Consider the following 57,214-nt stretch of genomic DNA (forward strand, 5'->3'; position numbering starts at 1 on the left):
GTAGACGACTGGGTTGATAGGCCGGATCTGGAAGCCCTGTAAGGGGTGGAGGTGACCGGTACTAATAGGCCGAGGGCTTGTCCATATTTGCTCGCGTCCACTGTGTTAGTTCTGAGGCAACGACCGTGTTTTTTCCGGTCTAACTTCATAGTGTTTCGGTGGTCATAGCGTGAGGGAAACGCCCGGTTACATTCCGAACCCGGAAGCTAAGCCTTACAGCGCCGATGGTACTGCAGGGGGGACCCTGTGGGAGAGTAGGACACCGCCGAACAATCATTCAAAGAGTTGGATCCTGAACTTCGGTTCGGGGTCCAACTCTTTTTTGTTGTGCGTCACTTGGAGTTCACGTTGCGCAACAACCATCCGAAGCATGGGTACTGCTGCAATGCTCAGGGCCGCCGGCATCGGAGTCGGTGACGAGGTCGTCGTACCGGCCTTCGGGAACGTCGAGGTCGCCGAGGCGGTGACACTCGCCGGTGCGCTGCCGGTGTTCGCTGACATACATCCGGTGAGCTACTGCCTCGATGCGTCCGCTGTGGAAGCGGCCGTGACTCCGCGGACGGCGGCCGTCGTCGTCGTACACCGCTTCGGACGCCCCGCCGACATGCGGCGGTTGCTCGAAGTCGGGCAGCGGCACGAGCTGTTGGTGCTGCAGGAGGGCGAGTCCGAGGCGCCGTACGACGAGATCGCTCAGCGTCGGGAGCGGGCCTGCTACCTCGACGGGAAGCTGCGCGGGGTGCGCACGCCCGATGGTGGGGACGGGCACACCTACCAGCAGTACGTCGTGCGAGTGCCGGGGAACGGGCGGCCGGACCGGGATGCCTTCGCTCGGGCGTTGCGCGGCAAGGGAGTTGACTGCCGGGTGCCGGTGAAGACGCCCGTGCACCGGCTGCCGGAGTTCCGGCGCTGTGTGTCGCTTCCGGAGACCGAGCGGGCCGCCGACGAGACGCTCGCGCTTCCGGTGGACGCCTCGTTGACCAAGCGGGACATGCAGCGGGTCGTGGCCGCGTGCAATGCGCTCGGGGGACTGCTTCAGCCTGCTTTCTGAGCGAGTTGGGAGCACGGGTCTGTTCGGGGTATGATCTATTCCGTTGCCGCGGGGGAAACCTCGAAAAGGCGACAGGCCCCCTTAGCTCAGTCGGCAGAGCGTCTCCATGGTAAGGAGAAGGTCAACGGTTCGATTCCGTTAGGGGGCTCCAGCCAAAAGGCCCCGCCCATTCGGGCGGGGCCTTTTTCGTGCTCTCTCTCAGTCCGTGGGCAGGCCCGGGACGCGCATTGCCAGGATCGCCATGTCGTCGGACGGGGCGTCAGAGGCGAAGCGCTCGACCGCGCGCATGATGCGGGCCGCGACCGCGCCGGCCGTCAGGCCCGTGCAGGTCGTGAGGACGTCGGCGAGGCCGTCGTCGCCCAACATGCGGGTGCCTTCCCGGCGTTCGGTGACGCCGTCGGTGACGCAGAGGAGGACGTCTCCCGGGTCGAGGGTGACCGTCTGCTCGTAGAGCTCCAGGTCCTCCATGACGCCGAGGAGGGGCTGCGGTTCGGCGGCCGGTTCGACGGTGCCGTCCTGGCGCAGGCGGAGCGGGAGCGGGTGGCCGGCGCAGACGACCTTCAGGCGGGCGCTGCCGTCCTCCTGGGGCCACAGCTCGCCGTAGAGGAGGGTCAGGAAGCGGCTGCGGGCGCCCTCGTCGAGGATCGCGGAGTTGAGGCGCTCCAGGACCGCCGGGCCGCTGAGACCCTCGCGGGCGAGCAGCCTGAGGGCGTGCCGGGCGAGGCCGGTGACCGCCGCCGCGTTGGGGCCCGTACCGCAGACGTCGCCGATGGCGAAGCCGTAGGCGCCGTCGCTGATGGGGAACAAGTCGTAGAAGTCGCCGCCGACTTCGTTGCCCTCGCCGGCCGCGCGGTAGATGACCTCGACCTCGACGCCGTCGATCTCGGGGAGTTCGGGCGGCAGGAGGCTGCGCTGGAGGGACTGGCTGATCGCTGTGCGCTCGGAGTAGAGGCGGGCGTTGTCGAGGGCGAGGGCGGCCCTTCGTGAGAGGTCTTCCGCCAACTCCAGGATCTCCTGGCGGAAATGCTCGTCCGTGGGCTTGCCGAGGGTCAGCATGCCGATGACGCGGTTGCGGGCGACCAGGGGGAGGACGACGGTCTCGCCGCCGACCGCGGAGGCCGTGGCGAGCGTGGGGCCGATTCCGGAGGCTACCTGGTGGGTGGGGCCGCCGCTGAGGCCGAGGCTGCGCATGGAGCTGCGCAGGGCCGCCTGGTGGGCCGCCTCGCCGGGGGCCGACCAGACGCGGGCACCGGGGGTCGGGACCGGGTCCGGCGGGGAGATCTTCGACAGCAACGACTTGATGCCGTCGATGAGTTCCTCGTCCTCGTGCAGGACGTACGACAGATAGGGCTCCGAGGCCTGGTCGGCGATCGTGTAGACCGCGCACCAAGTGGCCAGGGTCGGGACGGTCATCTGGGCCATGAGAGCCAGCGTCTGGTCGCGGTCCAGGGTGCCCGCGAGGAGGTCGGAGGCCTCGACGAGGAAGCTCAGGGAGCCGCGGCGCAGGCGTTCGAGTTCGCCGAGGCGGGCCGACTCGACGGCCAACGCGATGCGGTCGGCGGCGAATTGGAGGCGCAGGGCCTCTTCGTTGGAGTATCTGCCGGGCGCTTCCGCGGCCACGCCGAGCGAGCCGGTGAGGCGGCCCTCGACCTTGAGGGGGACGGTCACGACCGAGCGCATTCCCGTGCCGCTCAGCAGCGGGACGGCGCCCGGTACGGCCGACAGGTCGTCGTGGACGGCCGGCATGCGGGCGGAGCCGTAGCGGCCGGGGCCCGCCTCGACGGGCACGCGGGCGAAGCGCTGGCGGGCGGAGGGCAGGCCGGTGGAGGCGCGGACCTCCAACTCCGTCTCGTCGTCGGTCGCGAGGAGCAGGAAGGCGGAGTCGCCGTCGAGCATGTCGCGGGCGCGTTCGACCGTGCGCTGGAGCAGGCCGTCGAGGTCGTCCGGGGCCGGGGAGCCGATGAACACCTCGAAGGGGTCGGTGCTCTGGCCGTCGGAGGAGGTGTTGGTGTCGGAGGTGGCGACGCGCAACGGGGTCTGGAGTACGGCGCGTTCGTGGTCGCGGACCAGGAGGCAGACCGTGGAGGGCTCGCCGCCGGTGTCGCGGACGCGCAGGTGGGAGGCGTAGACCGAGGTGACGCGGCCGTTGGCGGCCCTTATGCCGTAACTGCCTTCCCAGCGCGAGAGTTGGAGTGCCTCGGCGATGCCGGTGCCGGTGCCCGGGGTGTGCGGCCAGGCCGCGAGGTCGGTGAGGGGTTTGCCCACGACCTGTTCGGCGGCGTACCCGAAGAGTTCCTCGGCGTCCTCGTTCCACGAGGTGATGGCGCACGTGCGGTCGATCTGGACGACGGCGACGCGGACGCGGCCGTCGGCCAGCGGGAGGAGGTCCGCGGGCAGGGAGGGTCCGGCCGTGCGGGTGCCCACCGGGCGCTCGGGGAGGTCGAGTTGGAACCAGACCTGCTTGAGGGCGGGCGTGTACTCGACGCCCCAGCGGGAGGCGAGGGCCGCGCAGAGCTGGAGGCCGCGGCCGCCCTCGCGGTCGAGGTTGCCCATGGTGACGGCCTGACCCTGGAGGGGGATCTCGCGCTCCGGGTAACGATCCGCGACCTCGATCCGCACACCTTCGTCACTGCGCAGGCACAGAACGTCCGCGGCGGTGCCCGCGTGCACCACGGCGTTGGTGACGAGTTCGCTGGTGAGGACCACCGCGTCGTCGACGATGTCGGCGAAGCCCCAGCCCTGGAGGGTGTCGCGGACGAAGGAGCGGGCGGTCGCTACCGATCGTCCCACGGGCTCGAAGCTGGCGGCCGCGCGCGCGGTGATCACAGAACTCCTCGGCCGGTTGTCGACGTGCAGGGCTGCCTGGCCGACCGGCTGCTGCCGCTGCTGCGGCAGGCCACCCGTCGGCCGGGGGTCCGGGTTCTGTCCCCCGGGGATCAGTCCGGTGGTCATGTGTGCGGCCGCCCTCCGATGCCCGCTCGTGCTCGTGCCACCGCCCAGGCCGGACGGACCGGCTCGGCTGGACAGCCGCATGCAAGGTTACTTACCTTCGACGGCCATGCGGATGCCGGTCTGCAGTGTTTCCGTCCGGAGGGTGTGCGGACGATGTGCGAAGCTGCCGAACTGTTATGGCCGGGTTCAACCAGGGTGAAACACTGGGCAAGCTCCTGAAGAAGGTCCGGGCAGGCCGAGTGGCTTGTGCGTACGGCGGGCAGCAGCCCGTGGTGCGGCTTTGTATGCCTGGTTGAAATGACGCTGTAGTAAGCAGAAGCGCGCGGCGGAAACCGGTGCGCCGCGTGGTAGCACCCGAGCACAGCAGTAACGGTCGACCCCTTCGGGAGGGACACAGTGGAGTCTGGCGCAGCGACGCGGGGCACTAAGACGCGCGCGAAGGGCGGTCAGTCCCCGAGCGGCCAGCGCAAACCGCGGGGCGGGACCACCGCGGTGGACACGGCTGCCCTGGACCGGTTGCTGTCGGCGCTGGTGTCGATGCGTGACGGGAACTTCCGCAAACGGCTCACGGTGTCCGGCGACGGCGTGATGACGGAGATCGCGGCGGTCTTCAACGAGGTGGCCGACCGCAATCTGCATCTGACGGGTGAGCTGTCGCGGGTGCGGCGGATGGTGGGCCGTGAGGGCAAGCTCACGGAAAGGCTGGAAACAGGTGCCTGCGAGGGCTCCTGGGCGTCCGCCATCGACGCCTCCAACGCCCTGGTGGACGATCTCGTACGACCCGTCTCCGAGGTCGGCCGAGTACTGTCCGCGGTCGCGGAGGGCGATCTGTCGCCCCGTATGGAGCTCAGGACCCAGGCGCCGGACGGTACGGGGCATCCGCTGCGCGGGGAGTTCCTGAAGGTCGGGCGGACGGTGAACAACCTTGTCGATCAGCTTTCGACGTTCACCGACGAGGTCACGCGGGTGGCCAGCGAGGTCGGTACCGAGGGCAAGCTCGGCGGGCAGGCACGCGTGCGGGGCATGTCGGGTTCCTGGAAGGACCTGACCGAGTCCGTCAACACGATGGCGTACCGGCTGACGGCCCAGGTGCGGGACATCGCGCTGGTGACCACGGCGGTCGCCAAGGGTGATCTCTCGCGGAAGGTCACGGTTCACGTGGCCGGCGAGATGCTGGAGCTGAAGAACACCGTCAACACGATGGTGGACCAGCTGTCGTCCTTCTCCTCCGAGGTGACCCGCGTCGCGCGCGAGGTGGGCGTCGAGGGCGAGCTGGGCGGCCAGGCGCAGGTGCCGGGGGTGGCCGGCGTGTGGAAGGACCTCACCGATTCGGTGAACCTGATGGCCGGCAACCTGACGGCCCAGGTGCGCGGGATCGCGCAGGTGACGACGGCGGTGGCCAACGGTGACCTGTCGCAGAAGGTGACGGTCTCCGCACGCGGCGAGGTCGCGCAGCTCGCCGACACGATCAACCAGATGACCGAGACGCTGCGGATCTTCGCGGACGAGGTCACGCGCGTGGCCAACGAGGTCGGTGCCGAGGGACAGCTCGGCGGGCAGGCGAACGTGCCGGGTGCGGCGGGGACGTGGAAGGACCTCACCGATTCGGTGAACACGGTCTTCCGGAACCTCACCACTCAGGTGCGGGACATCGCCGCCGTGACGACGGCGGTGGCCAACGGTGACCTGTCGCAGAAGGTCACCGTGGACGTGGCCGGCGAGATGCTGGAGCTGAAGAACACCGTCAACGGCATGGTGGACCAGCTGTCCGCGTTCGGTGCCGAGGTCACGCGCGTGGCGCGCGAGGTCGGTGTCGAGGGCGAGCTGGGCGGCCAGGCGCAGGTGCCCGGGGCCGCCGGTACCTGGAAGGACCTCACGGACTCCGTCAACACGGCGTTCCGCAACCTCACAGGGCAGGTGCGGAACATCGCCCAGGTGACGACGGCGGTGGCCAACGGCGATCTGTCGCAGAAGGTCACCGTGGACGTCTCCGGCGAGATGCTGCAGCTGAAGAACACCGTGAACACGATGGTCGACCAGCTGTCCGCCTTCGCCGACCAGGTGACGCGGATGGCCCGGGACGTGGGCACCGAGGGCCGTCTGGGCGGTCAGGCGGTGGTGCCGGGGGTCTCCGGGACCTGGAAGGAGCTCACCGACTCCGTCAACTTCATGGGCGGCAACCTCACCTCGCAGGTGCGGCAGATCGCCCAGGTGACGACCGCGGTGGCCCGGGGTGACCTGTCGCAGAAGATCGACGTGGACGCGCGGGGCGAGATCCTGGAGCTGAAGAACACCGTCAACACGATGGTCGACCAGCTCTCCGCCTTCGCCGACCAGGTGACCCGCGTGGCCCGCGAGGTGGGTACCGAGGGGCGCCTCGGCGGGCAGGCGCAGGTGCCCGGCGTCGCCGGTGTGTGGCGGGACCTGACCGACTCCGTGAACGGAATGGCGGGAAACCTCACGGCCCAGGTCCGCAACATCGCCCAGGTGGCCACCGCGGTGGCCCGGGGTGACCTGTCGCAGAAGATCGATGTGGACGCGCGGGGCGAGATCCTGGAGCTGAAGAACACCCTCAACACGATGGTGGACCAGCTCTCCAGCTTCGCCGACCAGGTGACGCGGGTGGCCCGCGAGGTGGGTACCGAGGGCATCCTGGGCGGGCAGGCCGAGGTGCAGGGTGTCTCCGGCACCTGGAAGGACCTCACGCAGTCCGTGAACTTCATGGCGAACAACCTGACCATCCAGGTGCGCAACATCGCCGAGGTCACGACCGCGGTCGCCAAGGGTGACCTGTCGAAGAAGATCACGGTCGACGCGAAGGGCGAGATCCTCGAACTCGTCACGACCGTCAACACGATGGTCGACCAGCTGTCGTCGTTCGCCGAGCAGGTGACCCGGGTGGCCCGTGAGGTGGGCACCGAGGGGCAGCTGGGCGGTCAGGCGCGGGTTCCGGGTGTCACGGGCATCTGGAAGGACCTCAGCGACAACGTGAACCTGATGGCCAACAACCTGACCATGCAGGTGCGCAACATCTCCCAGGTCGCGAACGCGGTCGCCAACGGTGACCTCACGCGGACGGTGACGATCGAGGCGCGCGGGGAGGTCGCGCAGCTCGCCGACACCTTCAACACCATGGTGAAGACGCTGAGTTCGTTCGCCGACCAGGTCACCAAGGTGGCCCGTGAGGTGGGCACGGACGGCATCCTGGGCGGTCAGGCGCGGGTGCCCGGTGTGGCCGGCACCTGGAAGGACCTCACCGAGTCGGTGAACCAGATGGCGTCCAACCTGACCGGTCAGGTGCGGAACATCGCCATGGTGACCACGGCCATCGCCAAGGGTGACCTGACGAAGAAGATCGACATCGACGCGCGCGGTGAGATCCTCGAACTCAAGACGACCATCAACACCATGGTCGACCAGCTGTCCTCCTTCGCGGAGGAGGTCACCCGGGTCGCCCGCGAGGTGGGTACCGAGGGACAGCTCGGCGGACAGGCACGCGTGCGTGACGTCGACGGCACGTGGCGCGACCTCACCGAGTCCGTGAACGAGATGGCAGGGAACCTCACCCGGCAGGTGCGCGCCATCGCGCGCGTGGCGACCGCGGTGACCAGGGGCGACCTGAACCTGAAGATCGACGTGGACGCGTCCGGCGAGATCCAGGAGCTCCAGGACTACATCAACAAGATGATCGCCAACCTGCGTGACACCACGATCGCCAACAAGGAGCAGGACTGGCTGAAGGGCAACCTGGCGCGTATCTCGGCGCTCATGCAGGGACGCCGGGACCTGGAGGACGTGGCCTCGCTGATCATGAGCGAGCTGACGCCGGTGGTGACCGCGCAGCACGGCGCGTTCTTCGTCGCGATGCCGCTCCTTGACGGCAAGGACCTGAGCGCCGAGGCCGAGGACCAGTACGAGCTGCGGATGCTCGGCTCGTACGGCTACTCGATGGGCTCCATGCCGACGTCGTTCCGGCCCGGTGAGGCGCTGATCGGGACAGCCGCCGAGGAGAAGCGCACGATCCTGGTGGAGAACGCGCCCAGCGGCTACCTGAAGATCTCCTCCGGTCTCGGAGAGGCGCCGCCCGCGCAAGTGATCGTCCTCCCGGTGCTGTTCGAGGGCAAGGTGCTCGGTGTCATCGAGCTCGCGTCCTTCACACCCTTTACGCAGATCCAGAAGGACTTCCTCAACCAGATCGCCGAGATGATCGCGACCAGCGTCAACACCATCTCCGTCAACACCAAGACGGAGGTGCTGCTGAAGCAGTCGCAGGAGCTGACCGAGCAACTCAGGGAGCGGTCGGCGGAGTTGGAGAACCGGCAGAAGGCCCTCCAGGCGTCCAACGCGGAACTGGAGGAGAAGGCCGAGCTGCTGGCCCAGCAGAACCGCGACATCGAGGTGAAGAACACCGAGATCGAGGAGGCGCGGCAGGTCCTGGAGGAGCGCGCCGAGCAACTCGCCGTGTCCATGCGGTACAAGAGCGAGTTCCTGGCCAACATGTCGCACGAGCTGCGTACGCCGCTCAACTCGCTGCTGATCCTCGCCAAGCTGCTCGCCGACAACGCGGACTCCAACCTGACCCCGAAGCAGGTCGAGTTCGCCGAGACCATCCACGGCGCCGGGTCCGACCTGCTCCAGCTGATCAACGACATCCTCGACCTGTCGAAGGTCGAGGCGGGCAAGATGGACGTCTCCCCGACGCGTATCGCGCTCGTACAGCTCGTGGACTACGTGGAGGCGACCTTCCGGCCGCTGACCGCGGAGAAGGGCCTCGACCTGTCCGTACGGGTCTCGCCCGAGCTGCCCGCCACCCTGCACACCGACGAGCAGCGACTGCTCCAGGTGCTGCGCAACCTGCTGTCCAACGCGGTGAAGTTCACCGACTCCGGAGCGGTCGAGCTGGTGATCCGGCCCGCCAACCGGGACGTGCCGATGGGCATCAGGGAGCAGTTGCTCGAAGCCGGTTCGCTGCGGGATCCGGGCGCCGACCTGATCGCGTTCTCGGTGACCGACACGGGCATCGGGATCGCGGGCAGCAAGATGCGGGTGATCTTCGAGGCGTTCAAGCAGGCCGACGGCACGACCAGCCGCAAGTACGGCGGTACCGGGCTCGGGCTGTCGATCTCGCGGGAGATCGCGCAGCTGCTCGGCGGTGAGATCCACGCGCAGAGCGAGCCGGGGCGTGGATCGACGTTCACGCTGTATTTGCCGCTGCACCCCAGCGAACTGCCGCCGCAGGGCTACCAGCAGGCCATGCCCGCGCTGGAGGCGGGCGACCTGGTGGCGTCGACGTCGGAGAACGGCCTGTCCGACGTGGAGATCGAGACGCCGGCCGAGGTGAAGTCGTACCGGGAGACCCAGAACGGAGCCGCGGCGCTCTTCAGGCGGCGGCGCCGGCCGTCCCCCGCCCTCGAACCGCGGATCGGGCAGCCGGACCAGTGGTCGGCGGTGGAGCACCAGACCACACCGCAGCCGCGCCGGGGCATCCGGTTCGGCGGTGAGAAGGTGCTGATCGTCGACGACGACATCCGTAACGTCTTCGCCCTCACCAGCGTCCTCGAACAGCACGGACTGTCCGTGCTGTACGCGGAGAACGGCCGTGAGGGCATCGAGGTCCTGGAGCAGCACGACGACGTGGCGGTCGTACTGATGGACATCATGATGCCGGAGATGGACGGGTACGCGACGACCAACGCGATCCGCAGGATGCCGCAGTTCGCCGGGCTTCCGATCATCGCGCTGACCGCCAAGGCGATGAAGGGCGACCGCGAGAAGGCGATCGAGTCGGGAGCCTCGGACTACGTGACCAAGCCGGTCGATCCCGATCATCTGCTGTCGGTCATGGAGCAGTGGATGCGGGAGGAGTGATGGGAATCAGCGAAGTTCACGCGGAGTTGCTGACTCAGTGTGCCCGACGCCGTGTAGAAGTACGGGATTCGGGGAACCTTCTGGTCTCCCGCTACGTTTCTGCTACGTGCACAGTGACATCGCGGTGACAGGGTGTGGCGACAGACAGGGTGCGGCTACGATGACCGGCACAAGGACGGGCGGCGAAAGGGAGTCGTCCCCAGGGGCGGCGCCCGGTGCACATCCGGGGCGAGGAGGGCGGGCCATGGTGCAGAAGGCCAAGATCCTCCTGGTCGATGACCGGCCGGAGAATCTGCTGGCGCTGGAGGCCATCCTCTCCGCGCTCGATCAGACACTGGTGCGGGCATCGTCCGGGGAGGAAGCGCTCAAGGCGCTGCTCACGGACGACTTCGCGGTCATTCTGCTGGACGTGCAGATGCCGGGTATGGACGGGTTCGAGACCGCGGCGCACATCAAACGGCGGGAGCGGACCCGGGACATCCCGATCATCTTCCTCACCGCGATCAACCACGGTCCGCACCACACCTTCCGCGGCTACGCGGCCGGTGCGGTGGACTACATCTCCAAGCCGTTCGACCCGTGGGTGCTGCGGGCGAAGGTCTCGGTGTTCGTCGAGCTCTACATGAAGAACTGCCAGCTGCGTGAGCAGGCGGCGCTGCTGCGGCTCCAGTTGGAGGGCGGCGGCAAGGGCGCGGTCGGCGACGCGAAGGAACCGGCCGGGCTGCTCGCGGAGCTGTCGGCGCGGCTCGCGGCGGTCGAGGAGCAGGCGGAGGCGCTGTCCAAGCAGCTGGACGACGAGTCCGCGGACGCGGCCGCGGTGGCCACCGCGGCCCATCTCGAACGCAAACTCACGGGGTTGCGCCGGGCGCTGGACGCGCTGGAGCCGGGCACGGGCAGTCCGCCGTCGGTGCCCTCGCAGAACTGACGTGTGGCGCGGGTGTTCTCGCGCTTGAGCCCGCGTCAGCTCGGCACCTCTTCAGGAACGACACGAACGGGTGAAGCAGTGGGCACACGTGTCCGTGGCCCTCTCCACCGGTAATCTCACACCTATGGCCTCACGTCCCTCCGCAGCCAAGAAGCAGCCCGCCAAGAAGGCTGCCGCTCCCGCGAAGGGTCCGGTGAAGAAGGCCGCCGCGAAGAAAGCACCGGCCAAGAAGGCGCCCGCCAGGAAGACCGCTGCGAAGAAGGCCGCGGCACCGAAGCCGGCACCCAGCCCGACCGGGGGCGTGCTCCGGCTCATCCGTGCCGTCTGGCTCGGTCTCGCCCATGCCGTCGGTGCCCTGTTCCGTGGGATAGGGCAGGGCGCGAAGAACCTCGACCCGGCGCACCGGAAGGACGGCGTGGCACTTCTGCTGCTCGGCCTCGGCCTGATCGTTGCCGCCGGCACCTGGTCGAACCTGCGCGGTCCGGTCGGCGACCTCGTCGAGATCATCGTGACCGGCGCCTTCGGCCGGCTGGACCTGCTCGTGCCGATACTGCTCGCGGTGATCGCCGTGCGGTTCATCCGGCACCCCGAGAAGCCCGAGGCCAACGGCCGGATCGTGATCGGTCTGTCGGCGCTCGTCATCGGTGTGCTAGGCCAGGTCCACATCGCGTGCGGCTCGCCCGCCCGCAGCGACGGCATGCAGGCGATAAGGGACGCCGGCGGGCTGATCGGCTGGGGGGCGGCCACCCCGCTGACGTACACGATGGGCGACGTCCTCGCCGTACCGCTGCTCGTGCTGCTGACGGTCTTCGGGCTGCTCGTGGTCACCGCGACCCCCGTCAACGCCATCCCCCGGCGGATGCGGGAGCTGGGCGTGCGGCTGGGCATCGTGCACGACCCGGCCGGCGACGAGGAGTACGGCGAGGACGACGAGCGCTACGAGGACCAGTGGCGCGAGGCGCTGCCCGCGCGCGGGCGCAAGCGCGGGCCCGCGCCCGAGTCGTACGACCCCGACAGCGCGGAGCAGGAGGCCCTCTCGCGGCGTCGGGGCCGCCCCAGGCGCTCCGCGGTGCCGCAGCCCGCGATGGACCGGCAGATGGACGCCGTGGACATCGCTGCGGCCGCCGCCGCGGACCTGGACGGCGTCGTCATGCACGGCCTGCCACCCTCGCCGCTCGTCGCCGACCTCACCCAGGGCGTCAGTGTGGGCGACCGGGTGGAGACGACCCCGGTGCCCACGCCCGTCCCGGCGGCCCGGCCCAAGCAGGACGCGCGGCCCAAGCAGGAGAAGCTCAAGGTCGAGGTCGCCGACCTCACCAAACCCGCTCCCGAGGCGGCGAGCGACCTGCCCGCGCGCGCGGAGCAGCTCCAGCTGTCCGGCGACATCACCTACTCGCTGCCCTCGCTCGACCTCCTGGAGCGCGGTGGCCCCGGCAAGGCGCGCAGCGCGGCCAACGACGCCGTGGTGGCCTCGCTGACGAACGTCTTCACCGAGTTCAAGGTCGACGCGGCCGTCACCGGGTTCACGCGCGGGCCGACGGTCACGCGGTACGAGGTCGAGCTGGGCCCCGCCGTGAAGGTCGAGCGGATCACCGCGCTGGCGAAGAACATCGCGTACGCCGTCGCCAGCCCGGACGTGCGGATCATCAGCCCGATCCCCGGCAAGTCCGCGGTCGGCATCGAGATCCCGAACACCGACCGCGAGATGGTCAACGTCGGCGACGTACTGCGTCTGGCCGACGCCGCCGAGGACGACCACCCGATGCTCGTCGCGCTCGGCAAGGACGTCGAGGGCGGCTACGTCATGGCGAACATGGCGAAGATGCCGCACATTCTCGTGGCCGGCGCCACCGGCTCGGGCAAGTCGTCCTGCATCAACTGCCTGATCACGTCGATCATGTGCCGGGCGACCCCCGAGGACGTCCGGATGGTCCTCGTCGATCCCAAGCGCGTCGAGCTGACGGCGTACGAGGGCATCCCGCACCTGATCACGCCGATCATCACCAACCCGAAGCGGGCGGCCGAGGCCCTGCAGTGGGTCGTACGGGAGATGGATCTGCGCTACGACGACCTCGCGGCGTTCGGATACCGGCACATCGACGACTTCAACCAGGCCGTCCGCGACGGCAAGCTGAAGACTCCGGAGGGCAGCGAGCGGGAGCTGAAGACCTACCCGTACCTGCTGGTCATCGTCGACGAGCTGGCCGACCTGATGATGGTCGCGCCGCGGGACGTCGAGGACTCGATCGTGCGCATCACGCAGCTCGCGCGCGCGGCGGGCATCCACCTGGTGCTCGCCACCCAGCGGCCCTCGGTCGACGTCGTCACCGGTCTGATCAAGGCGAACGTGCCCTCCAGGCTCGCGTTCGCCACCTCCTCGCTCGCCGACAGCCGCGTCATCCTGGACCAGCCGGGCGCCGAGAAGCTGATCGGCAAGGGTGACGGGCTGTATCTGCCGATGGGCCAGAACAAGCCCACGCGTATGCAGGGCGCCTTCGTCACCGAGGACGAGATCCACGCCGTCGTGCAGCACTGCAAGGACCAGATGGCGCCGGTCTTCCGGGACGACGTCACCGTGGACACCAAGCAGAAGAAGGAGATCGACGAGGAGATCGGCGACGACCTCGACCTGCTGTGCCAGGCGGCCGAGCTGGTCGTCTCCACGCAGTTCGGGTCGACCTCCATGCTCCAGCGCAAGCTCCGGGTCGGGTTCGCGAAGGCGGGGCGCCTCATGGACCTGATGGAGTCCAGGGGGATCGTCGGGCCGAGCGAGGGGTCCAAGGCTCGTGACGTTCTTGTGAAGGGTGACGAGCTGGACGGAGTGCTCGCGGTGATCCGCGGGGAGGCTTAAAGGGAGTCCGGAGCGGGTGCGGCCATCGATGTTCGATCGTGACTCACCCGTAAGGGATCATTGAGCAACCGTTTCCCTTCGGCGTACGTCAAGTTGAGGGAAGCGAAAAGCTGCTGCCCCACCATCGGTGTGTCCGGCCATTCCGATGGCGTACAAAGTCCCACCGCCCGGTTGCCCCACCCTTTCGCACCCCCCCTAGACTGAACCTCCAGCACAGGTGGCTTAAACGCTCGAAAGGCGCCCCCGTGTCCATCGGCAACTCCCCTGAAGACGAGCGTCCGTTCGAAGACGACCGGCAGGAAGCCCGTATCTCCGTCGGCCACGCCCTGAAACAGGCGCGGATCGCGGCCGGGCTGACCGTCGACGACGTCAGCAACGCCACCAGGGTCCGCATCGCCATCGTGCATGCCATCGAGGCGGACGACTTCGCCCCCTGCGGTGGCGATGTGTACGCCCGGGGCCACATCAGGACCCTGGCCAAGGCCGTCCACCTGGATCCGGCCCCCCTTCTGGACCAGTACGCCGCCGATCACGGTGGCGGGCGACCGGCTCCGACGCCGGCCGCTCCGCTGTTCGAGGCGGAACGCATCCGTCCCGAGCGGCGCGGGCCCAACTGGACCGCCGCCATGGTCGCCGCGATCGTGGCCGTGGTCGGGTTCGTCGGCTTCACCGCCTTCAAGGGCGGCGACGACGGCGGAACGGCCCAGGTCGCCGACGGCACCACGCCCGCCGCCACCAAGTCGCCCACGCCGAAGTCCGACAAGACCACCAAGGACCCGAAGCCGACGCCGTCCGACAGCGCTATCGCGGCGGCCCCCCAGGACAAGGTGACCGTGCAGGTCAGCGCCTCCGACGGGCGAAGCTGGATCCTCGCCAAGGACCACAACGGCCGGACCCTCTTCGACGGACTGCTCAAGCAGGGCGACACCAAGACCTTCCAGGACAGCGACAAGATCAACCTCGTCCTCGGCGACGCCGGGGCGATCCAGCTGTACGTGAACGGCAAGAAGATCGAGGACGACTGGCAGCCGGGCGCCGTGGAGCGCCTGACGTACACCAAGGGCGACCCGCAGGTCGGTTAGCCGTCTGTTCGACAGGCGTTCGTGACGGGGTTGGCCAGGATCGGCCAACCCCGTCGACGTGGGGTGTCAGTGGGACGAAGTAGTCTTGAGCCCATGCCTGAACGCCGTACCGTCGCACTCGTCACTCTTGGCTGCGCCCGTAACGAGGTGGACTCGGAGGAGCTCGCAGGCCGTTTGGAGGCGGACGGCTGGGATCTCGTGGAGGACGCCGCCGACGCGGACGTCGCCGTCGTCAACACCTGTGGCTTCGTCGAGGCCGCCAAGAAGGACTCCGTCGACGCCCTCCTGGAGGCCAACGACCTCAAGGGGCACGGCAGAACCCAGGCCGTCGTGGCGGTGGGCTGCATGGCCGAGCGGTACGGCAAGGACCTCGCCGAGGCCCTCCCCGAGGCCGACGGAGTGCTCGGCTTCGACGACTACGCCGACATCTCCGACCGGCTCCAGACCATCCTCTCCGGTGGCATCCATGCCGCGCACACCCCGCGCGACCGGCGCAAGCTGCTGCCGATCAGCCCGGCCGAGCGCCAGGAGTCGGCGGCGGGCGTGGCCCTGCCGGGTCATGGTCCGGCCGAGGAGGCGGCTCCCGCGCCCGTGGACCTTCCGGAGGGGCTCGCTCCGGCCTCCGGCCCCCGCGCGCCCCTGCGCCGCCGTCTGGACGGTGCCCCGGTCGCCTCGGTGAAGCTCGCCTCCGGCTGCGACCGGCGCTGCTCCTTCTGCGCCATCCCGTCCTTCCGCGGCTCCTTCATCTCGCGCCGCCCCTCGGACGTGCTCAACGAGACGCGCTGGCTGGCCGAGCAGGGCGTCAAGGAGATCATGCTGGTCTCCGAGAACAACACGTCGTACGGCAAGGACCTCGGCGACATCCGTCTGCTGGAGTCCCTGCTGCCCGAGCTGGCCGAGGTCGACGGGCTGGAACGCGTGCGTGTGAGCTACCTCCAGCCCGCCGAGATGCGGCCCGGGCTGATCGACGTGCTGACGTCCACGCCCAAGGTCATGCCCTACTTCGACCTGTCCTTCCAGCACTCCGCCCCCGGCGTGCTGCGCGCGATGCGCCGCTTCGGCGACACCGACCGCTTCCTGGAACTCCTCGACACCATCCGCGGCAAGGCCCCCGAGGCCGGCGTGCGCTCCAACTTCATCGTGGGCTTCCCCGGCGAGACCGAGGCCGACCTCGCCGAGCTGGAGCGCTTCCTGAACGGCGCGCGACTGGACGCCATCGGTGTCTTCGGGTACTCCGACGAGGAGGGCACCGAGGCGGCGACGTACGAGAACAAGCTGGACGAGGACGTCGTGGCCGAGCGGCTGGCGCACATCTCCCGGCTCTCCGAGGAACTCGTCTCGCAGCGCGCCGAGGAGCGGGTCGGCGAGACCGTGCACGTGCTGGTCGAGTCGGTGGACGACGAGGGCGTGTACGGCCGCGGTGCGCACCAGGCGCCCGAGACCGACGGCCAGGTGCTGCTCACGAGCGGCGAAGGGCTGAGCGTCGGCCTTATGGTCGAGGCGAAGGTGGTCGGTACGGAGGGTGTCGACCTGGTGGCCGAGCCGCTGCCGGGCTCGCCCGGGTGTAGTGAGGAGGCGGGCAGATGACCGGAGTTCCGGCGTCCGCCGCGGGTGGCCCCTCGGCTGCGAAGGGCGGACCGGCGGGCGGGGTCTCGGGCGCCGCGTCCGGCGCGGCACCGAGCGCTCCCTCGGACGTGGTCTCCGGCAGGGCCGCCGAGGCTCTCGCCCACGGCGTCCCCGCGGTGGATGCGGAGGGCTTCTCCGACTCCGGTGCCAAGCACCCGCGCGGCAAGAAGATCGCGGCCGCCGCGGTCAACCAGGCCAGCGTCTGGAACATCGCCAATCTGCTGACCATGCTCCGGCTGGTCCTCGTGCCCGGCTTCGTCGCCCTGATGCTGGCCGACGGCGGGTACGACCCGGCGTGGCGGTCGCTCGCCTGGGCGGCCTTCGCCATCGCCATGATCACCGACCTGTTCGACGGGCATCTGGCGCGCACCTACAACCTCGTCACCGACTTCGGGAAGATCGCCGACCCCATCGCCGACAAGGCGATCATGGGAGCGGCGCTGATCTGTCTCTCCGGGCTCGGTGACCTGCCCTGGTGGGTCACGATCGTCATCCTGGGCCGGGAACTCGGGATCACCCTGCTGCGTTTCCTCGTCATCCGGTACGGCGTGATCCCGGCGAGCCGCGGCGGCAAGCTCAAGACGCTCAGCCAGGGCATCGCCGTGGGGATGTACATCCTGGCGCTGACGGGGTGGCTGGCCACCGCGAGGTTCTGGGTGATGGCTGTGGCGGTCCTGCTGACCGTCGCGACCGGGCTCGACTATGTGAGACAGGCCATTGTGCTGCGCAGGCAGGGAATCGCCGAGCGCGAGGCGGCGTTGGAGGAGACGGAAGCGTGAATTCCCCGGCCGCCCACGTGGTGCGACTACTCACCGTGAAGGGTCAGACGCTCGCGGTCGCCGAGTCGCTCACGGGTGGACTGGTTGCGGCGGAAATCACAGCGGCGCCCGGGGCGTCCCAGGCGTTCCGGGGTTCGGTGACGGCCTACGCCACCGAACTGAAGCACCGGCTGCTGGGTGTCGACGCCACCCTGCTGGCCGAGCGAGGAGCGGTGGATCCGCAGGTCGCGGCGGAGATGGCGGCCGGAGTGCGCAAGGCGCTCGGCGCCGACTGGGGCATCGCGACCACCGGGGTCGCGGGCCCCGAACCGCAGGACGGCAAGCCCGTCGGAACGGTTTTCGTGGCCGTCGACGGGCCCTTCGAAGGCGCCTCGGCGAAAGCCGGTGGCGGGAAAGTGACCGCGCTGCGGTTGAACGGCGACCGCGCGGAAATTCGTATGGAGAGTGTACGGAGCGTACTCGCACTGCTCCTGGAAGAGCTTACGAGCGAACAGACCGGGAATGAGCGGGCACAGGATACGGAACGGAACGGGGGGTTTTGATGTTTGCAGCCCTGAGTGAACACGACATCGCTCCCCGCACGGCCGCGGCGCAAGGCGGTACGGTGGGGCGTGAAGGATGCGGCTACGCGGTCCGAGGAGGGAGCCACCGATGATTCTGCTCCGTCGCCTGCTGGGTGACGTGCTGCGTCGGCAGCGCCAACGCCAGGGCCGTACTCTGCGCGAAGTCTCCTCGTCCGCCCGAGTCTCACTCGGCTATCTCTCCGAGGTGGAGCGGGGGCAGAAGGAGGCTTCCTCCGAGCTGCTGTCCGCGATCTGCGACGCGCTGGACGTACGGATGTCCGAGCTCATGCGGGAAGTGAGCGACGAGCTCGCCCTCGCCGAGCTGGCCCAGTCCGCTGCGGCCACCCCGAGCGAGCCGGTGTCGGCACCGGTGCGCCCGATGCTGGGTGCCGTGTCGGTGAAGGGTGTCCCACCGGAACGGGTGACCATCAAGGCGCCCAGCGAAGCGGTGGACGTCGTAGCGGCGTAGCGCTCGCTGGTCGGGCAAGAGCCGACAGCGCGCCCAGAAGAAGTGTGCGAGGCCCCGGACGGGCTTCTCCGGTCGACCCACGTCGATCTGGAGAGGCGCCGGTCGGGGTTTTCGTGCATCTTGGGTCGTGGATCTTTGGAGCGACGGGCGGTGCCGGCCGAGGCGATGCGTCCGTGTGCCCTTGGTGCGCCCTTCCCGCGGGTGAGGGCGGCCGTCTAGCGTCCGGGCCGGAGGTGGCTGCATGGCGGGGCCGATAGTGCGCCGGGGGGTGGCTCTCGGGCTCGGGGCGCTGTGGTGGTGGGCCGTGGCGCGGCTGGTGCTGACGCCGGACGCCGGGGCGCTCGAAGGGGCGGTGGCGGCCGGTGGGTGGGGGCTGAGTCTGTTGCCGGTGCACTGTGTGCCCAAGGCGCGGGCGGTGGGGGCGTTGGCGGCTGGGCGGTGGCGTGAGGCGTGGCGGGTGGGGCGGGGTGGGGCTGAGGTGGGGCTTGCCGGTGAGGGTGGGCGGGCGGGGGTGGATCGGTGAGGTGAGTTGAGGTGGGGTGGGGTGGTCCAGCGGGGTGGGGCGGGGTGTGTCGGGTGGCGGGGTGCTTCGGTGGTGCTTGGTGGGTCGGGTGGGTTGGGGGGTGTCACCAGGGCATGGCCACGCCGCCGTTCGGGCGGAGGATCTGGCCTGTGGTGAAGGATGAGGCGTCCGAGGCCAGGTAGAGGACCGCGTGGGCGATGTCCTCGGGCTCGCCGACCCGTTTCAGGGGGGACATGCGGGACATGAGCGCCTCGGTGTGGGCCTGGGACTCCTCGTCGTGGCGGTCGGTCATGGGGGTGCGGATCCAGCCCGGGGCGACCGCGTTGACCCGGATGCCGTAGCGGCCTACCTCGGTCGCGAGGGTCTTCGTGAGCTGGACGACGGCCGCCTTCGCGGCGCCGTAGCAGAGCAGGCCGGGGCCGCCGGTGTCCACGGCGCCGGAGGCCATGGTGACGATGCTGCCCCGTGTCTTTCGGGCGAGCATCAGTCGGGTCGCCTCCTGGCAGGCGTAGAGCACGCCTTTGAAGTTGACGTTCAGGACGCGGTCGAGGTCTTCGTCCCTCGTCTCCAGGACCGGGCTGCTGTGCATGATGCCGGCGATCGCGGCGAGGACGTCCAGGTGCTCGCAGGAGGTGATGGCCTCGCGGAGCCGGTCGCGGTCGGTGACGTCCAGGGGGTGGGTGCGGGCGGTGCCGCCGGTGTCCTTGATCAGGGTCACCGTCTCGTGCAGGCCCTGGGCGTCGCGGTCGGCGCAGTGCACGGTCGCACCCGCCTCGGCGAGCAGTACGGCGGTGGCGCGGCCGATTCCGCCGGCGGCGCCGGTGACGAAGGCGGTGCGTCCGGTGAGGTCGTACGCGCTGACGGCCATGGAGCGACGGTACGAGCGTTTCTGACGGTGCGTCAATTGGTCGTACGGCGTGGGGTTCTGGGTTGTTTTCCGGCTGGTGTTCCGCGCTGGGGGCCCGGGGCCGGGCCGGTCTGGCAGTTCGGGCACCAGTAGGTGGGGCGTTCGCGGGAGCCGTCGCCCTGGTCGGCGGTGCGGATGGAGGTGTGGCAGCGGAGGCAGGGGCGGGGTGCGCGGCCGTAGACGAACAGGTCCTGGCCGCGGCGGCCGGTCGTGCTGCGGACCGGGCGGTCGCGGTTGGCCTCCAGGAGCTTCTTGGCGAGCACGGGGAGGTGGGTGGCGCGGTCGGCGGGGAGGGCGCCGATGGGCAGCCACGGGGTGGCGCCGAGCAGGAAGCAGAGTTCGCTCTTGTAGATGTTGCCGATGCCGGCGAGGTTGCGCTGGTCGAGGAGGGCCTCGCCGAGAGGGCGGGCGGGGTCCTGGAGGAGGTTCGCGAGGGCCGTCTCGGGGTTCCAGTCCGGGCCGAGGAGGTCGGGGCCCAGGTGGCCCACGGCCTTGTGCTCGTCCGTGGTGCGGATCAGTTCCAGGACGGGGAGGCGGTAGCCGACGGCTGTGCGGTCGGTGGTGCCGAGGATCGCGCGGATCTGGTGGGTGGGGCCGCCGGTCCAGCGCTGGGTGGTGGTGTAGATCCGCCAGGAGCCGTCCATGCGGAGGTGGGAGTGGAGGGTCAGGTTGCCCTCGATCCTGGTGAGGAGGTGTTTGCCGCGAGGGGTGACGTCCAGGACCTTGCGGCCGGTGAGGTCGGCTGTGGCGTATTTGGGGACCCTCAGGTCGCTGCGGGTGAGGGGCCTGCCTGCGAGGGCGTTGTGCAGGCGGGTCGCGGACTGCCAGACCGTGTCTCCTTCGGGCATGTTTCCAGGGTGGCATGGGGGTGGGCGGTGGGTGGTCGGCGGTGGGTGGTGCGTGCGGCCTCGGCTTCGCCTTCGGCCGTTTTGGGTTCCCACTCGCACCACCCGTACTGCTTTCGTGGTCGGGTGCGGGTGGCCCCTGTGGGGGTTCTCGTCGTTGGCGGCTGCGGGGTGTCGTGGGGCGCCAGGTGGGGCTCAGGCTCGTAGCCTCAGGCCCCTTGGGGTGGCGATGAAGCCCGCTGACTCCAGGAGGGTGCCTATGGGGGACGTCAGGGCTGGGGTGCCGTTGATGCGTTCCAGGGTGACCGTGCCTAGGGAACCTGCCTTTGCGGCTTTGGCCAGGGATTCTGCCGCTGTGTGGAGGCGGGGGTCGTCGGTGGGGGTGGTGTCGGGGGTCGTGGGCCAGGCCAGGAGGGTCTTGCCGCCGCGCTCCATGTACAGGGTCAGCTCGCCGTCCACCAGGACCACCAGGGAGCCCGCCTTGCGGCCCGGTTTGTGGCCGGCGTCGGTCGGGGGGTCGGGCCAGGGGAGGGCGGCGCCGTAGGCGTTGGCGGGGTCGGCCGCCGCGAGGAGTACGGCTCGGGAGGCGTCGGCGGGGGTGGGCCTGCGGTTGCCGAAGCCGGGGGTGGGGGTGGTCTGCCAGTGCGGGGGGAGAGGGTGGGGTGGGAAGTCGCTGGGGGAGATGTATTCGTCTCGGGTCGTGGGGGAGGACGGGGGGTGCGGGGTGCCGTCGGGGTCGTGGTTGAACTGGTCCGTGGGTGGGTCGAAGGGGCCGAAGGCCTCTGTCCAGTTGAAGTCCTCGGTGGCGGTTCCGTCGGCAGGGGACGAGTCGAAGGTGCCGGGGGTGAACGGGGGCCAGTTGTCGGCGGCGGTGTTGTCCGGGGTGTCGGTCGGAGTGGGTTCGCCGCGGTCTCGGGCGTTGGACACCGCTCGGAGGCGGTCGACCGCGCCGTCCATGGCGAACTGGGCGGCGCCGAGGCCCTCGACGACGTAGCCGCGGCGGGCCTGGCCGCTCTCCTCGAAGACGGAGAGGATGCGGTACGTCGCTGAGAAGCCGCCCTCCACGCCCTCGGCGGCCACGGCTCCCCGGGTGACCACGCCGTGGCGGTCCAGGAGGGTGCGGGCGAGGGCGTGGGCGCGCACGGTGGGGTCGGAGTCGCGCTGCGGCAGCAGGGACCAGCGGCCGGCGACGGTCGGCGGGCCCGAGCGGGAGGCGGTGCGGGCGGCGGCGGTGAGGGAGCCGTAGCGGCCGCGCGGGACCGTGCGCTTGGCGCGGTGGGCGGTGGAGCCCGCGGTGCGGCCGGAGCCCAGCAGGGAGCGCATGGGGGCGAGGGTGTCGTTGGTGAGCCGGCCGGACCAGGTCAGATCCCAGACGGCGTCGGCGAGTTGGGGATCGGTGGCGTCGGGGTGGGTGGTGGCGCGGACCTGGTCGGCGATCTGGCGGAAGAACAGGCCGTAGCCGCCGGACAGGGTGTCCAGGACGGACTGGTGGAGCGCCGTCAGCTCCAGGGGGTGAGGCGGTGGCAGGAGGAGCGGGGCCGCGTCCGCCAGGTACAGGGAGACCCAGCCGTCCTTGCCGGGGAGCGCGCCGGCTCCGGCCCAGACGAGTTCCCCGGCGGAGGTGAGTTCGTCGAGCATGGCCGGGGTGTAGTTCATGACGCGGGACGGCAGGACGAGCTTCTCCAGGGCGGACGCGGGCACGGAGGCGCCCTGCAGCTGCTCGACCGCGCGCACCAGTCCGTCGACGCCGCGCAGGGAGTGGCCCCGGCCGATGTGCTGCCACTGCGGGAGGAACTGGGCGAGGGCGGGCGGCGGCACCGGTTCGAGTTCGTGGCGCAGAGCGGCCAGGGAACGGCGGCGCAGCCTGCGCAGGACTGTCGCGTCGCACCACTCCTGGCCGATGCCCGCCGGGTGGAACTCTCCCTGTACGACACGGCCGCTCGCGGCGAGACGCTGGAGCGCGCCCTCGGTGACCGCCGTGCCCAGGCCGAAGCGAGCCGCCGCCGTCGCCGAGGTGAACGGGCCGTGGGTGCGCGCGTACCGTGCGAGGAGATCGCCGAGCGGGTCTTTCACGGGCTCGGTGAAGGCCTCCGGGACACCGACGGGCAGCGCTGTGCCGAGCGCGTCGCGCAGGCGGCCCGCGTCCTCGATCGCGGACCAGTGGTCGGCGCCGGCGATACGGACCTTGATGGTGCGGCGGGCTCGGGCGAGGTCCTGCGCCCACTGCGGCTCGGCGCCCCGCTCGGCCAACTCGGCGTCCGTGAGCGGGCCGAGCAGGCGCAGGAGGTCCGCGACGCCCTCGGCGTCCTTGACGCGGCGGTCCTCGGTGCGCCACTGGAGCTCCCGCTCCAGCTCCGTCAGCACCTCGGCGTCGAGCAGTTCGCGCAGCTCCGCCTGGCCCAGCAGCTCCGCCAGCAGACGGGAGTCCAGCGAGAGGGCGGCGGCCCGGCGCTCGGCCAACGGGGAGTCGCCCTCATACAGGAACTGGGCGACGTAGCCGAAGAGGAGGGAGCGGGCGAAGGGCGAGGGCTCGGGGGTGGTGACCTCGACGAGGCGGACCTTGCGGGACTCCAGGTCGCCCATCAGCTCGACCAGTCCGGGTACGTCGAAGACGTCCTGGAGGCACTCGCGGACCGCCTCCAGGACGATCGGGAACGAGCCGAACTCGCTGGCCACCTGGAGCAGTTGGGAGGCGCGCTGGCGCTGCTGCCACAGGGGGGTGCGCTTGCCGGGGTTGCGGCGGGGGAGCAGCAGCGCGCGGGCGGCGCACTCGCGGAAGCGGGAGGCGAACAGAGCAGAACCGCCGACCTGGTCGGTGACGATCCGGTCGACCTCGCCCTTCTCGAAGACGACGTCCGCGGCGCCCACGGGGGCCTGCTCGGCGTCGTACTCCGTGCCCGCCTTCATGGGCTCCTGGTCGAGCAGGTCCAGGCTCATCAGGTCGGCGTCGGGCAGCCGTAGGACGATGCCGTCGTCGGCGTGCATGACCTGGGCGTCCATGCCGTAGCGCTCGGAGAGCTTGGCGCCGAGGGCCAGGGCCCAGGGGGCGTGCACCTGGGCGCCGAAGGGGGAGTGGACGACGACCCGCCAGTCGCCGAGTTCGTCGCGGAAGCGCTCCACGACGATGGTGCGGTCGTCCGGGACGTGGCCGCAGGCCTCGCGCTGTTCGTCGAGGTAGGACAGGACGTTGTCCGCCGCCCAGGCGTCCAGGCCCGCGGCGAGCAGGCGCAGGCGGGCGTCCTCCTTGGGCAGGGAGCCGACCTCGCGGAGGAACGCGCCCACCGCGCGGCCCAGTTCGAGCGGGCGGCCCAGCTGGTCGCCCTTCCAGAAGGGGAGCCGGCCGGGGACGCCGGGGGCGGGGGAGACCAGGACGCGGTCGCGGGTGATGTCCTCGATGCGCCAGGAGCTGGTGCCGAGCGTGAAGACGTCTCCCACGCGCGACTCGTAGACCATCTCCTCGTCCAGCTCGCCGACCCTTCCGCCGCCCTTCTTGGGGTCGGCACCGGCGAGGAAGACGCCGAAGAGGCCGCGGTCGGGGATGGTGCCGCCGGAGGTGACGGCGAGGCGCTGGGCGCCGGGGCGGCCGGTGATCGTGCCGGCGATGCGGTCCCACACCACGCGCGGGCGCAGTTCCGCGAAGGCGTCGGAGGGATAGCGGCCGGCGAGCATGTCGAGGACCGCGGTGAACGCGGACTCGGGGAGGGCGGCGAAGGGGGCCGCCCTGCGGACCGTGGCCAGGAGGTCGTCGAGCTGCCAGGTGTCCATCGACGTCATCGCCACCAGCTGCTGGGCGAGGACGTCCAAGGGGTTCGCGGGGACCCTGAGGGACTCGATGGAGCCGGTGCGCATGCGTTCCGTGACGACCGCCGCCTGGACGAGGTCGCCGCGGTACTTCGGGAAGACCACGCCGGTGGAGACGGCGCCGACCTGGTGGCCCGCGCGGCCGACGCGTTGCAGGCCGGAGGCGACGGAGGGGGGTGACTCGACCTGGATCACGAGGTCGACCGCGCCCATGTCGATGCCGAGTTCGAGGCTGGAGGTGGCCACGACGGCGGGAAGGCGGCCCGCCTTCAGGTCTTCTTCGACGAGGGCGCGCTGTTCCTTCGAGACCGAGCCGTGGTGGGCTCGGGCGATGACCTGGGGGGCGCCCTGGGCCGCGCCGGAGCCGCCCATGAGTTCGGCCGGGGCGTGGTGCTGCTCCAGGGGTTCACCGGTGGCGCGCTCGTACGCGATCTCGTTGAGGCGGTTGCAGAGGCGTTCCGCGAGGCGGCGGGAGTTCGCGAAGACGATCGTGGAGCGGTGGGACTGGACGAGGTCGGTGATGCGCTCCTCGACGTGGGGCCAGATCGAGGGGCGTTCCGCGCCTTCGTCGCCGCCGCTCTTGCCGTCGGCTACCGGGGAGCCTCCCAGTTCGCCGAGGTCCTCCACCGGGACCACCACCGAGAGGTCGAACTCCTTGCCTGACTTCGGCTGGACGATCTCCACCTTGCGCTGGGGGGAGAGGTAGCGGGCGATCTCGTCCACGGGGCGGACCGTGGCGGACAGGCCGATCCGGCGGGCCGGCTTCGGGAGCAGTTCGTCCAGGCGCTCCAGGGAGAGGGCGAGGTGGGCACCGCGCTTGGTGCCGGCGACCGCGTGCACCTCGTCGAGGATCACTGTCTCGATGCCGGTGAGGGCGTCCCGGGTCGCCGACGTCAGCATCAGGAACAGGGATTCCGGGGTGGTGATCAGGATGTCCGGGGGGCGGGTGGCGAGGGCTCGGCGCTCGGTGGCGGGGGTGTCGCCGGAGCGGATGCCTACCTTGACCTCGGGTTCGGGGAGGCCCAGGCGGACGGATTCCTGGCGGATGCCGGTGAGGGGGCTGCGGAGGTTGCGCTCCACGTCTACGGCGAGGGCCTTGAGGGGGGAGACGTAGAGGACTCGGCAGCGCTTCTTGGGGTCCGCGGGTGGGGGTGTGGAGGTCAGCTGGTCCAGGGCGGCGAGGAAGGCGGCGAGGGTTTTGCCGGAGCCGGTGGGGGCGACGACCAGTACGTCCGAGCCCTGGGCGATGGCTTGCCATGCGCCTGCCTGGGCGGTGGTGGGGGCGTCGAAGGCGCCTGTGAACCAGCCTCGGGTTGCGGGGGAGAAGCCGGTTAGGGGGTGGCGGGGTGTTGGGCTGGACATGGGTCCATCGTGCACCTTGGGTCTGACAACCGGGGGCTTCGGCGGGTTGGTGGGTGGGTGGTTGGGTGCGGGTTCGGTGGGGGCGGGCGTTTTTGCGCAGTTCCCCGCGCCCCTGAGGCCTGCGGCGGCCCGTTCGGCCCCGGTGGGGGCTTGCGTAGCGCGTGCGGGTGCGTTGTGGGTCGGGGCCGGGGTGGGGGGTATCCGTCCTCGGTCCGGCGGCTCGGTCCCTCCAGCAGTACGGGATAACGGACGCCGGCCGCTGCGGGCGGACACCCCCCACCCCGGCCCCTTCGCACCGTCGGCGGCTGCACCCACCTAGGGGCGCGGGGAACTGCGCGACCAGCCACGACTGACCCGCACCCGCCGTCCAATCGAACCCCGTGCTCCCAATGGCGTGACAATGGAGGCATGGGTTCCAGGGAGCGGGCGCGGCATTGGCGGTATGCCGAGTTGCCCGGGGTTGATCTGCTGCGGGCTCGGTATGTGCGGAAGACGTTTGTGCGGCATACGCATGAGAACTTTGTGATTGCCGCTATTGCGGGTGGGGTGGAGGTTTTTCATCATCGGGGGGCCGATCAGTACGCGGGGGCCGGGGCGCTGGCGTTGGTCAATCCCGATACGGCTCATACGGGGAGGGCCGGGGTGCCTGAGGGGTGGCGGTACGGGGCTGTCTATCCGTCGCCCGAGGTTGTCGCCGAGATCGCTGCCGAGACGACTTCGCTGCGCGGTACGCCTGGGTTCGTGAGGCCGGTGGTCGATGATCCGTATGCCGTCGGGCTGGTGCACCAGGTGCTGCGGGCGGCGGAGGAGGGGAACGCGCTGGCCGCCGACACGTTGTTGCGGGTCGCCGTGACGCGGTTGCTGCGGGTGAACGGCGGGGTGCTGCCGGAGCGGGACGTGCGGTCGGCCGGGGCCCGGGTGGCGGAGCGCGCGCGTGCCGTGCTGGAGGAGCGGATGGTCGAGCCGCCGACGCTGGAGAGGCTGGCCGTTGAGCTCGGGACCGGTCCGTTCGCGTTGCTGCGGGCGTTCCGGGGTGTCTACGGGATGCCGCCGCATGCCTGGCTGACGGATGCGCGGGTGCGGCGGGCCCAGCGGTTGCTGGACGCGGGGGACAGTCCGGCTGCTGTCGCTGTCGCGGTCGGGTTCACCGACCAGCCTCATCTGAACCGGCACTTCGCCCGGATCGTCGGTGTCCCTCCGGGGGCCTACCAGCGGGAGCGCAAGAACGTACAAGACCCGTCGGGGCGGCTCCTCGTACCGTCCGAGGCGTGGCAGAACGAACAGCTCCCCCAGATATCCATGCCGGCGGAGGAAAGCCCGACGCAGCCGTCGTACGGGACGCCCTCGGGGTCGGCGTCGCCGTCGGGCTCTCCGGGTTCGCCTTCGGGGTGACCTCGGCGGGCAGCGGGCTCACCTTGGCGCAGACCTGTGCGCTCAGCCTCCTGGTGTTCACCGGGGCCTCGCAGTTCGCGCTCGTGGGGGCGCTCGCGGCCGGCGGGAGTCCTCTCACCGCGGCCGCCGGTGCCTTCTTTCTGGGGGTGCGCAACGCGTTCTACGGGCTGCGGCTGTCGCAGTTGCTCGCTCTTCCCAAGGTGCTGCGGCCGTTCGCCGCGCAATGGGTGATCGACGAGACGACGGCGGTCTCGCTGGCGCAGCCCACGCGGCGTTCCGCGCGGATCGGGTTCGCCGTCACCGGGCTCAGCCTGTACCTCCTGTGGAATCTCACGACCCTGCTGGGTGCGCTGGGTGCCGACGCGATCGGGGACACGCGCGCGTGGGGGCTGGATGCGGCCGGGCCCGCCGTCTTTCTGGCGTTGCTCGCGCCCATGCTCAAGACCGAGACCGAGCGGACGGTGGCCGGGCTCGCCGTGATTCTCGGGCTCGGACTGCTTCCTGTGCTGCCCGCCGGGGTACCGGTGCTGGCCGCCGCGCTGGCCGCGCCCGTCGTCCTGTGGGTGCGGGGGCGGCGGGAGCGGGAGCGGGGATCGGAGGAGGCGCTGTGAACACCTGGATCGCGATCGGCGCCACCGCCCTCGGGTGCTACGCCGTCAAGCTCGCCGGGCTGCTCGTGCCCGCCGGAGTCCTTGACCGTCCTCTGGTGAAGCGTCTCGCCGCGCTGCTGCCGGTGGCTCTGCTGGCCGCGCTCACCGCGCAGCAGACCTTCGCCGACGGACGGGTGCCGGTGCTCGACGCCCGGGCCGCCGGGCTCGCCGCGGCCGCCGTCGCGCTGTTGCTGCGGGCTCCGTTTCTGCTCGTCGTCGCGGCCGCGGTCGTCGTGACGGCCGGGGTGCGGGCCCTGGGGGTGTGATCCGCGGGGTGCGCGGGTCGGCTCAGCCCACGGTGCGGCCGTACGCCCGCAAGGTGCGCAGCGCCTCCACCGTCGCGATCGGGCGGGACTCCACCGCGGCGCTCGGGGTCCAGTGGCTCCGGCGGGTCGGCCAGCCGCCGTCGTCCTGCTGCTCGGCCGCGAGGAAGTCCAGTGAGCGGGTCATCTCCTCATCGGTGAACCACGCGCGCGCGAGGGAGTCCGGTGTGCTCGCGTAGTCGTGCGGGAGGTGGGGCTCGGCCGGGCTGTCGTCGGACGGGTCCAGCACGGCCAGGCCCTGCTCGCGGACCAGGCGGCCCAGACGGTCGGCGGCGGCCTCCGCGCGTGGGCGGTCGGGGACGGCGTCGAGGAAGGTCACGGCGGCCCGGATCTCGCGGGGGTGGGACTCCCGGAGGGACTCCACCGCCTGCCAGCAGAAGTCCGTGGCCCGGAACAGCCAGGCGTGCCACACCTCGTTGGCGTGCAGGAGGCCGACCACCGGGCCGGTGCTGAGCAGCTCGCTCCGCGGGGTGTCCACGACCGGTAGGGAAGGGGCCGTGGGGTAGCCGCGCTGGGCGGGCGTGACCGCGGGGAGGGCACCGTCCGGGGCGGACACCGAGGTGAGATAGCGGCACACGCGCTCCACACGCTGTCCGCCGCAGCGTCCGACGGCGTCCAGGACCCGCAGCGCGTGACCGGTGTGCAGGGGCTGGCTGACCGGGCCGCGCAGGTCGGGCTCCAGGGCGTGGCCGTAGCCGCCGTCCGCGTTGCGGTAGGCGTCCAGGGCCGTCTCCACCGGGTCGGCGTCGCCGTGCAGGAAGTGGTACGCGAACAGGCGTTGTTCCAGCACGCGCGCGGTGAGCCAGACGAAGTGCTCGGCGCGGAAGAGCGGGGAGTGCGCCGGTGACGCCTGGGGGAGTGGGGAAGCTCCTGTTTCGGGCATGCGTCAGACCGTAGGGCGGAAAGCGGTCTCGGCAAGCGGTCCCGGCCGAGGCCCACTCTCAGGGGCGGGATACTGGAGTCATGCGGTTGACGGTCTTCTGGCAGCGGATGGCGGAACACTTCGGTCCGGGGTACGCCGACACCTTCGCGCGCGATCACGTGATGACGGAGCTCGGTGGCCGGACGGTGCACGAGGCGCTGGACTCCGGCTGGGACGCCAAGGACGTGTGGCGGGTGGTCTGCACCGTCATGAACGTTCCGGGTGAGCGGCACTGAGCGGTCGTGAACGTTCAGGGGAGAAGTGCTCTTCCGCCGTGAACATCTCACGGAACAGGCACTGACCGGTCACGAAGATCGCAGGACGGCAGCAGATTGTCAGTCCGGTGGGCGAGACTTGCTCCGTGGCACCCACTGACGAGGCCGGGCAGGCAGCCCCGCACGCATCCCCGTTCGGCACCACGCCGCCCACGCGGCCCCCGGCCGGACCCGACTCCCGCATGCCGCGCTGGCTGCCGCGCGCCATGGTGCTGGCGCTCGCCCTCATCGCCGTGTTCCAGCTCGGCAGTTGGGCCTTCCACCAGCTCATCGGGCTGCTGATCAACATCCTCATCGCGTTCTTCCTGGCCCTGGCCATCGAGCCCGCGGTGAGCAAGATGGCCGCGCGGGGCATGCGCAGGGGGCTCGCCACCTTCCTCGTCTTCTTCGCGGTGCTGATCGCGTCCGCGGGATTCGTCGTGCTGCTCGGCTCGATGCTCGCCGGACAGATCATCAAGATCGTCGAGGACTTCCCGGACTACCTCGACTCCGTCATCAGCTGGGTCAACGGCCACTTCCACACTGATCTGAAGCGGGTGGACGTCCAGGAGGGGCTGCTCCGCTCCGACTGGCTGCGCAACTACGTGCAGAACAGCGCCACCGGCGTCCTGGACGTGTCCGCGCAGGTGCTCGGCGGTCTCTTCCAGCTGTTGACCATCGGGCTGTTCTCGTTCTACTTCGCCGCCGACGGCCCCCGGCTGCGCCGCGCGATCTGCTCCGTCCTGCCGCCCGCCCGGCAGGCCGAGGTGCTGCGCGCGTGGGAGATCGCCGTCGACAAGACCGGCGGCTACATCTACTCGCGCGGTCTGATGGCGCTCGTCTCCGGAGTCGCGCACTTCATCCTGCTCCAGGCCCTCGAGGTGCCGTACGCGCCCGTGCTCGCCGTGTGGGTGGGCCTGGTCTCGCAGTTCATCCCGACCATCGGCACCTATCTCGCGGGCGCCCTGCCCATGCTGATCGCCTTCACCGTCGACCCCTGGTACGCGCTGTGGGTGCTGATCTTCGTGGTGATCTACCAGCAGTTTGAGAACTACGTGCTCCAGCCCAAGCTGACCTCGAAGACCGTCGACATCCACCCCGCGGTCGCCTTCGGCTCGGTCATCGCGGGCACCGCTCTCCTCGGTGCCGTCGGCGCCTTGATCGCCATCCCGGCGGTCGCCACGCTCCAGGCGTTCCTGGGGGCGTACGTGAAGCGGTACGCCGTCACGGACGATCCCCGGGTCCACGGCCACCGGAAGCGGGGCGAGGGGCCCTCACCGGTCACGCGCGCGCGTGCGCTGTGGGAGCGGCGGAGACAGGGGCCGGAGGACTCCGCCGACGGGGAGGGCGACGGCGGTGGCGACGGCTCTGCCTGAGGACGCCGGTTCAGGGGGTCGGAAGGTCCGACAGGAGGCTCAGCGGGTTCAGGAAGGGCGGAAGGCCCACAGAAGGCTCAGCGGGTTCAGGAGGGGCCGAAGGCTCACAGGAGGCTCAGCGGGTTCAGTAGGTGAGCACGGCCCACGCCCCGGCACCGACGACCGCCGTGACGTAGCAGCCGATCGCCGCGTACAGGAGCCGCCGCCGTAGCGTCTCGCTCCACCGTGTGCGGGACAGCAGCCAGGCCAGCGCGGGCAGGACCAGGATCGCGTGCAGGCTCACGCCGTGCAACGGCTTGAGCGGGGCGGTCGAGTGGTACGCCGCCTCTTGGTGGCCGGTGCGGGTGAGGACCACACCGCGCGCGATCATCGCGGCGCCCGAGGCGAGTGCGACGAGCAGGATCGCGAACCCGGACCGCACCGCGAGGTCCATCCCCGGCGGGCCCGAGGGCCGGTGCCGGAAGGCCGCGAGGGCGAACAGCGTCAGCAGCACCACGAGGACACCGCCGCCCACCGCCAGCGTCATCGACACCGCTGTGTCGAAGGGCGTCTCCATGTCGAGGTGTGAGGGCACCCCGCGCCACGCCTGGAGCGTGATGCCGCCGACCTCCACCACGCAGTCGGCCGCGAACACGGTGAGCAGCAGGGCGCGCGGGCGGGTGCGGACGCGGAGATACGACGTGACCCAGGTGACCGCGATCAGGGTCGCCCCGAAGGACAGCCCGAACGTCACCGGCTTGCGCCAGGAGACGGGTCCGTCCCAGGGGCCGCCGTCCACGGCGAACACCACCAGGTGCGCGAGCCCCGAGAGGATCAGGACGACTCCCGTGGCGTGGCAGAGCCGCTCCACACGACGGGCGCCGGACGGCCGTGGCAACGACGTCCGTGTCGGCACCGCGGGCGCCCGCGCCGGGACCGGCTCCATCAGGTCCGCGCTCCCTTCCGGGACAGGACGGCGGCGGCACCGGCGATCACCAGGGCGGCCAGGGCGACGAGTTCGGCGACCGTCGAGGCGATGAGCGCGGGGTCCCCCGAGGCGAGGTGGTCGCCGGTGTCCGGGGTCAGGATCGCGCCGACGCCGAGGAACAGGCCGACGCCGAGGGCGAGTCCGGCCGTCCCGGGGTTGGGGCGCCAGGCCGGCAGGCCCGCCGTCACGAGCGGGATGACGCGACCGGGCGGGACGGCGGCCGGGGGACGGGCTGCCCCGGTGCCGTGCGGCGTGCCGTGCGGAGTGGCGGGCCGGGGGATTTCTCGCGTGCTCGGCGTGCTCGGCGTGCTCGGCGTGGTCTGCATGGCTCAAGGTTCGCGAGAACGCCCCGCCCGGTCGTCGTACCGCCGAAGGCACCCGGAGTACGCCGCGGGGAGTAGCCGGAGCGGGGGCGAGAGGGTCGTCGGAACGCGTCGCAGGAAGTGGTCCGGGTGCCGCGTGGTGCGCTTGACACGAAAATCGAACATCCATTCTTATGGAAGCGCCGGTGAAGCCGACGGCGGGCGTTTCGACATGGTTTGCATGGAGAAGCGCCTGAGTTATCCACAGGCCGGACGGGCGTCGGGGCGCATTGTCAGTGGCAGGCGTTAGCGTCTTTGACGTGAAGCGATCGACTCAAGCAAATCGGGTGGAACCCATGGCAGGAACCGACCGCGAGAAGGCGCTCGACGCCGCGCTCGCACAGATTGAACGGCAGTTCGGCAAGGGCGCGGTCATGCGCATGGGCGAGCGGCCGAACGAGCCCATCGAGGTCATCCCCACCGGGTCGACCGCGCTCGACGTCGCGCTCGGCGTCGGCGGCATCCCGCGCGGCCGAGTGGTGGAGGTGTACGGACCGGAGTCCTCCGGCAAGACGACCCTGACCCTGCACGCGGTGGCCAACGCCCAGCGAGCCGGCGGCCAGGTGGCCTTCGTGGACGCGGAGCACGCCCTCGACCCCGAGTACGCGCGCAAGCTCGGCGTCGACGTCGACAACCTCATCCTGTCCCAGCCGGACAACGGCGAGCAGGCCCTGGAGATCGTGGACATGCTGGTCCGCTCCGGCGCCCTCGACCTCATCGTCATCGACTCCGTCGCGGCGCTCGTCCCGCGCGCGGAGATCGAGGGCGAGATGGGCGACAGCCACGTCGGTCTCCAGGCCCGACTGATGAGCCAGGCCCTGCGGAAGATCACCAGCGCGCTCAACCAGTCCAAGACCACGGCGATCTTCATCAACCAGCTGCGCGAGAAGATCGGCGTGATGTTCGGCTCGCCGGAGACCACGACCGGTGGTCGCGCGCTGAAGTTCTACGCCTCGGTGCGCATGGACATCCGCCGTATCGAGACCCTGAAGGACGGCACCGACGCGGTCGGCAACCGCACCCGCGTCAAGGTCGTCAAGAACAAGGTCGCGCCGCCCTTCAAGCAGGCCGAGTTCGACATCCTCTACGGCCAGGGCATCAGCCGCGAGGGCGGTCTGATCGACATGGGCGTGGAGCACGGCTTCGTGCGCAAGGCCGGTGCCTGGTACACGTACGAGGGCGACCAGCTCGGCCAGGGCAAGGAGAACGCGCGCAACTTCCTGAAGGACAACCCCGACCTGGCCAACGAGATCGAGAAGAAGATCAAGGAGAAGCTGGGCGTCGGCGTGCGTCCGCAGGAGCCTGCCGCCGAGCCGGGAGCGGACGCCGCGGTCTCCGCCGCACCGGCCGCCGACGACGCCGCGAAGGTGCCGGGTCCGGCTGCCGCGAAGGCGACGAAGGCCAAGGCTCCGGCGGCCAAGAGCTGATCCTGTGACACGGCGAACCGACTGGGCCGAGTACGAGGACGCTCCGCTGGGGCGGGGCGCAGAGGGCGACGGGGGTTCTGCCGGGCCGGGCGGCGACGGGGTCGGGGACGACGCGGGGCAGGGAGCGGACGGGGGACACGGCCGCTCCGCGCGACGCGGCGCGGGACGACGCCAAGGCGACGGGCCGATGGGCGGCTTGGACGGTACGGGAGGCACGGACGGGGGATTCGGCCGTGCGCTGATGTACGGCGACGGTCGGCCCTACCGGGTCGGTCGCTCCGCCGGTGGCGGTGAGGCGGACGGCGACGGTCCCCCGTACGGCGACCGCTCGTCGTACGGCGGCGGCCCCTCATACGGCGACAGTCCGTCGTACGGCGATGGTGAGTCGTACCGCGATGGTGAGGTGTACGGCGATACAGGGGCGCTGCGTGGGTCCGGGGCGGTCGGCCGGGGATCGCGTGGTGGTGCGAGCGGTGCCCGTGCCGCGGGCGGTTCCCGGGGGCGTCGGCAGCGTCGGCGTGGCTTCGGGGAGTCGTCCGGTGAGCCGTCGCCCGAGGACGGAGGCGGTCCCTCCTCGTCGAGGGCCGAGAAGGGGGAGCCTCCGGCGGACCCGGTGGAGCGGGCGCGGGCGATCTGTCTGCGTCTGCTCACCGGGACCCCGCGCACGCGGAAGCAGCTCGCCGACGCCCTGCGCAAGCGGGAGATCCCGGACGAGGCCGCGGAGGAGGTGCTGTCGCGGTTCGAGGAGGTCGGGCTGATCAACGACAGCGCGTTCGCGGAGGCCTGGGTGGAGTCCCGGCACCACGGGCGGGGGCTCGCGCGGCGGGCGCTCGCCCAGGAGCTGCGGACCAAGGGAGTCGACTCCACGCTCATCGACGAGGCCGTCTCGCAGCTCGACTCCGATCAGGAGGAGGCGACGGCTCGGGAACTCGTCGACCGCAAGCTGCGTGCCACGCGGGGACTCGACCGCGACAAGCGCCTGCGCCGCCTCGCGGGCATGCTCGCGCGCAAGGGGTACTCCGAGGGGATGGCCCTACGGGTGGTCCGGCAGGCGTTGGAGCGGGAGGGCGAGGAGACGGAGTTCCTCGGCGACGAGGGGTACTGAGATGGACGAGGGGTACTGAGGAGAGGGAGTCGGCGGGGCCGGTGCCGAGGGCGTCAGGATCGTGACGGTCAACGGCACCGACGAGGGGCTCGCGGCGATCGAGGACGGCCGGTTCGCTGCCGCCGTCGCCAACTCCGCCGCGGACACGGCCCCGCTCTACTGCACTTCCGGCATCGGCTGACGACCCGGCACCGGGCGTCAGATGGCGACCGGCAGCCCCGTCGCCCTCCACGCCTGGAAGCCGCCCACCAGATCCGTGCCCGGTGCAGGCCCAGCCGGTGCAGGGACTCCGCCGCGAGGCTGGAGGCGTAGCCCTCGTCGCAGACCACCACGACCCGCAGATCGTGGCCCGTGGCCTCGGGGAGGCGGTGGCTGCCCCGCGGGTCGAGGCGCCACTCCAGTTCGTTGCGCTCGACGACCAGCGCGCCGGGGATCAGCCCGTCCCGCTCGCGCAGGGCCGCGTACCGGATGTCGACGAGGAGAGCCGCACCGGTCAGCGCGGCCTCGTACGCCTCCCGTGGTCCGATCCGCTCGTAGCCCGCGCGCACCCGCTCCAGCAACTCGTCGATGCCGGGCGGCTGTTGAGTCGTAGGGCTGACAGGCCGCGCGCTCACTGCCAGTCCTCCGGCCGCTCCACGTGCTCCAGGCGCAGGACCTGGCCCGTGCGGCTGTAGCGGCGGATCTGGGGGAGGGGCGGGTAGTAGGCGTGGACGGAGATCGCGTGGTGGTCGGTGGACTCGTTGAGGACTTCGTGGACGTGGTGCTGTCCGAAGGAGCGGCCCTTGCCGGCAGACAGGCGGCGCTCGCGGTCCACGTCCTCGGAGAGTTCGAGGGTCTTCCAGCCGTCGGCGGGCAGCCGGGCGGCGAGGGAGTTCTCCTTGAGCTCGCCGGCGGCGGTGGTGAACGCGCCGATCGACTCGGCGTGGTCGTGCCAGCCGGTGCCCGTGCCGGGCGGCCAGCCGATCAGCCAGGCCTCGCTGCCGCCGGGACCCTCCAGGCGCACCCAGGTGCGGCCCTCGGGGTCGAGCGGCAGGGAGTCGATCAGCTCGGTGTCGGCGGCGGTCCGCCGTACGAAGTCGAGGAGTTCGGCCTGAGTGGGCGGCGAGACGGTGGAGAGAGCGGGGGAGACAGACACGGATACCGTCCTGAGAAGAGTTCGCGGGACCGCGCCACCGCACAGCGGCGGTACGCGGGAAGGAGAAGAGGCGAATTCAGCAGGACGGGCGACACACGCAGCCCGCATAGCGGACGAGGTCCATATGGACCCTCCGCCACAGGCGCACACAGGTGTCGGTCACGATCCGGAGTACACCATGTCGGCGACGGCCGTTTCAACTCACCGTCACTATGTGGACGCACAGCGACGGTGAGCACATCAGCGCGAACCGGCCCCCGCGCTCGCCTCGGCCTTGGCCGGAGGCCCGCCGAGCGCCGTCTCCGCCGCCGAGTACAGGTCCGCCGGGCGGACCCCGCTCAGGGCCGTCACCAGGTGACCGTCGGGCCGTACGAGAAGGACCGTGTGCGGGGCCGCGCCCGGGTACTCCTCGGCCACCAGCAGCTCGGCGGAGTGCGGCAGCGCGGTCACCGCGGCGGCCAGCCGGGGCATGATTCCGGCGGTCACCCAGTGCTTTCGCTCCCACACCCCGGTGCCCGGCGCGACCAGGAGGACGAGCAGCGCGCCCCGGCCCAGGCGGTCGTGCAGGCGTACGAACGAGCCGTCCTCGGCGGTGACCCGGACATCCGCGACCGAGGCCCCCGGGGGTGTGTCGACGGGCACCTCTCCTTCGAGGTGCCGGGGGGCGAGGGGTGAGTCGGCGTACGCCCCCGGCGCACCGAGGAGGCCGCGCCCCAGGTGACCGTCCGTGAGCAACGCGTCATGGCCGCGGCCCGAGCCCGGGACCACCGCGCGCAGACCCCCGCCGCCGCGTAGCAGCGGCAGCGCCTGGTCGGCCGCGCGCAGCCGTCCGGCGACGGCCGCGCGCCGCTCGGCCTGGTAACTGTCGAGAAGTGCCTCGTGCGCCCCGTGGTGCCACGCCAGGGACAGCTTCCAGGCGAGGTTGTCGGCGTCCCTGAGGCCCTCGTCGAGGCCCTGGGTGCCGAGCGCCCCGAGGCAGTGCGCCGAGTCCCCGGCGAGGAAGACGCGGCCCGCGCGCCAACGGCGGGCCAGCCGGTGGTGCACGGTGTGGACCCCGGTGTCGAGGAGTTCGTACGACGGCGTCGGGCCGCCGGTCCAGCCCGCCAGGGTCTCCCGGACGCGGGCCACGAGGAGTTCGGGTGTGACCAGGTCCTTGCCGGGCGGCAGCAGCCAGTCCAGGCGCCACACCCCGTCGGGAAGCGGGCGGGCGGTGACCTCCCCGGCCGACGCCCCGGACGTCCGCCACGGCGGCATCCGGTGCAGCAACGCCTGGTCCTCCCAAGGGAGTTCGGTACGCAGGGCGGCGACCGCGTGGCGCTCCACCGCCGTACGGCCCGGGAAGCGGATGTCCTGGAGCTTGCGTACCGTGGAGCGCGGGCCGTCGCAGCCGACCAGGTAACTCCCGCGCCACCAGGTGCCCTTGGGGCCGCGAGTGTGGGCGGTGACGCCCGAGGGCTCCTGCTCGATGCCGTCGAGCCTGCTGTCCGCGGTGATCCTCACCAGCCGCTCGCCGGCGAGGGCGGCGCGCAGGGCGTTCGTCAGGACGTGCTGGGCGAGGTGCAGGGGAGCGTCCGCGGTCTCCGCGAACTCGACCTCGCGCATCACCTGCTTGCGGCGCATGGACCGCCATCCGGCCCAGTGCACCCCCAGCTCGGCGAGCGGCACCCCGGTCAGCCGGGCCATGAGGGCGGCGGTGTCCTCGTGCAGTACGGCGGTGCGGGCCAGGCGGGGTTCGTCCTTGCCGGGTCCCTCGTCGAGGATCACGGAGGGGACCTCCTGACGCGCCAGCGCCAGGGCGAGCGTGAGCCCGACGGGCCCCGCTCCGACGATGATCACCGGGTCCACGGCGCGGCGCCCCCTGACCGCGGCGGAGTCCCGAGGGACGTATGTGAACAGGAGGTTGGAGCAGGGTGCACGATCACAGAACGTATGCAACCCATTGCCGGTGCTTGCGTCAAGTGACGGAGGGCAGTGGCGATCATGCCACTGCCCTCCGTGCCCCTCAAGCCACTTGACTGTGCATCAGATCATCGGGGCGGCTTGTCGGTGAAGGTGAATCCGCTCGGGCCGCCGCCCTCACCGCCGGTCCCGAAGGTGCCGCCCACCGCCGCCGGGTTGATCTCCGTGTCCTCGCCCAGCACCGCGCCCGTGCTCTTCTTGCTGCGCCGCAGCCTCTGCTCCAGCCAGCTCGCGAAGCTGGTGAGGATGAAGTTCACGATGATGTAGATGATCGCGACCACGATGAAGCTGGGGATGACGTTGGCGTAGTTGGCCGCCAGCGTCTGACGCCCGTTGAGCAGCTCGGTGAAGCCCAGCATCACGCCGCCCAGCGCGGTGTCCTTCACGATGACGACCAGCTGGCTGACGATCGCCGGCAGCATCGCGGTGACCGCCTGCGGGAGCAGGATGTTGGTCATCGTCTGGCCCTTGCGTAGGCCGACCGCGTAGGCCGCCTCCGTCTGTCCTCGGGGCAGCGAGAGGATGCCGGCCCGGACGACCTCGGCGAGCACCGAGGCGTTGTAGAGCACCAGGCCGGTGACGACGGCGTACAGGGGGCGTTCCTCGCTGCTGATGTTCAGGGAGGAGCGGACGTAGAGCTCGTTGGCGAACAGCATCAGCAACAGGACCGGGATGGCCCGGAAGAACTCGACCACCGTGCCGGCCGCACCGCGCACCCAGGCGTGGTCGGACATCCGCGCGATGCCGAAGACCGCGCCCAGGGGCAGGGCGATGACCATGGAGATCGCCGCGGCCTTCAGGGTGTTGCCCAGACCGGGCAGCAGGTAGGTGGTCCAGGCCTCGCCCGTGGTGAAGGGCTGCCAGAGGTCCCACTCCAGCTGCTTCTTGTCGTCCATCGTCCGCCACACCCACCACAGCAGGAGGGCGAGCAGGAGGACGAAGACGACCGACAGGAGGACGTTGCGCCGTTTGGCGCGGGGTCCCGGAGTGTCGTAGAGGACCGAGCTCATCGCTTCACCGCCAGTCGCTTGCTCAGCCAGCCCAGGAAGAGGCCGGTGGGCAGGGTCAGCACCACGAAACCGAAGGCGAAGACCGCGCCGATGAGCAGTGTCTGTGCCTCGTTCTCGATCATTGTCTTCATCAGGTACGCGGCCTCGGCCACGCCGATCGCGGCCGCCACCGTGGTGTTCTTCGTCAGCGCGATCAGGACGTTGGCCAGCGGGCCGATGACCGAGCGGAAGGCCTGCGGCAGCACGATGAGGCGCAGGGTCTGGCTGAAGTTGAGCCCGATCGCGCGGGCCGCCTCGGCCTGGCCGAGCGGCACCGTGTTGATGCCGGAGCGGATCGCCTCACAGACGAACGCGGCGGTGTAGGCGATGAAACCGAGGATGGCCAGCCGGAAGCTCATGACCTTCACGTCGTCGCCCGCGCCCAGCGTGATGCGGAAGATGTCGGCGAGGCCGAGAGAGGTGAAGACGATGATGACCGTCAGAGGGATGTTCCGGACGATGTTGACGTAGGCGGTGCCGAACCCGCGCATCAGTGGGACGGGGCTGACCCGCATCGCGGCCAGCAGGGTCCCCCAGATGAGGGAGCCGATGCCGGAGAAGAAGGTCAGCTTCACCGTCATCCAGAAGGCGCCCCACAGACTCGGGTCGTCATAGTCTGAAATAAAGTCGAACACGATCTCCCGCGCTTCCGGGTGTGTGGCGGAGGTATGAGGGGGCGCGACGCGCCGCCGCCCTGATCGCGGCGGGCGGCGGGGCGCCGGTGGATCCCTGCGTTACTTGACGATGACGCCGATCTTCGGGGCTTGCTCGTTCTTGTAGCCGGCCGGGCCGAAGTTGGCGTCGACCGCCTTCTGCCAGGAGCCGTCGCTGACCATCTTCTCCAGGGCGGTGTTGATCTTGTTGACGGTGGCGGTGTCGCCCTTCTTCACGCCGATGCCGTAGTTCTCGTTGCTCAGCTTGAGGCCGGCGAGCTTGAACTGACCCTTGTACTTGTCCTGGGCGGCGAAGCCCGCGAGGATCGAGTCGTCCGTGGTCAGCGCGTCGACGGCGCCGCTCTGGAGACCGGCGATGCACTCCGAGTAGCCGGAGTACTCACGCAGCTGGGCCTTCGGGGCGAAGTCGTCCTTGACGTTCTGCGCCGAGGTCGAACCGGTCACGGAACACAGCTTCTCGCCGTTGAGGTCCGTGGCCTCGCTGATCTTGGAGTCCTTCTTGACCAGCAGGTCCTGGTGGGCCAGCAGGTACGGGCCGGCGAAGTCGACCTTCTTCTTGCGCTCGTCGTTGATCGAGTAGGTGGCGGCGATGAACTTCACGTCGCCGCGGGCGAGCGCGTTCTCACGGTCGGCGCTCTTGGTCTCGACCCAGTCGATCTGGTTCGCGTTGTAGCCGAGCTGCTTGGCCACGTAGGTCGCGACGTCCACGTCGAAGCCGGAGAACGACCCGTCGGGCTTCTTCAGACCGAGACCGGGCTGGTCGTACTTGATGCCGATCTTGATCTTGCCGCCACCACCGGAGGAACCGGAGTCGGAGCTGTCGTCCTTGCTGTCGCCGCCGCAGGCGGTCGCGGACAGGGCGAGGGCGAGGACGGCTGCCGAGGCGGCGGTGACCTTGCGGAGCTTCATGGTGAACATCCTTTGGGTGGTGAAGAGATGAGAGCCGTCGGTGGTCGGTCCGGGTGGCACGTCAGTGGTGGCGCGTCAGTGGTGCAGGATCTTCGACAGGAAGTCCTTGGCACGGTCGCTGCGCGGATTGCTGAAGAACTGGTCGGGCGCAGCCTCCTCGACGATCCGGCCGTCCGCCATGAACACCACGCGGTTTGCAGCCGATCGTGCGAACCCCATCTCGTGCGTGACGACGATCATCGTCATGCCGTCGCGGGCGAGCTGCTGCATCACCTCGAGGACCTCGTTGATCATCTCAGGGTCGAGCGCCGACGTGGGCTCGTCGAAGAGCATGACCTTGGGGTCCATGGCCAGCGCCCGCGCGATGGCGACACGCTGCTGCTGGCCGCCGGACAGCTGGGCGGGGTACTTGTCCGCCTGGGTGGCGACACCGACCCGGTCCAGCAGGGCGCGCGCCTTCTCCTCGGCCTGCTTCTTGTCGGCCTTGCGGACCTTGATCTGGCCCAGCATCACGTTCTCGAGCACGGTCTTGTGCGCGAACAGGTTGAAGGACTGGAAGACCATGCCGACGTCGGCGCGCAGGCGGGCCAGTTCCTTGCCTTCCTGGGGCAACGGCTTGCCGTCGATGACGATCGAGCCCGTGTCGATCGTCTCCAGGCGGTTGATGGTGCGGCACAGGGTGGACTTTCCGGACCCTGAGGGTCCGATGACCACGACGACCTCGCCGCGGGCGATCGTCAGGTCGATGTCCTGGAGTACGTGCAACGCGCCGAAATGCTTGTTGACGCTCTTCAGGACGACCAGTTCGCCGGTCGCGGCCACATCTTCCTTGGCCACCGATACTTCGGTCATCGCTCTCTGGCTCCGTCCTCCTCGGTTTCGGAGGACAGTAGTAACCCCATGCGACCAGCGTCATTAGTCTTGAGGGGAATCTGAGCATCACGATCCGATAGCAATCGGACACGTGTCGTAGCACTTGTCAGCAGTACGCATATCGGCCGGGTAACGGAACCGCGGCGCAACCGGAAGCTACTTGACGCCGTCCTCTTCCATCAGCATGACTGCACGGTGCGTACGCGCGCAGGCGCACGGGTGTTTGTACCCATCCACTACATATTCCGATAGTACGTCCGATGGACCGAAGGGGGCCGGAGTGCGACTTCTCCTCGTCGAGGACGACAACCACGTGGCCGCCGCGCTGTCCGCGGTCCTCGCCCGGCACGGCTTCGACGTCACACACGCGCGCAGTGGCGAGGAGGCCCTCCAGGCGCTGGTTCCCGAGGTGGACGGCTTCGGGGTCGTCCTGCTCGACCTCGGTCTGCCCGACCAGGACGGCTACGAGGTGTGCGGCAAGATCCGCAAGCGCACCAGCACGCCGGTGATCATGGTGACCGCCCGTTCCGACGTGCGGTCCCGTATCCACGGCCTGAACCTCGGCGCGGACGACTACGTGGTGAAGCCGTACGACACGGGGGAGCTGCTCGCCCGTATCCACGCCGTCAGCCGCCGCACCGCCCACGAGGACGTCCCGGACGGTGTCGACACCGCGCTCGTCCTCGGCGCGGTCCGCATCGAGCTGCCGACCCGTCAGGTCACCGTCGGCGGTACGGTCGTCCAGCTCACCCGCAAGGAGTTCGACCTGCTCGCCCTCCTCGCCCAGCGCCCCGGTGTCGTCTTCCGGCGTGAACAGATCATCAGCGAGGTCTGGCGCACGAGCTGGGAGGGCACGGGGCGCACGCTGGAGGTGCATGTGGCGTCCCTGCGGGCGAAGTTGAGGATGCCGGCGCTGATCGAGACCGTGCGGGGTGTGGGGTACCGGCTGGTCGGACCGGTGGGATGAGGGTGCGGAGCGAGGCGGTGGACGCGGGTGAGCGGGGCGGTGCCGGTGCCCGCGTGAGCGGTGGTTCTCACGCGCCCTCGGACAGGGCGTAGGCGGCGGCGTGCGGACTCGGCTTCTTCCGTTGCTCATCGTGCTGATGGCGGCCGTCCTGCTGGCACTCGGCGTACCGCTCGCCATCGGGGTCGCGGCGGCTCAGCAGCAGAAGGTCGTCGTCGACCGGATCGACGACACGGCGCACTTCGCCGCACTGGCGCAGTTCGTGACCGACGCGTCGGACGAGCGCCTGGAGACGCTGGAGAGCGAACTCACCAGCTATTACAGGGTTTACGGCATCCGCGCCGGGGTGTTCTACGACGGCGACGTGCCGATGGCCACCGCACCGCGCGGATGGTTCCTGCCCCGCGAGGGCGAGGTGCGCGACGCGTTCGGCGAGGCGCTGCTCAGCCGCCGCAGTCAGGACCCGAAGCAGGTGTGGCCGTGGCAGCGGGGCCGTCTCGTCGTCGCGTCGCCGGTGATCCGGGACGGTGACGTGGTCGCGGTGGTCGTCACCGACTCGCCCACCGGCCAGATGCGTTCGCGCATCCTGCACGGCTGGCTCGTCATCTTCGCGGGCGAACTCGCCGCCATGCTGCTGGCCGTCGGCGCCGCCCTGCGGCTGACCGGCTGGGTGCTCCGGCCCGTACGGGTCCTCGACGCCACCACCCACGACATCGCCACCGGACGGCTCAAGTCCCGGGTCGCGGCGGCCGGCGGTCCCCCCGAACTCCAGCGCCTGGCACGGTCGTTCAACGAGATGGCGGACAACGTCGAGGACGTGCTGGAACAGCAGCGCGCCTTCGTCGCCGACGCCTCGCACCAACTCCGCAACCCGCTCGCCGCGTTGCTCTTGCGCATCGAACTGCTCGCCTTCGAACTCCCCGAGGGCAACACCGAGATCGCGTCGGTGCAGGCGGAGGGAAAGCGCCTCGCCCAGGTCCTCGACGACCTCCTCGACCTCGCCCTCGCCGAGCACACCGAGGCCGACCTGAGGATCACCGACATCGGCGAGCTGACCGCCGAGCGGGTCGCCGCGTGGACCCCCACCGCCGAGGCCAAGGGTGTGCGCCTGGTGGGGAGTTGCCCGCCCACCACCGCCTGGGCCGACCCGGTCACCCTGTCCAGCGCCCTCGACGCGGTGATCGACAACGCGCTGAAGTTCACGCCGAAGGACGAGAGCGTCGAGGTCACGGTGGCCGCCGACGGCGACACCTCCACGGTCGTGGTCACCGACCGCGGCCCCGGACTCACCGAAGAGGAACTCGCCCGCGTCGGCGACCGGTTCTGGCGCAGCGGGCGCCACCAGAACATCAAGGGCTCCGGGCTCGGCCTGTCCATCTCCCGGGCGCTGCTCGCCGCGGGCGGCGGTTCGATCGCGTACGGCCCGCACGACCCGCACGGCCTGGTGGTGACCGTGTCGGTGCCCCGCAGCCGCCCTACGGCTTGACCGAGCGGTAGTAGCGCCGGGCACCGTCGTGCAGGGGCACCGGGTCGGTGTAGATCGCCGTACGCACGTCGACGAGCTGGGCGGAGTGGACGTGGCGGCCGATGCCGTCCCGGCTCTTGAGGACGGTCCGGGTCAGCCACTCGGTGAGCTCGGGGTCCATGTCCTCGCGGGTGATGAGCAGGTTGGACACGGCCATCGTCGGCACGGTCGTGTTGTTCTGGACGGACGGGTAGGCCGACGCGGGCATGTTGGTGGCCCGGTAGTAGCGGGTGGCCGAGCCGTCGACGTGCAGCCGGGACACGAGGGACGGCGGGATCGGGACGAACCGGAACGCCGAGCGCTCGGCGAGCTGCTTCAGGCCGTCGGTGGGCAGGCCGCCGGACCAGAAGAACGCGTCCAGTCCGTGACCGAGCAGTCTGGGACCGGTGTCGATGCCCTCGGCGCGGGGCTGGATGTCCTTGCCGGGGTCGAGCCCCGCGGCCTTCAGGACGCGGTCCGCTATCAGCCGTACACCGGAGTTGACGGGACCGATGGAGACCCGCTTGCCCTTCAGGTCGGCCACGCTGCGGATGTCCGAGTCGGCCGGGACGACGAGCTGGACGTAGTCGTCGTAGAGGCGGGCCACTCCGCGCAGCTGGTCGGCGCCGCGGCCGTGGTTCTGCTGGTAGGTCTCGACCGCGTCGGCCGCGGCGATGGTGAAGTCGGCCTTGCCGGTGGCCACGCGCTCGACGTTCTCCTGGGACCCCGCGCTGGTCAGGAGCTTCACCTTCAGGTCGGGCATGTCCTTGCGGAACTCCTTGCGCAGCAGGTCGCCGTACTTCTGGTAGACGCCTGCCCGGGTGCCGGTGCTGAAGGTGATGGTGCCGCTCGGGGGCTCCTCGCCGAGGGGGAGCAGCCAGCACAGCAGCAGGCCGAGGGCCACGGCACCGGCCGCCGCGGTCTGGAGCGCTCGGCGGCGGCCGAGGCGCGGGAACGGCTTGGACATGCCCGTGATCCTGCCAGGGGGCGAGGGGAGCTGGCCAGGGGCGGCTGCCCGCGGCGGCCGTACGGCGGCGAAGGGGGCGCGCGGTGCATCTAGAGTCGGCGCATGAGTTCATCCCCCGCATCTCCCGCATCCCCCGCCGATCTCGTCCGTGCCTTCCATCTCGCCTTCGGGCTGGACGCCCGCAGTACTCCTACGGCGGTCCCGTCCGAGCTGGCCGCGCAGCGGGGGCGGTTGCTGGCGGAGGAGGCCGCGGAGGTGGCCGAGGTGGCGGTCGGCGGGCCGCTGGACCGGCTGGCGCACGAGCTGGCCGACGTCGTGTACGTGGCGTACGGCACCGCACTCGTCCACGGCATCGACCTCGACGCGGTGATCGCCGAGGTGCACCGGTCCAACATGACCAAGCTGGGCCCCGACGGACAGATCGCCCGACGCGAGGACGGCAAGGTGCTCAAGGGGGAGCACTACGAGGCGCCGGACGTCTCGGGCGTGCTGCGTCGGCAGGGCTGGGTGACCGGTGCCGGGCTCGCCGAGGGGTGAGGCCGGCAGGAGGGAAGCTCTCGGTGCCGGGCTCGGTGACGTCTGGGCCCGGTACGAGGGAAGTTCTCGGTGCCGGGCTCGCCGACGTCTGAGCTCGGCAGGAGGGGAGTTCTCGGTTCCGCCCGCGTTGACGCCTGGGCCCGGTACGAGGGAAGTTCTCGGTGCCGGGCTCGCCGACGTCTGAGCTCGGCAGGAGGGGAGTTCTCGGTCCCGCCCGCGCCGACGCCTGAGCCCGGTACGAAAGCCGCGCGGTACCCCTCAGCCTCGGCCCATCGACGCCTGAGCCCGGCACGAGGGGGCCGCTCGGTTCCCGGCTGCGCCGACCTCCGGGCCTTGTACAAGGGACCCGCTCAGCCCCGGCCCACCGACGCCGAAGTCCGGTGCAAGCGAACTGCTCAGTCCTGCCCCACCGACGCCGAAGTCCGCCACACGCGAGCCGCTCAGCCCCGTCCCACCGACACCTGAGCCCGCTACACGCGACCCGCTCAGTCCCGCCCCACCGACGCCTCCGCCACCCTCGACGCGCTCTCCGGTGCCTTCTTCGCGTTGCCGAAGCGCGTGGCCAGTCGGGTCGCCACGGGCTCGGTGTAGCGGGCCGTGAGGGGGCCGACGATGACCAGGATGAGGACGTACGCCGTGGCCAGGGGGCCCAGGGAGGGTTCGATGCCCGCCGAGACGGCCAGGCCCGCGATGACGATCGAGAACTCGCCGCGGGCCACCAGCGCGCCGCCCGTGCGCCAGCGGCCCTTGGGGGAGATCCCGGCGCGCCGGGCCGCCCAGTAGCCGGTGGCGATCTTCGTCGCCGCCGTCACCACGGCCAGGGCCAGGGCGGGGAGCAGCACGGGCGGGATGCTCGCCGGGTCGGTGTGCAGGCCGAAGAAGACGAAGAACACCGCCGCGAACAGGTCCCTCAGGGGGCTCAGCAGGGTGTGGGCGCCCTCGGCCACCTCCCCTGACAGGGCGATGCCGACCAGGAACGCGCCCACCGCCGCCGAGACCTGGAGCTGCTGGGCCACACCGGCGACCAGGATCGTCAGGCCCAGGACCACGAGCAGCAGCTTCTCCGGGTCGTCGCTCGACACGAAGCGGGAGATCAGCCGGCCGTAGCGGACCGCGACGAACAGGACCAGGCCCGCCGCGCCCAGGGCCACCGCCAGGGTCACGCTCCCGGCCAGCAGGCCCGCGCCCGCCACCAGCGCGGTGACGATGGGCAGGTACACCGCCATCGCCAGGTCCTCCAGGACCAGGACGCTGAGGATGACCGGGGTCTCGCGGTTGCCGACCCGGCCCAGGTCGCCCAGGACCTTCGCGATGACGCCGGACGAGGAGATCCAGGTGACGCCCGCGAGGACGACCGCCGCGACCGGTCCCCAGCCCAGCAGCAGCGCCGCCGCCGCGCCGGGCAGGGCGTTGAACGCGCAGTCGACCAACCCCGACGGGTAGTGCGCCTTGAGGTTGGTGACCAGGTCACCGGCCGTGTACTCCAGGCCGAGCATCAGCAGCAGGAGGATGACGCCGATCTCGGCGCCTATGGACACGAACTCCTCGCTCGCGCCCAGGGGCAGCAGTCCGCCCTCGCCGAAGGCCAGTCCGGCCAGCAGGTAGAGCGGGATGGGGGAGAGGCGGAATCGGGCGGCGAAACGGCCCAGGAGGCCCAGGCCGAGGATGATCGAACCGAACTCGATCAGCAGGACCGCGGAGTGCACCCGTTCACTCCCGCCCGAGGACGGCCGCGGCGGCGTCGACGCCCTCGCGGGTGCCCACGACGATGAGGATGTCCCCGCCCACCAGCCGGAAGTCCGGCGCGGGCGACGGGATCGCCTCGGCCCGGCGCAGCACCGCCACCACGGAGGCGCCGGTGTCGGTGCGCATCTTGGTGTCGCCCAGGACCCGGCCGTTGTAGCGGGAGCCCGCCGCCACCTCGATGCGCTCGGCCACCAGGCCCAGGTCGGAGGTGTAGAGCAGGCTGGGGCTGTGGTGGGAGGGCTTCAGCGCGTCGATCAGGGCGCCGGCCTCGGAGCCGGTCAGGCGCAGCGACTGGGCGCAGGAGTCGGGGTCGTCGGCCCGGTACACGCTCACCGTGCGGGCACCGTCGCGGTGCGCCACCACGGAGAGATGGCGGTCCTCCCGGGTCATGAGGTCGTACTGGACCCCGATTCCCGGCAGCGGCGTCGCCCTCAGGCGTGGAGCAGACACGTTTCTTCCCCTTGTGTTTCGAGTGATCGCGGTGCTTCGAGTGATCGCGGGTGCCGGGTTCGCATGGTGTCAGCTCCCCGTACGGTGGCGATATGGGTGACGTGACGGATATACGCGAGCGGCGGGGCCCGGCGACACTTGCTCGTCGGGCGTCGTACGAGAGGAGCGAGGGCAGGGCCGTGTCGCTGTTCTGGCGGATCTTCTCGCTCAACGCCGCGGGCCTCGTCGTAGCCGCCGCGCTGCTGCTGGGGCCGGTCACCGTGTCGACGCCGGTCCGGCAGGGGGAGGCCGTGGTCGTTCTCGGCGGGCTCGCGCTGCTGCTGGTCGCCAACGCCCTCGTGCTGCGGGTCGGGCTCGTCCCGCTCCAGCGGCTGGGCCGGGCCATGGCCGCCGCCGACCTGCTGCGGCCCGGGGTACGGGCGCCCGTCTCCGGTCCCTCCGAGACGGCCGCGCTGATCACGACGTACAACACGATGCTCGACCGGCTGGAGGCCGAGCGGGCCACCGGCGCGGCCCACGCGCTCTCCGCCCAGGAGCGGGAGCGGCACCGCATCGCGCGTGAGCTGCACGACGAGGTCGGGCAGACCCTGACGGCCGTGCTGTTGCAGCTCAAGCGAGTCGCCGACCGGGCGCCCGAGGAGCTGCGCGAGGAGGTCGGCCAGGCCCAGGAGGCCACCCGGGCCGGGCTCGACGAGATCCGCCGGATCGCGCGCCGGCTGCGGCCGGGGGTGCTGGAGGAGCTGGGCCTGCAGAGCGCCCTGCGCTCGCTGGCCGCCGAGTTCACCACGCACGGACTGACCGTGCGGCATCACGTCCAGGGCGAACTGCCCCGGCTGACCGAGGAGTCCGAACTGGTCGTCTACCGGGTGGCCCAGGAGGGTCTCACCAACACCGCGCGGCACTCCGCCGCCGACCGCGCCGAGGTCCGGCTCCAGCCGGTCGCCGGGGGCGTCGAACTCCTGGTGCGGGACAACGGCAGAGGGCTCGGCGGGGCGGTGGAGGGGGCCGGGATACAGGGCATGCGGGAGCGGGCACTGCTGGTCGGGGCGGTGTTCTCGGTGACGGCGGGGCCCGCGCGGGGGACGGACGTACGGCTGCGCATACCGGTCGCGGCGGAGGTGCGGTGATGGCGGAGCCCACGCGGGTACTGCTCGCCGACGACCACACGCTCGTACGACGGGGAGTGCGGCTGATCCTGGAGGGGGAGCCGGATCTCACGGTCGTCGCCGAGGCGGGGGACGGCGCGGAGGCCGTGGAGATGGCACGCGCGCGTGAGGTCGATCTGGCCGTGCTGGACATCGCGATGCCCCGGATGACGGGGCTCCAGGCGGCCCGTGAGCTGTCCCGGCGGCTGCCGGACCTGCGGATCCTGATCCTGACGATGTACGACAACGAGCAGTACTTCTTCGAGGCGCTCAAGGCCGGGGCCAGCGGATACGTCCTCAAGTCCGTCGCCGACCGGGATCTCGTCGAGGCGTGCCGGGCCGCCGTACGCGACGAGTCCTTCGTGTATCCCGGCGCCGAGCGGGCTCTGGTGCGCTCCTACCTCGATCGGCTGCACCGTGGCGAGGACCTGCCCGCGCGGGCCGTCACCGAGCGCGAGGAGGAGATCCTCAAGCTCGTGGCCGAGGGCCACACCACGAAGGAGATAGGCGAACTGCTCTTCATCAGCGCCAAGACGGTCGAGCGCCACCGCGCCAACCTGCTCCACAAGCTGGGCATGAGGGACCGCCTGGAGCTGACGCGCTACGCGATACGGGCGGGGCTCATCGATCCGTGAGACGGCCGGCGAGCGGACGTGCGCTCCGGTTCCTGGCGCGTCGCCGCCGCACCACATGCGCCCCCGCGAGCCCGACCCCGCCGAGCGCCAGGGCCACCCCGATCGCCCGCTCGAAACCGGCCGGACCGGTGCTGCCCCCGACGCCCCCTTGCACGCCGAGCGTCGGAAGCGGCGTGGCCACGCTCACCGCGGGGACGTCGGCCGCGGCGACGCTCCTGCGCGGCAGCACCTCGCAGGCGATGCCGTCGTCCGGGCCCTGGTCCTCGTCGAGCCGGTTCGGGTCGGAGGTGTCGCGGTCGAACTCCGCCTGCGCGTCCTCCTGGTAGGCGAAGTCCGCGCAGTCCAGGTCGGACCGGGCGTGGGCGACACCCGCCGTCGGTCCGACGGTCAGGATCGCCATCACCGTGCCGGCGAGCGCGGTGCGGGTCGCCATGGGGCGTGTGGTCGTGGTGCGTATCGCCATGGGGCGTGCCTTTCGCGGGTCCCGAACAGCCGTCACCGCGACCCTAGGAAGGCGTTCCGTGGTCGGCCCGCGGGGCTGGGCCGGACGGGTGGGCGGTCAGAGGACGGCGTCCCAGTCCTCGTCGAAGTCGGCGGGGTCGAGGAAGAGGATCTCCGGGGGCTCCTGGGGGTTCTCCGGGGCGCGCAGGGGCTGTTCGGTCCAGATGCACTTGCCCGTGGGGGTGTAGCGGGCGCCCCAGCGGGTGGCGAGGGCCGAGATGAGCTGGAGGCCCCGGCCGCCCTCGTCGGTCTCGGTGGCGCGGCGGATACGGGGCATGGTCTGGCTGCCGTCGTACACCTCGCAGATCAGCTCGGTGGAGTGCAGGACCCGCAGCCGGACCGGACCCCGCGCATGCCGTACGACGTTGCCGACCAGCTCGCTGACCAGGAGCTCCGCGGTCGGGACCAGCTCCTCCAGATCCCAGGCCGCGAGCTGCTCACGGATGTGCCGACGCGCCTGGCCGGCCGCCTTCGGATCGTCGGGCAGCGACCAGGACGCCATCCGCTCGGCCGGCAGCGCGTGCAGCCGGGCCACCAGGAACGCCGCGTCGTCGGCCGCCTGCTGATCCGCGGGCAGCAGCCCCGCCGTCAGCGTGTCGCACAGGTGTTCAAGGTCTACGGCCGTCCCGTCGTCGTGCGCCCTGCGCAGCAGCCGGGCCAGCTCCGCCATCCCCTCGTCGATCTCCCGCTTGGACGACTCCACCAGTCCGTCCGTGTAGAGCACCAGCAGACTGCCCTCGGGCACCTCCAGCTCGACCGTCTCGAACGGCGGCTTCGCCGCGCCCAGCGGTGGATCGGCGTCCGGCTCCGGGAAGTGCACGGTGCCGTCGGGGCGGACCAGCGCGGGCGGCGGATGACCGGCCCGGGCGATCGAACAGACCCGGGTCGTCGAGTCGTAGAGCGCGTAGAGACAGGTGGCGTACGACGCCTCGCCCATGCCGCCGACGATGTCGTTGAGGTGGCCGAGGATCTCGTCGGGCGGCAGCTCCAGGTCGGCCAGGGTGTGCACCGCGGTCCGCAGCCGTCCCATCGTGGCCGCCTCCGGCAGCCCGTGGCCCATCACGTCGCCGACGACCAGCGCCACCTGCCCGCCCGACAGCGGGATGATGTCGTACCAGTCGCCGCCCACGTCCGCGCCGGGCCCCGCCGGGAGGTAGCGCGCCGCCGCCGTGCACGCCGGCAGGTCGGGCAGCGCCTGCGGGAGCAGACTGCGCTGGAGTTCCCGGGACCGGGTGTGCTCGGCGTCGTAGAGCCGGGCCCGCTCCAGGGACTGGGCGACGAGCGCGCTGATCGTGGTCAGCAGGGCCCGCTCCTCGTCGCTGAGCAGCCGCGGCCGGTCGAAGGAGACGACACACACCCCGAAGGTGTGACCGGACGCCGTCAGCGGCAGGAACGCCCAGGACTTCTTGTTGCCGCGCTCCGGGAATCCGGCCAGTTCGGGGTAGCGGGCGGCGTACTCGTGCGCCGAGGACACGAACAGCGGGGTCCCGGAGGCGATCGTGTCCCAGGCCGGGTCGCCGGACGCCGCCCGGGAGCGGGTGTCGAGCAGGTCGAGGAAGGACCGGGAGTAGCCGGCGGCCCCCACGTGGTGCAGCCGGTCGCCCTCGATGACCTGGACCATCAGTCCCGCGGCGGCGAACGGCGGCAGCACCCGGCGGGCGACCGCGTCCACCACGTCCCGCGAGGTCGTCGCCTTCGCGAGTTCCGTGGTCAGCTCCGCGATCCGGACCGCCCGCTCGGCCGCGGCGCGCTCGGCCGCCTGCCGCTCCTCGGCCAGCCGGCGCTTCTCCGTGACGTCCTGGAAGTACAGGGTGCGCCCGTCGGGACCCGGCACCAGACGGACGTGGAGGCGCCGGTCGCACTCCGCGATGTGCACGTCGAAACCGGTCGGCTTCTCCTCGGCCGCCGCCTCCAGACAGCTCTCCTTGAGGCCCGGGACCTGTCTCGTGGCCGCCAGGTCCCACAGCAGCCGGCCGAACAGCTCCTCCTCGGAGAAGCCGAGGAAGCGTTCCGCCTCCAGGTTGGCGAAGGTGATCCGCCACTCCTCGTCCACCGCGAGGAAGCCGTCGCTCATGTGCCGCAGGGCCCGGCTGAGGGCGTCCCGGGCGGTGCGCGACTCGTTGCTCTCCCAGCCGACGCCGATCATCCGCAGCGGCTCGCCGTGCTCGTCGTAGGTCGCGACGGCACGCGCCTTCGTCCAGCCCCAGGTGCCGTCCAGCCGCCGTACGCGGTACTCCGCCTCGAAGACGGTGTGGCCGGCGATGGCCCGTTCGACCGCGGCCAGGGCGGGCGGCAGGTCGTCGGGGTGCACGCACCGCATCCAGTCCTCGACGCGGCCGGTGAAGTCGGCGGGGCGGGTGCCGTACAACTCCAGCGCGGCCTCGTCCCAGATCAGCTCGCCGCTGCGGATGCCCCAGTCCCACGAGCCGACCTGGACCTCCTTCAGGGCCTGCCGCAGCCGTTCACCGCTCAGCTCCGCCTGTGAGGGGCCGGACGGCGGCGGGGCCTGGGCCATCCGGTCCTCGGTCCAGGCGACGACGTCCCGCAGGAAGTCCCAGTGGCCCGGGGTCGGCTCGCCCCGCTCACCGGCCAGGACGGTCAGCGCGCCGACGCTGCGTCTGCCGCTGAACACCGGGAGGGCGGCGAGGCCGGTGCCGGGCCAGCCGGTCTGCTCCGGCGCGTCCTGGGACAGCGGGACCCAGACGCCCTTGCCCTGCTGGAGCGCGCGGGCCGGGGCCAGCGGGCCCTCCTGGTCGACGATCTCGCAGGTGCGGGTGAGGGCGGGCGGTAGACCGAGGGACGACACCAGGCGCAGCGCCGACATCGGGCCGCGCAGGTGCATGGTCCCGCCGAGCGCGCTCAGCTCGCCGACCGCGTGCCCGAGCGCCAGCCGGAAGACCTCGCTCTCCGTCGCACCAGGGGCAACCGTGCTGAGAAGAGCGAGCCGCGCGTTCATGGAGGGAACCTATCGTTCCCGTTTCCCTTCGAAACCTCCTTCACAGATTCCGACGGAGCTGAGTCCAGCCGCTGCGCAGGTCAACTGTCCTGGAATCCCGGCGAGTTGGTGGAAGTCCGGCTGTGTGCGGTGCTGTAGGGGGGGCGTAGGGGTGCAGTAGGGGTGCCGTAGGACGGGCAGATCCCCCCTGCGAAGCACCAGCCCCTCAAGACGCCGCCCCGGCCGACATACGACAAGGCCGGCCCCAGTGCCCCAAGGCACCGGAACCGGCCTTCCCAACCCGCAACTCCGTCAGTCAGTACCTGTAACTCCGTCAGTCCGTACCGAACTCCATGGCCGCGCGGTCCAGCAGAGCCTCGTCCTCGGAGACCTCGCCGCGGGAGGCGATGGCCTCGGCGCCGCCCTCGGGGAGTTCCGGCATGGTGCCGATCAGGCCCGTCGCGGCGGCCTGGGAGGCACCGATGGTCGGGCTGCCCGTGCCGATCAGGCCGAGGCCCGCGTACTGCTCCAACTTGGCGCGCGAGTCGGCGATGTCGAGGTTGCGCATGGTGAGCTGGCCGATCCGGTCGACCGGGCCGAAGGCCGAGTCCTCGGTGCGCTCCATCGAGAGCTTGTCCGGGTGGTACGAGAACGCCGGACCGGTCGTGTCGATGATCGAGTAGTCCTCGCCGCGCCGGAGGCGGAGGGTGACCTCACCCGTGACCGCCGCGCCGACCCACCGCTGGAGGGACTCCCGGATCATCAGGGCCTGCGGGTCCAGCCAGCGGCCCTCGTACATCAGACGGCCGAGACGCCGGCCCTCGTTGTGGTACTGGGCGAGGGTGTCCTCGTTGTGGATCGCGTTCACGAGACGCTCGTAGGCCGCGTGGAGCAGGGCCATGCCGGGAGCCTCGTAGATACCGCGGCTCTTCGCCTCGATGATCCGGTTCTCGATCTGGTCGGACATGCCGAGGCCGTGCCGGCCGCCGATCGCGTTGGCCTCCATGACCAGGTCGACGGCGGAGCCGAACTCCTTGCCGTTGATGGTCACCGGGCGGCCCTGGTCGAAGCCGACCGTGACGTCCTCGGGGGCGATCTCGACCGAAGGGTCCCAGAACTTGACGCCCATGATCGGCTCGACGGTCTCGATGCCGGTGTTGAGGTGCTCCAGGGTCTTCGCCTCGTGCGTGGCGCCCCAGATGTTGGCGTCGGTGGAGTACGCCTTCTCCGTCGAGTCCCGGTACGGCAGCTGGTGCGCGACCAGCCACTCCGACATCTCCTTGCGGCCGCCGAGCTCGGTCACGAAGTCCGCGTCCAGCCACGGCTTGTAGATCCGCAGGTTCGGGTTGGCGAGCAGGCCGTAGCGGTAGAACCGCTCGATGTCGTTGCCCTTGAAGGTCGAACCGTCGCCCCAGATCTGGACGTTGTCCTCCAGCATCGCCCGCACCAGGAGCGTGCCGGTGACCGCGCGGCCCAGCGGGGTGGTGTTGAAGTACGCCCGCCCGCCCGAGCGGATGTGGAACGCGCCGCAGGTCAGCGCGGCCAGTCCCTCCTCGACCAGCGCGGCACGGCAGTCGACCAGGCGCGCGATCTCGGCACCGTAGGCCTGCGCGCGGCCGGGCACCGAGTCGATGTCGGGCTCGTCGTACTGGCCGATGTTCGCGGTGTAGGTGCAGGGGATGGCGCCCTTGTCGCGCATCCACGCGACGGCGACGGAGGTGTCGAGACCGCCGGAGAAGGCGATGCCGACGCGCTCGCCGGCGGGGAGGGACGTGAGGACCTTGGACATAGGAAGATTATGCATCACCACGCATGGTCATGCAAAGCCCCTGGGCTCCGCCCGAACGTGATTCACGTCATCCCGCGCGGCCACGGTCACGTCATCCGTGCGGCCGCCTCGAACCCCAGCCGTGCGTGCAGCCCGAACAGGCCCACCAGGTCGACCGAGTCGCCGTTGACCTCCCGGTGCGCGAACAGTCCGTCCGCCCCGGTGACGGCGTACGTCGTGAGCGTCCGCAGGTTCTCGTCGCTCAGGTCGGGGAACAGCTCCGTCCCGGGTCTGGAGGAACACCGTCCGCTCCAGCGGCGACCCCGCTGGCAGCCCGCACTTGGTGCTGACGGCCGCGATGGACGTGCCTCCGTAGCCGCGCTCGCCCGCGATCTGGATCGCCGCGTCGAGGATGCGGCGCCGGGACTCCATGGCCTTCGCCCGGGGCCTCGGCTTCATGACGTCGTACCGCGACGGCCGCGCGCCGCATCTGCGCGACACCTGGCCGGGCGCCCCCGCGTGATCGGCCACAAGGGCCGCGGCTCACGCTTCCTGGGCCCGGCCTTCCGCGCAGCCGCCCCCGCGACCTGCTGCGCCTGGCCGAGGCCATCGGCACCCGGGTCCAGTACGTCGACGGCGCTGCCCCCGCCCCTCGGCGGCAACGCCGTCGACGTACTGGACCCCGGCGGCCTGCGCGTTCGGGTCGTCTCCGGCACCGACGAGGCGCCCGCCCTGCCCGCGCAACGCCCCCAGCGGCTCAACTTCGCCGGCCGCGACAGCGCCAACGCCACCCAGCGCCCACCCCGCGAACCGGCCGGCGTCCGCCGCCTGGGCCATGTCGTCCTCCGCACGACGACCTTCCGGCGCACCCCTCTACGGCAGTCAGCGCGACCGGACCGCAGCATGGCTCCCGTCCGCTGCGACCGCGCCGCCACCCGGCGACCATCACACCCTTGCCCTGACGCTGGGCCCGTCGAACCGCTATGCGCACTCGGCGTACGAAGTGACCGACCTCGATGCCCTGGCCCCGGTGACCTGATCCAAGGTACGAGCACCCCGACGACCTCGCCGCCATAGAGGCGCCGATACACACCGTCGTGCAGCGCTACCGGCTGCCCGCCACCGCGGAATCCGTCGCCCACATCGACCCGCTCGTTCAGCTCCGCTGCTCGACTGGACGCCCGCCGCTGAGCGCTGGGACAGGGGATTCCGGGAAGCGCCTACCCTTGACCCATGACCATCAGCAGCGACCGGAGCCCGGCAGTGGACGTTTCATCTCCGAAAACGTACGAAGTGCGCACTTACGGGTGCCAGATGAACGTCCATGACTCCGAGCGATTGTCCGGGCTGCTGGAGGAGGCCGGGTACGTGCCCGCGCCGGAGGGTTCCGACGGGGACGCGGACGTCGTCGTCTTCAACACCTGCGCGGTGCGGGAGAACGCCGACAACCGGCTCTACGGCAACCTCGGCCGGCTCGCGCCGAGGAAGGTGAGCCGTCCGGGCATGCAGATCGCCGTCGGCGGCTGCCTCGCGCAGAAGGACCGCGACACCATCGTGAAGAAGGCGCCCTGGGTGGACGTCGTCTTCGGCACGCACAACATCGGCAAGCTGCCCGTCCTGCTGGAACGCGCGCGCGTGCAGGAAGAGGCGCAGGTCGAGATCGCCGAGTCCCTGGAGGCGTTCCCGTCCACGCTGCCGACCCGGCGCGAGAGCGCCTACGCGGCTTGGGTGTCGATCTCCGTCGGCTGCAACAACACCTGCACCTTCTGCATCGTCCCGGCCCTGCGCGGCAAGGAGAAGGACCGCCGTACCGGCGACATCCTGGCCGAGATCGAGGCCCTGGTCGGCGAGGGCGTCTCCGAGATCACGCTGCTCGGGCAGAACGTCAACGCGTACGGCTCCGACATCGGCGACCGCGAGGCGTTCAGCAAGCTGCTGCGCGCGTGCGGCTCGATCGAGGGCCTGGAGCGCGTCCGCTTCACCTCTCCCCACCCCCGCGACTTCACCGACGACGTGATCGCCGCGATGGCCGAGACCCCGAACGTCATGCCGCAGCTCCACATGCCCCTCCAGTCGGGCTCGGACACGCTCCTGAAGGCGATGCGCCGCTCCTACCGCCAGGACCGCTACCTCGGGATCATCGAGAAGGTCCGCGCCGCCATGCCGGACGCCGCGATCTCGACCGACATCATCGTGGGCTTCCCCGGCGAGACCGACGAGGACTTCGAGCAGACCATGCACGTGGTCCGCGAGGCCCGCTTCACCAACGCCTTCACCTTCCAGTACTCCAAGCGCCCCGGAACCCCCGCGGCGACCATGGAGGGGCAGATCCCCAAGGAGGTCGTCCAGGCGCGCTACGAGCGTCTCGTCGCCCTCCAGGAGGAGATCTCCTGGGACGAGAACAAGAAGCAGGTCGGCCGGACCCTGGAGCTGATGGTCGCCGAGGGCGAGGGCCGCAAGGACGGCGCCACCCACCGCCTCTCCGGGCGCGCCCCCGACAACCGCCTGGTCCACTTCACCAAGCCCGACCAGGAGGTCCGCCCCGGCGACGTCGTCACGGTCGAGATCACCTACGCCGCCCCCCACCACCTCCTCGCCGAGGGCGCCGTACTCGACGTGCGCCGCACGCGCGCGGGTGACGCGTGGGAGAAGCGCACCACCACGGAGGCCGCGAAGTCGGCGGGTGTCATGCTGGGGCTGCCGGGGATCGGCGTACCGGAGCCGCTGCCGGCGGCCACGGGGGGCTGCGCGGCGCACTGAGCGCACATCGACGAGGGGGCGGGCATGGCGCACTGGGTGGTGATCGTCCAGTACGGCAACGAGGGCGTGGACGACTTCTCCTGCGAGGAGGTGACCCGCTTCGAGGACACCGGCGACGGAGCCCGGGCCCGCCTCTACGAGCTCGCCTGCACCCACCCGCCTCGCAAGGGGCTGCGGCAGCAGGGCCGCGAGGTCTACCGGATCGGTGACGGGGACGCCTACTACGCTCGGATCAAGGGCAAGGTGTGCACGTTCGTGGCCACGTACCGGCTGGCCGAGCTGGCGTGGAGCACGGGCTCCGGACTGAAGCACCCCTGACGGTAG

General features: G+C 70.8%; 43 protein-coding genes, 1 tRNA gene, 2 rRNA genes and 3 pseudogenes. 28 read left to right on the forward strand and 21 right to left on the reverse strand.

Features of this window, described 5'->3' with window-relative positions; genetic code table 11:
• The 4 genes from G3I78_RS00005 to G3I78_RS00020 all read left to right on the forward strand — a co-directional run.
• Positions 1 to 85: ribosomal RNA gene (locus G3I78_RS00005) — 23S ribosomal RNA — on the forward strand; the annotation flags it as partial.
• 69 nt (positions 86 to 154) lie between these two features.
• A 5S ribosomal RNA gene (gene rrf / locus G3I78_RS00010) occupies positions 155 to 271 on the forward strand.
• A gap of 114 nt (positions 272 to 385) precedes the next feature.
• The gene (locus G3I78_RS00015) at positions 386 to 1,048 is read left to right on the forward strand and encodes a DegT/DnrJ/EryC1/StrS family aminotransferase (RefSeq protein ID WP_164421308.1); all 663 of its coding nucleotides are present in this window, start codon (positions 386 to 388) and stop codon (positions 1,046 to 1,048) included.
• Between the two features lie 75 nt (positions 1,049 to 1,123).
• A tRNA-Thr gene (locus G3I78_RS00020) sits at positions 1,124 to 1,199 on the forward strand.
• A gap of 47 nt (positions 1,200 to 1,246) precedes the next feature.
• Here the strand turns inward: G3I78_RS00020 and G3I78_RS00025 are convergent.
• Positions 1,247 to 4,000 carry a SpoIIE family protein phosphatase gene (locus tag G3I78_RS00025; protein ID WP_164420614.1) on the reverse strand — a complete coding sequence of 918 codons (2,754 nt, stop codon included), beginning with the start codon at positions 3,998 to 4,000 and terminating at the stop codon, positions 1,247 to 1,249.
• A gap of 396 nt (positions 4,001 to 4,396) precedes the next feature.
• Between G3I78_RS00025 and G3I78_RS00030 the strand changes: the two genes are divergently transcribed.
• The 9 genes from G3I78_RS00030 to G3I78_RS00070 all read left to right on the forward strand — a co-directional run bounded on the left by G3I78_RS00030 (position 4,397) and on the right by G3I78_RS00070 (position 18,686).
• A complete protein-coding gene (locus G3I78_RS00030) occupies positions 4,397 to 9,868 on the forward strand; it encodes a HAMP domain-containing protein (protein WP_343243616.1) in 5,472 nt (1,823 codons plus the stop codon).
• Between the two features lie 244 nt (positions 9,869 to 10,112).
• Complete coding sequence (locus G3I78_RS00035; RefSeq protein ID WP_164420616.1) at positions 10,113 to 10,793, forward strand: response regulator; 681 nt, start codon at positions 10,113 to 10,115, stop codon at positions 10,791 to 10,793.
• A gap of 124 nt (positions 10,794 to 10,917) precedes the next feature.
• Positions 10,918 to 13,644, forward strand: coding sequence for a DNA translocase FtsK (locus G3I78_RS00040; RefSeq protein WP_164420617.1), 2,727 nt, complete (start codon positions 10,918 to 10,920; stop codon positions 13,642 to 13,644).
• Between the two features lie 245 nt (positions 13,645 to 13,889).
• A complete protein-coding gene (locus tag G3I78_RS00045; protein WP_164420618.1) occupies positions 13,890 to 14,726 on the forward strand; it encodes a helix-turn-helix domain-containing protein in 837 nt (278 codons plus the stop codon).
• A 93-nt stretch (positions 14,727 to 14,819) separates the two neighbouring features.
• Positions 14,820 to 16,313 (forward strand): 30S ribosomal protein S12 methylthiotransferase RimO, encoded by a 1,494-nt coding sequence (rimO, locus tag G3I78_RS00050; RefSeq protein ID WP_164420619.1) that lies wholly within the window; start codon positions 14,820 to 14,822, stop codon positions 16,311 to 16,313.
• Positions 16,310 to 17,131: a CDP-diacylglycerol--glycerol-3-phosphate 3-phosphatidyltransferase gene (gene pgsA / locus G3I78_RS00055; protein ID WP_164420620.1), complete on the forward strand. Its 822-nt coding sequence runs from the start codon at positions 16,310 to 16,312 to the stop codon at positions 17,129 to 17,131. Before rimO ends, pgsA begins: the two co-directional genes overlap by 4 nt.
• Entirely contained in the window at positions 17,128 to 17,673 is a 546-nt protein-coding gene (locus tag G3I78_RS00060; RefSeq protein ID WP_164420621.1) for a CinA family protein, read from the forward strand. The genes pgsA and G3I78_RS00060 overlap by 4 nt, the downstream gene beginning before the upstream one ends.
• 109 nt (positions 17,674 to 17,782) lie before the next feature.
• A complete protein-coding gene (locus G3I78_RS00065; RefSeq protein ID WP_164420622.1) occupies positions 17,783 to 18,163 on the forward strand; it encodes a helix-turn-helix transcriptional regulator in 381 nt (126 codons plus the stop codon).
• 241 nt (positions 18,164 to 18,404) lie between these two features.
• Positions 18,405 to 18,686 (forward strand): hypothetical protein, encoded by a 282-nt coding sequence (locus tag G3I78_RS00070; RefSeq protein ID WP_164420623.1) that lies wholly within the window; start codon positions 18,405 to 18,407, stop codon positions 18,684 to 18,686.
• 103 nt (positions 18,687 to 18,789) lie between these two features.
• Here G3I78_RS00070 and G3I78_RS00075 read toward each other — a convergent pair whose 3' ends face one another.
• The 3 genes from G3I78_RS00075 to G3I78_RS00085 all read right to left on the reverse strand — a co-directional run bounded on the left by G3I78_RS00075 (position 18,790) and on the right by G3I78_RS00085 (position 25,601).
• Positions 18,790 to 19,554 carry an SDR family NAD(P)-dependent oxidoreductase gene (locus G3I78_RS00075; protein WP_164420624.1) on the reverse strand — a complete coding sequence of 255 codons (765 nt, stop codon included), beginning with the start codon at positions 19,552 to 19,554 and terminating at the stop codon, positions 18,790 to 18,792.
• Between the two features lie 32 nt (positions 19,555 to 19,586).
• Positions 19,587 to 20,441 (reverse strand): Fpg/Nei family DNA glycosylase, encoded by an 855-nt coding sequence (locus tag G3I78_RS00080; RefSeq protein ID WP_164420625.1) that lies wholly within the window; start codon positions 20,439 to 20,441, stop codon positions 19,587 to 19,589.
• Positions 20,442 to 20,633: 192 nt separating this feature from the next.
• The gene (locus tag G3I78_RS00085) at positions 20,634 to 25,601 is read right to left on the reverse strand and encodes an ATP-dependent helicase (RefSeq protein ID WP_164420626.1); all 4,968 of its coding nucleotides are present in this window, start codon (positions 25,599 to 25,601) and stop codon (positions 20,634 to 20,636) included.
• A gap of 408 nt (positions 25,602 to 26,009) precedes the next feature.
• Between G3I78_RS00085 and G3I78_RS00090 the strand changes: the two genes are divergently transcribed.
• Genes G3I78_RS00090 through G3I78_RS00100 form a run of 3 tightly spaced genes read left to right on the forward strand, consistent with a single transcriptional unit; the run spans position 26,010 to position 27,909 of the window.
• Entirely contained in the window at positions 26,010 to 26,993 is a 984-nt protein-coding gene (locus G3I78_RS00090; RefSeq protein ID WP_203614021.1) for an AraC family transcriptional regulator, read from the forward strand.
• Positions 26,897 to 27,604: an AzlC family ABC transporter permease gene (locus G3I78_RS00095; protein ID WP_343243641.1), complete on the forward strand. Its 708-nt coding sequence runs from the start codon at positions 26,897 to 26,899 to the stop codon at positions 27,602 to 27,604. The genes G3I78_RS00090 and G3I78_RS00095 overlap by 97 nt, the downstream gene beginning before the upstream one ends.
• The gene (locus G3I78_RS00100) at positions 27,601 to 27,909 is read left to right on the forward strand and encodes an AzlD domain-containing protein (RefSeq protein ID WP_164420628.1); all 309 of its coding nucleotides are present in this window, start codon (positions 27,601 to 27,603) and stop codon (positions 27,907 to 27,909) included. Before G3I78_RS00095 ends, G3I78_RS00100 begins: the two co-directional genes overlap by 4 nt.
• 22 nt (positions 27,910 to 27,931) lie before the next feature.
• Here the strand turns inward: G3I78_RS00100 and G3I78_RS00105 are convergent, their stop codons facing one another.
• Positions 27,932 to 28,849: a hypothetical protein gene (locus G3I78_RS00105; RefSeq protein ID WP_164420630.1), complete on the reverse strand. Its 918-nt coding sequence runs from the start codon at positions 28,847 to 28,849 to the stop codon at positions 27,932 to 27,934.
• An 80-nt stretch (positions 28,850 to 28,929) separates the two neighbouring features.
• Between G3I78_RS00105 and G3I78_RS00110 the strand changes: the two genes are divergently transcribed.
• Positions 28,930 to 29,124 carry a DUF3046 domain-containing protein gene (locus G3I78_RS00110; RefSeq protein ID WP_164420631.1) on the forward strand — a complete coding sequence of 65 codons (195 nt, stop codon included), beginning with the start codon at positions 28,930 to 28,932 and terminating at the stop codon, positions 29,122 to 29,124.
• 125 nt (positions 29,125 to 29,249) lie between these two features.
• Positions 29,250 to 30,518 carry an AI-2E family transporter gene (locus G3I78_RS00115; protein ID WP_164420632.1) on the forward strand — a complete coding sequence of 423 codons (1,269 nt, stop codon included), beginning with the start codon at positions 29,250 to 29,252 and terminating at the stop codon, positions 30,516 to 30,518.
• A 124-nt stretch (positions 30,519 to 30,642) separates the two neighbouring features.
• Here G3I78_RS00115 and G3I78_RS00120 read toward each other — a convergent pair whose 3' ends face one another.
• Together G3I78_RS00120 and G3I78_RS00125 are read right to left on the reverse strand one after the other, a co-directional pair.
• The gene (locus G3I78_RS00120; RefSeq protein ID WP_239157563.1) at positions 30,643 to 31,443 is read right to left on the reverse strand and encodes a hypothetical protein; all 801 of its coding nucleotides are present in this window, start codon (positions 31,441 to 31,443) and stop codon (positions 30,643 to 30,645) included.
• Positions 31,443 to 31,811 (reverse strand): hypothetical protein, encoded by a 369-nt coding sequence (locus G3I78_RS00125; protein ID WP_164420633.1) that lies wholly within the window; start codon positions 31,809 to 31,811, stop codon positions 31,443 to 31,445. Before G3I78_RS00125 ends, G3I78_RS00120 begins: the two co-directional genes overlap by 1 nt.
• Before the next feature lie 332 nt (positions 31,812 to 32,143).
• Here G3I78_RS00125 and recA point away from each other — a divergent pair, with 332 nt between their 5' ends.
• The 3 genes and pseudogenes from recA to G3I78_RS51605 form a co-directional block, all read left to right on the forward strand.
• On the forward strand, positions 32,144 to 33,274 hold the full coding sequence (gene recA / locus G3I78_RS00130; protein ID WP_164420634.1) for a recombinase RecA: 1,131 nt from the start codon (positions 32,144 to 32,146) through the stop codon (positions 33,272 to 33,274).
• 187 nt (positions 33,275 to 33,461) lie between these two features.
• Positions 33,462 to 34,379 carry a recombination regulator RecX gene (gene recX, locus G3I78_RS00135; protein WP_239157586.1) on the forward strand — a complete coding sequence of 306 codons (918 nt, stop codon included), beginning with the start codon at positions 33,462 to 33,464 and terminating at the stop codon, positions 34,377 to 34,379.
• Between the two features lie 37 nt (positions 34,380 to 34,416).
• A pseudogene (locus tag G3I78_RS51605) lies at positions 34,417 to 34,518 on the forward strand (sugar ABC transporter substrate-binding protein); the annotation flags it as partial.
• A 59-nt stretch (positions 34,519 to 34,577) separates the two neighbouring features.
• Here G3I78_RS51605 and G3I78_RS00145 read toward each other — a convergent pair.
• The 7 genes and pseudogenes from G3I78_RS00145 to G3I78_RS00175 form a co-directional block, all read right to left on the reverse strand.
• Positions 34,578 to 34,999 (reverse strand): annotated as a pseudogene (locus G3I78_RS00145) (rhodanese-like domain-containing protein).
• A complete protein-coding gene (locus G3I78_RS00150; protein ID WP_164420635.1) occupies positions 34,990 to 35,514 on the reverse strand; it encodes a cysteine dioxygenase in 525 nt (174 codons plus the stop codon). Before G3I78_RS00150 ends, G3I78_RS00145 begins: the two are co-directional and overlap by 10 nt.
• A gap of 240 nt (positions 35,515 to 35,754) precedes the next feature.
• A complete protein-coding gene (locus G3I78_RS00155; RefSeq protein WP_164420636.1) occupies positions 35,755 to 37,359 on the reverse strand; it encodes an FAD-dependent monooxygenase in 1,605 nt (534 codons plus the stop codon).
• Positions 37,360 to 37,541: 182 nt separating this feature from the next.
• A complete protein-coding gene (locus tag G3I78_RS00160; RefSeq protein WP_164420637.1) occupies positions 37,542 to 38,483 on the reverse strand; it encodes an amino acid ABC transporter permease in 942 nt (313 codons plus the stop codon).
• Complete coding sequence (locus G3I78_RS00165; RefSeq protein WP_164420638.1) at positions 38,480 to 39,157, reverse strand: amino acid ABC transporter permease; 678 nt, start codon at positions 39,155 to 39,157, stop codon at positions 38,480 to 38,482. The genes G3I78_RS00160 and G3I78_RS00165 overlap by 4 nt, the downstream gene beginning before the upstream one ends.
• Before the next feature lie 99 nt (positions 39,158 to 39,256).
• Positions 39,257 to 40,105: a glutamate ABC transporter substrate-binding protein gene (locus G3I78_RS00170; RefSeq protein WP_164420639.1), complete on the reverse strand. Its 849-nt coding sequence runs from the start codon at positions 40,103 to 40,105 to the stop codon at positions 39,257 to 39,259.
• A gap of 75 nt (positions 40,106 to 40,180) precedes the next feature.
• Positions 40,181 to 40,957 (reverse strand): amino acid ABC transporter ATP-binding protein, encoded by a 777-nt coding sequence (locus tag G3I78_RS00175; RefSeq protein ID WP_164420640.1) that lies wholly within the window; start codon positions 40,955 to 40,957, stop codon positions 40,181 to 40,183.
• Positions 40,958 to 41,258: 301 nt separating this feature from the next.
• Here G3I78_RS00175 and G3I78_RS00180 point away from each other — a divergent pair, with 301 nt between their 5' ends.
• Together G3I78_RS00180 and G3I78_RS00185 are read left to right on the forward strand one after the other, a co-directional pair.
• Positions 41,259 to 41,945, forward strand: a complete 687-nt coding sequence (locus G3I78_RS00180; protein WP_164420641.1) for a response regulator transcription factor — start codon at positions 41,259 to 41,261, stop codon at positions 41,943 to 41,945.
• Positions 41,946 to 42,045: 100 nt separating this feature from the next.
• The gene (locus tag G3I78_RS00185; protein ID WP_164420642.1) at positions 42,046 to 43,428 is read left to right on the forward strand and encodes a HAMP domain-containing sensor histidine kinase; all 1,383 of its coding nucleotides are present in this window, start codon (positions 42,046 to 42,048) and stop codon (positions 43,426 to 43,428) included.
• Here G3I78_RS00185 and G3I78_RS00190 read toward each other — a convergent pair.
• On the reverse strand, positions 43,418 to 44,413 hold the full coding sequence (locus tag G3I78_RS00190; protein ID WP_164420643.1) for a TAXI family TRAP transporter solute-binding subunit: 996 nt from the start codon (positions 44,411 to 44,413) through the stop codon (positions 43,418 to 43,420). The two genes, G3I78_RS00185 and G3I78_RS00190, sit on opposite strands and share 11 nt — an antisense overlap.
• 102 nt (positions 44,414 to 44,515) lie before the next feature.
• On the opposite strand from G3I78_RS00190, the gene G3I78_RS00195 reads away from it, so the two are divergent.
• On the forward strand, positions 44,516 to 44,950 hold the full coding sequence (locus G3I78_RS00195) for a MazG nucleotide pyrophosphohydrolase domain-containing protein (RefSeq protein WP_164420644.1): 435 nt from the start codon (positions 44,516 to 44,518) through the stop codon (positions 44,948 to 44,950).
• Positions 44,951 to 45,435: 485 nt separating this feature from the next.
• On the opposite strand, the gene G3I78_RS00200 is transcribed toward G3I78_RS00195, so the two are convergent.
• Positions 45,436 to 46,656 (reverse strand): cation:proton antiporter, encoded by a 1,221-nt coding sequence (locus tag G3I78_RS00200; RefSeq protein ID WP_164420645.1) that lies wholly within the window; start codon positions 46,654 to 46,656, stop codon positions 45,436 to 45,438.
• A gap of 4 nt (positions 46,657 to 46,660) precedes the next feature.
• The gene (locus tag G3I78_RS00205; RefSeq protein WP_164420646.1) at positions 46,661 to 47,146 is read right to left on the reverse strand and encodes a TrkA C-terminal domain-containing protein; all 486 of its coding nucleotides are present in this window, start codon (positions 47,144 to 47,146) and stop codon (positions 46,661 to 46,663) included.
• A gap of 179 nt (positions 47,147 to 47,325) precedes the next feature.
• Here G3I78_RS00205 and G3I78_RS00210 point away from each other — a divergent pair, with 179 nt between their 5' ends.
• A complete protein-coding gene (locus G3I78_RS00210) occupies positions 47,326 to 48,273 on the forward strand; it encodes a HAMP domain-containing sensor histidine kinase (protein WP_343243642.1) in 948 nt (315 codons plus the stop codon).
• Positions 48,273 to 48,926 carry a response regulator transcription factor gene (locus tag G3I78_RS00215; protein WP_164420648.1) on the forward strand — a complete coding sequence of 218 codons (654 nt, stop codon included), beginning with the start codon at positions 48,273 to 48,275 and terminating at the stop codon, positions 48,924 to 48,926. The genes G3I78_RS00210 and G3I78_RS00215 overlap by 1 nt, the downstream gene beginning before the upstream one ends.
• Here the strand turns inward: G3I78_RS00215 and G3I78_RS00220 are convergent.
• The 4 genes and pseudogenes from G3I78_RS00220 to G3I78_RS00235 form a co-directional block, all read right to left on the reverse strand.
• Positions 48,913 to 49,389, reverse strand: coding sequence for a hypothetical protein (locus G3I78_RS00220; protein WP_343243617.1), 477 nt, complete (start codon positions 49,387 to 49,389; stop codon positions 48,913 to 48,915). The genes G3I78_RS00215 and G3I78_RS00220 overlap by 14 nt on opposite strands.
• A 96-nt stretch (positions 49,390 to 49,485) precedes the next feature.
• Positions 49,486 to 52,383 carry a SpoIIE family protein phosphatase gene (locus G3I78_RS00225; RefSeq protein WP_164420649.1) on the reverse strand — a complete coding sequence of 966 codons (2,898 nt, stop codon included), beginning with the start codon at positions 52,381 to 52,383 and terminating at the stop codon, positions 49,486 to 49,488.
• Positions 52,384 to 52,696: 313 nt separating this feature from the next.
• Complete coding sequence (gene argG / locus G3I78_RS00230; RefSeq protein ID WP_164420650.1) at positions 52,697 to 54,151, reverse strand: argininosuccinate synthase; 1,455 nt, start codon at positions 54,149 to 54,151, stop codon at positions 52,697 to 52,699.
• 86 nt (positions 54,152 to 54,237) lie between these two features.
• Positions 54,238 to 54,589, reverse strand: a pseudogene (locus G3I78_RS00235) (TetR/AcrR family transcriptional regulator).
• A gap of 774 nt (positions 54,590 to 55,363) precedes the next feature.
• On the opposite strand from G3I78_RS00235, the gene miaB reads away from it, so the two are divergent.
• Positions 55,364 to 56,890, forward strand: a complete 1,527-nt coding sequence (gene miaB / locus G3I78_RS00240) for a tRNA (N6-isopentenyl adenosine(37)-C2)-methylthiotransferase MiaB (protein ID WP_203614025.1) — start codon at positions 55,364 to 55,366, stop codon at positions 56,888 to 56,890.
• 24 nt (positions 56,891 to 56,914) lie between these two features.
• Positions 56,915 to 57,208, forward strand: a complete 294-nt coding sequence (locus G3I78_RS00245) for a hypothetical protein (RefSeq protein WP_164420651.1) — start codon at positions 56,915 to 56,917, stop codon at positions 57,206 to 57,208.
• The last annotated feature ends 6 nt before the right edge of the window (positions 57,209 to 57,214 follow it).

Origin of the sequence: Streptomyces sp. SID13726 (assembly GCF_010548375.1) — a bacterium.
In the GTDB taxonomy this organism is placed as follows: domain Bacteria; phylum Actinomycetota; class Actinomycetes; order Streptomycetales; family Streptomycetaceae; genus Streptomyces.

What these genes read in the sequence shown, in the direction of transcription:
- G3I78_RS00015 (WP_164421308.1), top strand. Translation starts at nt 386, where the DNA reads ATGCTCAGGGCCGCCGGCATCGGAGTCGGTGACGAGGTCGTCGTACCG.
- G3I78_RS00025 (WP_164420614.1), bottom strand. Translation starts at nt 4,000, where the DNA reads ATGACCACCGGACTGATCCCCGGGGGACAGAACCCGGACCCCCGGCCG.
- G3I78_RS00035 (WP_164420616.1), top strand. Translation starts at nt 10,113, where the DNA reads ATGGTGCAGAAGGCCAAGATCCTCCTGGTCGATGACCGGCCGGAGAAT.
- G3I78_RS00040 (WP_164420617.1), top strand. Translation starts at nt 10,918, where the DNA reads ATGGCCTCACGTCCCTCCGCAGCCAAGAAGCAGCCCGCCAAGAAGGCT.
- rimO (WP_164420619.1), top strand. Translation starts at nt 14,820, where the DNA reads ATGCCTGAACGCCGTACCGTCGCACTCGTCACTCTTGGCTGCGCCCGT.
- pgsA (WP_164420620.1), top strand. Translation starts at nt 16,310, where the DNA reads ATGACCGGAGTTCCGGCGTCCGCCGCGGGTGGCCCCTCGGCTGCGAAG.
- G3I78_RS00065 (WP_164420622.1), top strand. Translation starts at nt 17,783, where the DNA reads ATGATTCTGCTCCGTCGCCTGCTGGGTGACGTGCTGCGTCGGCAGCGC.
- G3I78_RS00070 (WP_164420623.1), top strand. Translation starts at nt 18,405, where the DNA reads ATGGCGGGGCCGATAGTGCGCCGGGGGGTGGCTCTCGGGCTCGGGGCG.
- G3I78_RS00075 (WP_164420624.1), bottom strand. Translation starts at nt 19,554, where the DNA reads ATGGCCGTCAGCGCGTACGACCTCACCGGACGCACCGCCTTCGTCACC.
- G3I78_RS00080 (WP_164420625.1), bottom strand. Translation starts at nt 20,441, where the DNA reads ATGCCCGAAGGAGACACGGTCTGGCAGTCCGCGACCCGCCTGCACAAC.
- G3I78_RS00085 (WP_164420626.1), bottom strand. Translation starts at nt 25,601, where the DNA reads ATGTCCAGCCCAACACCCCGCCACCCCCTAACCGGCTTCTCCCCCGCA.
- G3I78_RS00090 (WP_203614021.1), top strand. Translation starts at nt 26,010, where the DNA reads ATGGGTTCCAGGGAGCGGGCGCGGCATTGGCGGTATGCCGAGTTGCCC.
- G3I78_RS00105 (WP_164420630.1), bottom strand. Translation starts at nt 28,849, where the DNA reads ATGCCCGAAACAGGAGCTTCCCCACTCCCCCAGGCGTCACCGGCGCAC.
- G3I78_RS00110 (WP_164420631.1), top strand. Translation starts at nt 28,930, where the DNA reads ATGCGGTTGACGGTCTTCTGGCAGCGGATGGCGGAACACTTCGGTCCG.
- G3I78_RS00120 (WP_239157563.1), bottom strand. Translation starts at nt 31,443, where the DNA reads ATGGAGCCGGTCCCGGCGCGGGCGCCCGCGGTGCCGACACGGACGTCG.
- G3I78_RS00125 (WP_164420633.1), bottom strand. Translation starts at nt 31,811, where the DNA reads ATGCAGACCACGCCGAGCACGCCGAGCACGCCGAGCACGCGAGAAATC.
- recA (WP_164420634.1), top strand. Translation starts at nt 32,144, where the DNA reads ATGGCAGGAACCGACCGCGAGAAGGCGCTCGACGCCGCGCTCGCACAG.
- recX (WP_239157586.1), top strand. Translation starts at nt 33,462, where the DNA reads ATGGGCGGCTTGGACGGTACGGGAGGCACGGACGGGGGATTCGGCCGT.
- G3I78_RS00160 (WP_164420637.1), bottom strand. Translation starts at nt 38,483, where the DNA reads ATGAGCTCGGTCCTCTACGACACTCCGGGACCCCGCGCCAAACGGCGC.
- G3I78_RS00170 (WP_164420639.1), bottom strand. Translation starts at nt 40,105, where the DNA reads ATGAAGCTCCGCAAGGTCACCGCCGCCTCGGCAGCCGTCCTCGCCCTC.
- G3I78_RS00175 (WP_164420640.1), bottom strand. Translation starts at nt 40,957, where the DNA reads ATGACCGAAGTATCGGTGGCCAAGGAAGATGTGGCCGCGACCGGCGAA.
- G3I78_RS00190 (WP_164420643.1), bottom strand. Translation starts at nt 44,413, where the DNA reads ATGTCCAAGCCGTTCCCGCGCCTCGGCCGCCGCCGAGCGCTCCAGACC.
- G3I78_RS00195 (WP_164420644.1), top strand. Translation starts at nt 44,516, where the DNA reads ATGAGTTCATCCCCCGCATCTCCCGCATCCCCCGCCGATCTCGTCCGT.
- G3I78_RS00215 (WP_164420648.1), top strand. Translation starts at nt 48,273, where the DNA reads ATGGCGGAGCCCACGCGGGTACTGCTCGCCGACGACCACACGCTCGTA.
- G3I78_RS00220 (WP_343243617.1), bottom strand. Translation starts at nt 49,389, where the DNA reads ATGGCGATACGCACCACGACCACACGCCCCATGGCGACCCGCACCGCG.
- G3I78_RS00225 (WP_164420649.1), bottom strand. Translation starts at nt 52,383, where the DNA reads ATGAACGCGCGGCTCGCTCTTCTCAGCACGGTTGCCCCTGGTGCGACG.
- argG (WP_164420650.1), bottom strand. Translation starts at nt 54,151, where the DNA reads ATGTCCAAGGTCCTCACGTCCCTCCCCGCCGGCGAGCGCGTCGGCATC.
- miaB (WP_203614025.1), top strand. Translation starts at nt 55,364, where the DNA reads ATGACCATCAGCAGCGACCGGAGCCCGGCAGTGGACGTTTCATCTCCG.
- G3I78_RS00245 (WP_164420651.1), top strand. Translation starts at nt 56,915, where the DNA reads ATGGCGCACTGGGTGGTGATCGTCCAGTACGGCAACGAGGGCGTGGAC.